The organism is Curtobacterium sp. MWU13-2055 (assembly GCF_023242305.1).
In the GTDB taxonomy this organism is placed as follows: Bacteria; Actinomycetota; Actinomycetes; order Actinomycetales; family Microbacteriaceae; genus Curtobacterium.
Window position 1 is genome coordinate 1 of the sequence record NZ_JALLIO010000013.1, and the last position, 55892, is coordinate 55892.

Here is a 55892-nt window from a genome sequence, read left to right on the forward strand (position 1 = left end):
CGTGCGCGCCGAACACACCCTGGTGCAGGGTGGAGAACCAGCAATGTGCGGCTGGTGAGCGCTCCGGGTGGTTCCCGGTCTGTGCAGGTGATTCGGCGCCCTGCCCCAAGTCGATTGGAATCCGTTCGGACGAGTTTCGCCGACGGCTGTCTGTCCTACGCTCGGTCCATGCAGGGGATAACGATCCGACCGACGACCGAGGCTGACTGGGAAGCCGTCCGAGCGCTCCGCCTGGAGATGATCCAGGACACCCCGATGGCTTACGCGGAGCACCTGGCGGACGCCGAGCAGCACGACGAGACCGAATGGCGTGCGCGGGGTCGCCGCGGTCAGGACGTCGGGGGAACCTCGTTCGTGGCGATCGACGCCGACGGCCGCTGGGTCGGTGCGATGGGGGCGTTCATCCCGGACGCCGCCACCGGACCATTGCTGGTCGGCGTGTACGTCGCGCCGTCGCACCGCGGCCGTGCGGCCGGCGTGACCGATGCGTTGCTCGACGCCATCGAGTCGTGGGCTTCCGGCCACGGCGCCACGCTCCGACTCCACGTGCACGAGCGCAACCTCCGGGCGCAGGCCTTCTACGCGCGACGTGGGTACGAGCTGACCGGGGCGACCGAGCCGTACGTCCTCGCGCCCGACGAGCGGGAGCTCGAGATGATCCGTCGACTCGACGGGATCTCCGCATGACCGGCGGTGGGGTGCGGTGGCTGCTGCTCGACGTCGGTGGCGTGCTCGAGATGGTCGACGACGCGGCATGGCCCGGGCAGTTCCGCACGCGGTGGGCGGCTGCGTTCGGCATGACGGACGAGGAGTTCTCCTCGCGGTTGTCGGACGCCGACCTGCCCGATGCCGCGCGACGGACCGGGGTCGACGACGAGTACTGGGGGAAGATCGGCGCCGCTCTCGGCGCCTCGGCCGAGGTGCTCGCGTCGATGCGAGCCGACTTCTGGGACGCGTACTGCGGCTCCTTGAACGAGCCGCTCTTCGACTTCGTCGCCGGTCTGCGCGGGACGGTCGGGCTCGCGATCCTGTCCAATTCCGGTGACGGCGCCCGTCAGGAAGAGGAGCGACGATTCGGGTTCGCGGCCGTGTTCGACCCGATCTGCTACAGCCACGAGATCGGGGTCACGAAGCCGGAGCCAGAGGCCTTCCGGATCACGCTCGATCGGCTCGCTGCCGCGCCCGCGGATGTCCTCTTCGTCGACGACGTACCGGAGAACATCGAGGCTGCGCGGGCGGTCGGGATCCGGGCGCACCTGCACGTCGAGACCGCAGACACGATCGCAGCAATCCGCGCGGCGATGCCGGAGGATCGGGAGCAGTGACGGAGCCGGTGCGCGGCATGGTCTTCTTCGACGTCGACGGGACGCTCGTGTCGACCGGTTCGAGCAGCAGTCATCTCGCGGAACGATTCGGGCACCAGGACGCGCTGGACGAGGCTGAGCGTCGGTACGCCGACGGCTCGCTCACGAATCGACAGGTGAGCGAGATCGATGCCGCGGGCTGGCGCGGCGCATCGACGACGACCGTGGACCGCTGGCTCGACGACCTACCGGTGCTCCCCGGTGTGGAGCTCGTGGTGGCGTGGTGCCGCACGCACCAGGTCGTCCCCGTGCTGGCGTCGCTCGCGTGGCAGCCGGTCACTCGGTCGCTCGCGCGGCGGTTCGGGTTCGTCGCGCACGGCGGACCGCGGGTCGGGGTCACGGGTGGCACCTACGACGGGGCGGTGGCGGAGCACTTCGACGAGTTCGACAAGCGAGACCGTGCGCTCCGGTACGCGCTGGCCCGTGGCGTGCCGATCGAGCGGTGCTGTGCGATCGGGGACAGTCGGTCGGACATCCCACTCTTCGAGGTGGTCCCCGCGGCGCTGGCTCTCAACGCGACCGGAGCGGCCAGGGCGGCAGCATCGACCGCGATCGACACGGCGGACCTGTCGGACGTCGTGCCGTGGCTCGAGACGTGGCTGAACAGTCTGGACTGACCCGGCTCAGCGAGTGGATGCCCCGGCCTCCGTCGTGAGCGACTCCACCCAGCCCTGCGCCGCGCGGAGCAGGTCGTCACGTGACGCGCCTTCGAACGCGCTGAGGCGCAGGAAGTGCTGCGTGATCGTGATGCCGAGGATGCCGCTCACGGTCATCAACGCCCGCAGCCGGGCGTCGTCGCCGTCGAGAGAGCGCGCCAGGTTCTCGACCCGCTCGTCGAGGTAGCCGCGCATGGTGTCCGCCGCCTCGGGCACCGTCAGCATCGACCGGACGAGCGCCGCCGTCTCGGCGGGGAGCGCGTCGAACCGGATGCCCAGGACGTCGAGGAGGTGGTCGGCCGCCGCGCGCTCGCTCCCAGCGTCCGACGTGGCCGGCAGCTGCACGGCGGTCGCGAACAGCGCTGCCTTCGACCCGAAGTGCTGCATGACGAGCGACGGATCGATGCCCGCTGCTGAGGCGATGCTCCGGATCGTCGTGCCCTCGTACCCGTTCGCACCGAACTGCCGCCGAGCGGCTGCGCGGATGCGCTCGGCGGTCTGTGCGCGTTTCGCGTCGCGTGAGGTCTCGGCCATGCGTCCGACTCTACGGCGTTGAGCGAGGTGTACGGTTCACTCAACGCCGATGAGCGAACGCACCGGTGCGAGACCTGACGGAGGAACCCAGATGACCACGATCGCGATCGAAGAGCACTGGAACCACCCGGCCCTGACGGACGCCGTCAACGCCCTGCCCGAGGACCGCCGCGACCCGAGCACGGCGCTGGACGAACTCGGCGACAACGGCGAGCTGCTCCGTGACCTCGGTGACGCCCGGCTCGCAGCGATGGACGAGCAGGGGATCGACGTCCAGGTGCTGTCCCTCGCGCCGCCCGGAGCGCAGCCGCTCGATGCCGCGGACGCGATCCCGCTGAGTCAGCAGGCGAACGACATCGCGATCGCCGCGGTCGCGGACCACCCGGACCGGTTCCGCGCGTTCGCGACCCTGCCGATGGCCGACCCGGACGCTGCCGTCGCCGAACTGGAGCGCACTGCCGGCCTTGGTTGCGTGGGGGCGATGGTCTACGGGCGGACGGGCGAGGTGCCGCTCGACGACCGCCGGTACGACGACCTCTTCGCCGTCGCGGCGTCGCTCGGGCAGCCGGTCTTCATCCACCCGCAGATCCCGTCGAAGCGCCTGCGCGAGGCGGCGTACGAGGGGTTCGACCCGATGGTCGAGCTCGGATTGGCGACCTTCGGGTGGGGGTGGCACCTCGAGGCGGCACGTGCGGCACTGCGCCTGATCGTCGGCGGCACCTTCGACCGGCACCCGGACCTGCAGGTCGTGCTCGGCCACTGGGGCGAGCTGCTGCTGTTCTGGCTCGACCGTGCGGACAGCCTGTCGCGGGTCGCCGGACTCGAGCGGACGGTGTCCGACACCGTCCGCTCGAACCTCCACATCACCAGCTCGGGGATGCTCAGCCCCACGCTGCTCCGGCACGCGCTGGACGTCACGACGCCCGATCGGCTGCTGTTCTCCACCGACCACCCGTTCCAGCGACCCTCCGCCGCCGAGATCGACACGTTCCTGCAGGAGTTCCCCTCGGACGCGGCCCGCGAGGCGTTCACGTCGGGGAACGCACGTCGGCTGTTCGGGATCGGCGACCAGACGGATGCGGCATGATCGGTCCGTGCCCAACCCGAACGTGACCGCCGCGTACCGCGCTGCCCGTGACCAGTTGCTCTCCGCAGAGTCCGCCGATGCCGCCCGCGCCGCCTTCCGGTGGCCGGACCTCGGCGACACCTTCAACTGGGCGGACGACTGGTTCGACGTCATCGCTGCTGGCAACGACCGCATCGCGCTCTGGATCGTCGACGCGGATGGCTCGGAACAGCGGCTCAGCTACGCGGAGATGGCCGCCCGGTCCGACCGTTTGGCCGTTCGCCTGCACGAGCACGGCGTCCGGAAGGGCGACCACGTGCTCGTCATGCTCGGCAACCAGCTCGAGCTGTGGGAGACGATGCTCGCGGTGATCAAGCTCGGGGCGGTGATCCTGCCGACGTCGACGATGCTCGACACCGCCGACCTGCAGGACCGCGTCGACCGCGGAGGCGTGGCGCACGTCGTCACGAACCGCAGCGAGACCGCGAAGTACGACGACGTCCGCGGGGACTTCTCGCGTGTGGTCATCGGCGGCACGGCGGACGGCTGGACGGACTACCCGTCGGACCTCGGAGAACCAGCGCCCGCGGGGGAGTCGCGACCGATCGTGGTCACCAAGACCTCCGATCCCTGCCTCGTCTACTTCACGTCGGGCACGACCTCGAAGCCGAAGATGGTCGTGCACACCCAGACGTCCTACCCCGTCGGACACCTCAGCACGATGCACTGGCTCGGCTTGCGGCCCGGAGACGTGCACCTGGCGATCAGCTCGCCCGGCTGGGGCAAGCACGCCTGGAGCTGCTTCTTCGCGCCGTGGATCGCCGAGGCGACCGTCTTCGTCCACGACACCCCGCGGTTCGATCCGGCCGCGCTCCTCGCCCAGCTGGAGTCCGCCGAGGTGAGCACGTTCTGCGCACCGCCCACCGCCTGGCGGATGATGCTCCAGTCCGATCTCGGTGCGCGCCCTCGGGCACTGCGCGAGGTCGTGTCGGCCGGAGAACCGCTGAACCCCGAGGTCATCGACCGGGTCGAACGCGCGTGGGGTCTGACCATCCGCGACGGCTACGGGCAGACCGAGACCACCGCGATCATCGGCAACGCCCCCGGCACCACCGTCACCCCGGGGGCGATGGGCCGTGCGTTGCCCGGTGTCACCGTGACGCTGCTGGACCCCGTCACCGGTCAGCCCGGCGACGAGGGCGAGGTCTGCCTGGACCTTGACGAGCGACCGGTCAACCTGATGGCCGAGTACCTCGGCGACCCCGACCGCACCGCGGCATCGATGCGCGACGGCTTCTTCCACACCGGCGACATCGCGGTCCGGGACGCCGACGGGGAACTGACCTTCATCGGCCGGACCGACGACGTGTTCAAGTCGTCCGACTACAAGGTGTCACCGTTCGAGGTCGAGAGTGCCCTGCTGCAGCACCCCGCCGTGGCCGAGAGCGCCGTCGTACCCGCGCCGGATGACGCCCGGCTCAACGTCGTGAAGGCGTACGTCACCCTCGCCGCCGGGTTCGAGGCGACGGCGGACACCGCCGAACAGGTGCTCGCCTACGCGCGGACCGCACTTCCTGCGTACGCACGCGTGCGTCGGGTCGAGTTCGCGGAACTGCCGAAGACCATCTCGGGCAAGATCCGACGCGTGGAGCTGCGGGAGCGCGAAGAGCGCGCGGCCGCGAGCGGGGTGCCCGTCGACCGCGAGTGGCGCGACGAGCAGTTCCCGGGACTGCGCGCGTCTCGTCCGCTTCCGCCCGCCGTCGGCTGATCGCATGGTGGTCGTCCTGCGCCCGTGGTCGGTCGACGACGCACCCGCGCTGCTCCTCGCCCGGCGGACGACGCCGGACCTCGACTCGCAGTTCCCCGACGCCGAACTGCGCGACGAAGCGCAGACGCGCGAGCACATCAGCCGGTTCCTCGGGTTCGACGATCGCGCGAAGAACTGGGCGGTCGTGGACGACGGTGTCGCGGTCGGGAACGTCGGGCTCACCGCGATCGAGTTCCGGCACGGGACCGCCTGGGCGTCGTACTGGCTGGCGCGTGGTGGACGCGGACGCGGACTCGCCACGACGGCGCTGGCGAGTGTCTCGTCCTGGGCGTTCGGTGTCGGGCTGTTCCGCCTGGAGCTCGGGCACCGGGTGAACAACCCCGCGTCGTGCCGGGTCGCCACCGCTGCCGGGTTCGCCGCGGAGGGCATCGAGCGACAGAAGCTGCGGTACGGCGTCGAACGCTTCGACGTGGAGACCCACGCTCGGCTCGCGACCGACCCGGCCCCGGTTCTGCCGGCGCTGCTCCAGGTCTCCGACTAGAGCCGCGCGGGGAACGCCGACCGCCGGCCGACCAGCGTGAGCAGCGCCGCGATCGCCCCGAACACGATCATCACCACGGCCAGGACCAGTCCGTCGAACACGGTCAACAGCGCGGCTCCGAAGATCCCGGCGACGAAGATCGCGATGTTGAACGCGACGGGCAGGAAGGCGCTGGCGACGTCGGCGTTCTCCCCACCTGCCGTGGTGAGCGCCGCCTGCAGCTGCGTCGAGGCACCTCCGAAGCTGACACCCCACAGGACGGCGGCGACCAGGACGGCGACCGGCGACGCGTGACCCACGAGCAGGACGACGCCGGTGACGACGAACAGTCCGACGCTCAGGTGCAGCAGGGGCCGGGGATGCCGGTCGAGGAGCGCGCCCGTGATCACGACGCCGAGGATCGCCGCGATGCCGTAGACGAGGAGGACGAGCCCGGCGCTGAGGTCGGTGCCGGTCACCCGCAGGTACGGGGAGATGTAGGTGTAGATCGTGTTGTGCGCGACCATCCACGTGGCGATGACGGCGAGGATGATCGCGATCCCACGGATGCGGAACACCTTGACCACGGAGAGCTTCGCAGTGCCGGTCTGGCCGGGGGCGTCCGGCACGAACACGGCGATCAACCCGAGGATGACGACCCCGACGAGGCTGAGGCCGATGAACGACCAGCGCCAGTCCAGCGCGGTGCCGATGAACGACCCGAGCGGTGTGCCGAGCGCGAAGCCGACGGGGGCGCCCGTGGAGACGATGGCGAGGGAGACGCCTGCGAACCGCGCGGGGCTGATGCGCCGCGCGTAGGTGGCGAACATGCCCCAGATGATCCCGGACGCCGCGCCGGCGACGAACCGCGTGACGAGCGCGATCGTCACGTTCGGGGCGAACGCGGTGAGGGTGTTCGCGATGATCAACACGGCGATGGCCGTCATGAGCAACGGCTTGCGGCGCAGGCCCCGCGTGAGTGCGATCGCCGGCACCGTGGCGATGACGGTGCCGATCGCGTAGGCGCTGACGAACAGTCCGACCGTGCCCTCGGACGTCCCCATGCCGTCCGCGATGACCGGCAGGAGGCCCGCGGGCATGGTCTCCATGGCGACGAGCACGAACCCGATCGCCGCGAGCAGTGCGAGCGGGAACCACGGCAGCCGGTCGTCGGCAACCGGAGTGGTCGACGGAGCCGACGGGGTCGTGGTCACGAGGGGGTCCATGTCCCTGACGGTAGGGCGGCTCGAGCGGCGGAAGGGAGGTTCTGCTCGACCCCGTTTCGGCAGAGCCTCACTCGTCGCGCGGAAGTGGTCTTCGCTGGGGGCATGACCGAACCCCAGACCTTCTTCATCACCGGGACCAGCCGCGGCATGGGCACCGAGTTCGCGCGCGCCGCCCTGCACGCCGGACACCACGTCGTCGCGACCGGGCGGGACCCGGAACGCGTCGTCGCAGCGGTCGGCCAGCACGACGAGCTGCTCGCCGTCGCGTTGGACGTCACGGACGAGCGCACCGTCCGGAGCGCGGTCGACGCAGCGATCGAACGGTTCGGCCGCATCGACGTCCTGGTGAACAACGCCGGGAGCTTCCAGGGCGGGTTCTTCGAAGAGGTCTCCCCGGAGCAGTTCCGCGCGCAGATGGAGACGAACTTCTTCGGTGCGATGAACGTCACCCGCGCGGTGCTCCCCGTCATGCGCGCGCAGGGCTCCGGCCGGGTCATCAGCATCAGCTCGACCGCCGGCATCGTCGCCGGTGCCGGTGGGAGCGCGTACGCCGCGTCGAAGTTCGCGCTCGAGGGGTGGATGGAAGCGCTGCACGGCGAGGTCCTGCCGTTCGGCATCCACACCACGGTCGTCGAGCCCGGCTTCTTCCGGACCGACCTGCTCGCGGAGGGCAGCTCCACGTTCTGGGGCGACGTCCACCTCGACGACTACCGGTCCTCGTCGGACCAGACCAAGGAGTTCTTCCGCGGCATGGAGGGCAAGCAGAGCGGCGACCCGGCGAAGCTCGCCCGGACGCTCCTCGCCCTGACCGAGATGTCCGCACCACCGGTGCGCCTCGTCGCCGGTGCCGACAGCGTCGAGGGGGTCCTGCGGAAGGCGCAGCAGCTCATCGAGCAGGCGCGGGCGTTCCCGGAACTGACCACGTCGCTCGACCTGGACGACCAGTCGAACTGAGGAGGGCGACCGGGTAGCACTCGGGACACAGCGCACGGATCCGGCTCCAGCGTGCAGCACGCGGCAGCGAGACTGGGTCGGTGCGCTCTCGTCTCGTCATCGGACTCCTCGTCGCCCTCGCCTGCACCGTGCCGCTCACGGCGTGCTCGGCCGCGGAGGGCCTGGCCCGGAACGCAATGGGGTCGTCTGGCGGATGGAGCGGCACCGAGACGGCGGTTTGCCCGAGCTCGGAGGCGCCGGCGCCGGACGCAGCGAATGCGACACCGGACCCGACCCCGGCGCCGACGCTCGACCCCGCCGTCGCGAGCCAGGTGCGCACCGCCCTCCGACAGGTCCGTGCGCTCCCGGCCGTCGCCGAGGCGACGCAGACGACCACGAACACCCCCAGCTCCGCCCCGGACCCGACCTGCTCCACCCGATGGGTCACGTCGAACCACTTCGCGTCGCGGTTCACGGTCACGATGGACCCCGACGCGACCCCGTCCGAGGCCGGAGCCGTCCCGACGACGATGGCCACCGAACTGGCGTGGACCGGCGTCTCCCTGACGCTGATCGTGCCGGCGGACGAGGGGCACATCGCCAGCACCGTCCACTACGACGGCACGTTCGACCAGCAGATCCCGATCTCGACGTCCACTGCGGTGGCGCAGGGTCTTGCGACCCTCGCCGCGACCCCGCACGTGACCGGGCTCGAGGCCTCGATCCCGTACACGATGCGCGTCGACTACGGCTCGCTCGTCATCGGCGTGGACTCGGAGGACCAGGGCGTCCTCGAAGGCGTCCGCGCCGTGATCGACACGACGGCTTTCGCGGACACGACCCTGCACGGCGCGTTCGGCAACGGCGCGAAACCGTGACCCGCGGCGGCGGAGCGCGCCGGTAGCGTCGAACGGTGATCTCCACACCTCGCCCCGGTGTCTGCCCGTCCGTGTCCGACGACGGGCCACAGCGTCAGCTCACTGACCGCGCGACCCCGGAGCGGTGGGGACGACTCGTCGCGGACGCACTGGCACTACCGGACGTGGTCGAGGGGCACAGTCAGGTCTCGCCGGCGTCGTCGCGCGCACTGTTCCTCCGCGACCGTGCCGACCACGTCGTGCCGTGGACGTCGCTCGCTCCCGATGGGCGCCTCGAACCCGTGCACCTGCACGGTGTCGATGACACCTCGGTGCACCTGTGCCTGCCGGCGGCGCGCGGCGTCGAGCTCACCGCTCTCGGGTGGGCGACCCCGCACCAGTACGAGGACCACGGCACCGAGTTCCTCGTCTACGGGCCGCGCGACGACCACGAGGTGGACATCGTGCTCTCGATCATCGCGGAGAGCCTCGCCTTCGCCCGCGATCCCGGCGACGAACAGCCCGGACACGGCCCGGCCTGAAGCCCGCCGCCCGCCATACTGAACCGATGATCCGCGCGCTGCTCCTCGTCGACATCCAGCTGGACTACTTCCCGGGCGGGGCCTTCCCCCTCGTCGAACCCGAGGCCGCTGCCACCGCGGCCCGCACCGTGCTCGACTCCTTCCGCGCCGCCGGCGACCTGGTGGTGCACGTCTTCCACGTGTCCACCGACCCCGACGCCACGTTCTTCGTGCCGGGCACGCCGGGCCTCGACTTCCACCCGTCGGTCGCGCCCGTCGACGGCGAGCCGGTCCTCGAGAAGCACGAGCCGAACAGCTTCATCGGCACCGGACTGCAGGAACTGCTGACCGACGCCGGAGTCGACGAGGTCACGATCGTCGGGATGATGAGCAGCATGTGCATCGACTCGACGACCCGGGCCGCGCACGAACTCGGCTTCACCGCGACCGTCGTCGCCGACGCGTGCGCGGCACCGGACCTGACCTCCGGGGGCGTCACCGTCCCGGGTGCGAGCGTCCACGCCGCCTTCATGGCGGCGCTCGACGGCAGCTTCGCGACCGTCACGACGAGCGACGCGCTCAGCCGCTGACGTCCGCAGGGCGCGTTCGGGGCCCTGAGATGGGGCAGAGCGGACGGGAGGCCCGTGGCGGCCCCGCCCCGCGCCTCCCGTCCGCCAGCCGGCTCAGTTGATGATCTCGCCGCGCTCGTCCGCGCGCAGTGCGGCCAGGCGCTCGTGCCAGAGGCGCAGCGCGTCGGGCGTGAGTCGGGGCCAGTCGGTGACCTCGCGGACGATCTGCACCGGTTCGGTGCTGCGGTAGGACCGGGTCGGGTTGCCGGCGAACTTCTTGTCGGTGACGTTGGGGTCGTCCTCGTACTGACCGGTCGGCGCGACCTCGTAGACCCGCGGTTCGGCGTCACCGGCGGCGAGCTCGGCCGCGAGCCCGGCGCCGTCGGAGACCGCCGTGAAGTAGACGTGGTTCATGACCACCTCGGGGCGGTAGTTCGACCGGAAGCCCGCGGTGAGCAGGTCGCCCGGCACGAGGTCGGCCTTGGTGCCGTGGAAGAACGGTCCGTCGTCCTGTGCCTGCTTCACGGCGACAGGCTAGCCCCGGTGCGTCGCGTGCACGAGGGACGTTCGCGCGTGTCCTGTTCTGGGAATACTCCCACTGCGGGTATATGCTTCTGGTCATGAGCAGTGGGGAACTCCGCGAACCGGTCTTCTGGATCCTGACCAGCCTGACGGGCGGTCGACAGCACGGGTACGCGATCATCCAAGCGGTGGCGGACCTCTCCGAAGGACGCGTCGCACTCGCGGTCACCACGTTGTACGCGTCGCTCGAGCGTCTCCAGAAGGACGGGCTGGTCCAGGGCGACGGGGACGAGGTCGTCAGCGGTCGGCTCCGGCGCTACTTCGCGATCACGAGCGAGGGCGAGCAGCGTCTGGCCGACGAGGCAGCACGGCTCGACGCGAAGCTCCGCGTCCTCCGCACCCGACTCGGGCGTGCGTCGACGGCGACGTCCGGGGGAGCGGCATGACCGCCGAGCGGAGCGGCGCACCGCTCGAAGCCCGGTACCGCCGGCTCACGAGGTGGTACCCGCGCACGTGGCGAGCAGCGAACGAAGACGCCTTCGTCGGGACGCTCCTCGACGTCGCGGACGCCGAAGGCCGTGCCGCTCCGACGCGACAGGAGCGGCTGGACATCGTCGGACACGCGGTCTCCGCACGGTTGGACCGGATCGTCGTGCCGCACGTCCGCGACGCGGGCAGCACGATCGCCCTCACGATGGGCACCGGCTTCGCGCTCGCCGAGTTCCTCGTCAGCAGCTGGGCACCGTGGATCCACGGCAACCCGGAGCCGGAGTGGCTCGTGCAGGTCGGGCCGTTCCGCGACACCGGCTTCGTGTTCGCCGCGCTCTGGGTCGTCGCGCTCGTCGCGGCGCTCGCGGGTCGGTGGGTGGTCGGGCGGATCGCGCTGGCCGTCTGCATCCTCGCGGCCGTCGTGACCCCGTACTGGTTCGTCCGGTTCCCCGGGGTGTGGAGCGTCGACCGCGGCACCCTCGCCCTCTTCGCAGCCTGCGCACTCGTCGCACTCGTCGGCCGACCGTTGCGCAGCCACCACACCGCAGCAGCCGCGATCGGGTGGCTTCTGCTGGGCGTCGTGAGCTACGGCAGCGTCGGCCACCTCACGGGGGCGTGGCTGATCAGCCGGAGCATGTGGGACGGCAACCTCTGGGCCTGGTACGCCGTCGGGGTGATCGAGGTCGTGGCCGTCGGGTTGGCGGTGGCGCGGCTCTGGACGGTCGTCTTCACGATCACGCTCGGCCTGACTCCGTACATCCTCACGGTCGTCGGCAACGAGTTGCGCGGGATCCTGACGGAGAGCGGTTCCGCGGGCGTCATCGCCGCTCCGGTCGCGCTGGGACTGCTCCTGCTCGTGCTGCACAGCAGTGGCAAGCTCGAGCTCACCGACCGGACGCGGCGCCGGGTCGAGCGGCTCCGGCCCCCGCGCACCTGACACATCCCCCTTCCGACGGACGCGCCGCCGGACACCGCTGCAATAGCGTGGCCGCCGTGATCGAAGTCAGCCACCTCACCAAACAGTACGGTCCGAAGACCGCCGTGGACGACGTCTCGTTCGTCGTCCGACCCGGCAGTGTGACCGGCTTCCTGGGGCCGAACGGCGCCGGGAAGTCCACCACGATGCGCATGATCATGGGCCTCGACCGGCCCACCGCGGGGAGCGCGACGGTGAACGGCCAGCCGTACACGACGTTCCGCGACCCGCTCCGACAGGTCGGCGCCCTGCTCGAGGCGAAGGCGGTCCACTCGGGCCGCAGCGCCTACAACCACCTGCTCTCGCTCGCGGCGACCCACGGCATCCCGAAGGCCCGCGTGCACGAGGTCATCGACATGACCGGCCTCGAGTCGGTCGCGAAGAAGCGCGTCGGCGGGTTCTCGCTCGGCATGGGGCAGCGCCTGGGAATCGCTGCCGCACTGCTCGGCGACCCGAAGACCCTGATCCTCGACGAGCCCGTCAACGGCCTCGACCCCGACGGCGTGCTGTGGGTCAGGCAGCTCGCCCGGCGGATGGCTGCCGACGGCCGCACCGTGTTCCTGTCCAGCCACCTGATGAGCGAGATGGCGCAGACCGCCGACCGCGTGGTCGTGCTCGGCCGCGGCAAGGTCCTGGCCGACGCCCCGATCGCCGAGTTCGTCGCCGGCGGCGGAGCCGCTCCCGGTGCCGCCGGTGGTGGCAGCCGGGTCATCGTCCGGACGCCCTCGCCCGACCAGCTGTTCCAGGCCATCGGCCCGAACGCGACCGTCACCCCGCGCGAGGACGGCACCTTCCTGGTCGTCGGTCCCGACGCACCGACGGTCGGCAACATCGCCGCCCAGGCCGGCGTCGCACTGCACGAACTCACCCCGACCGGCGCGAGCCTGGAGGAGGCCTACATGGCCCTCACCCGCGACGACGTCGAGTACCGATCGGAGGGCACCCGATGAGCGCCACCACCTCGCCCACCACGCCGTCGACCCGCATGCACGGCGCGACCCGTCTGTCGTTCCCGCACCTGGTGCGCAGCGAGTGGATCAAGCTCCGCAGCATCCGGTCCACGTTCTGGTGCTACGCGATCCTGGTCGTCGTCACCATCGGCATGGCCGCGCTCGTCGGTGCCAACACGAACAGCGGTGGGCAGGACCTGCCCACCGACATCGCCAACGGCACGTTCGTGAACGCCAACACCGTGGGCGTCCTGCTCTCGTCGCTCGTCGTCGGGGTGCTCGGCGTCCTCATCATCACCGGTGAGTACGGTACGGGTCAGGTCCGCTCGACGTTCACGGCCGACCCCCGTCGCACCGGGGTGATCCTGGCCAAGGCGACCGTCCTCGCACTGACGACCTTCGTGGTCAGCGCCGTCGCCACCTGGGTCGGCGTGCTCATCTCCCTGCCGCTGCTGGCCGGCAACGGTGTGGAGCCGGAGATCGGGAACCCGTCGGTGTTCCTGCCGATCCTCGGTTCGTCGGTCTTCCTGACCCTGCTGGCGCTCCTGGCGTACGGCATCGGTCTGCTCGTCCGCTCGAGCGCCGGTGGCATCGCGATCACGCTCGGCCTCCTGCTGGTCGTGCCGACGGTGCTCGCGCTCATGAGCGGGCTGATGAACGTCGAGTGGCCGACGAACATCGCGACGTTCCTGCCGGACATGGCCGGAGCCCAGCTCTACGCCTACTCGTACGACGGCCAGAGCGCCACCGACGGCGGTGTCGTCCTGAACGGCTGGGGCGGATTCGGTGTCCTGGCGGGCGAGGTGCTCGTCGTGGGTGCGCTCGCGCTGACGGTCGCGCGCGGCCGCGACGTCTGACCCGAACGACCGCACGCGCGTTCTGCGACGTCCCACCTGTCGATCGACGGGTGGGACGTCGCACGTTGCACACGCATCGACTGCCCGTGCGACGAATGGCCCCGCGGCGTCGCTAGGCTCACGGCGTGCGACACCTCCCCGCCCTGGTCCTGCCGGCGCTCGCCGTCGTGGCCCTGCTCGCCGGCTGCACGTCGGCACCGCCCGTCGACGAGCAAGCCCTCGCCAAGTGGAAGACGCAGCAGGAGGCGACGACCGAGACCGAGGACGCGGTCCTCGGGGTGCTGAGCGCCGACACGACCCCCGGCGACGAGGACCCGGCCCACCTCGAGCCCGGCGTCCGCGTGCAGTTCCCGGACTCGCGGACGATCGACCACCTCGAGTTCTCGTGCTACGGCAACGGGCACATGCGTGGCATCGTGCGGACGGTGCTGCCGGGCGGATCGCAGAGCATCGAACTCGATCCGATGGACTGCCGCGACAGCCCGCACCAGATCGAACTGTCATCGAGCAAGGCCGTCGACAGCGTCGCGTTCAACGACTTCGACAGCGACCGGCCGAGCGCCTGGCGACTCGTCATCTTCGGTCCAGGGCCCTCGGGGGAGTGACTACCGCAGCACCTGGTAGCGGTGCAGCGTGACACCGTTGTGGTACTCCCGCTGCTCGAGCAGGTCCAGCAGCACCGGCGGTCGCACGCCCGTCGCCGGCGGGTCGAACAGCGGCCGACCGGCGCCGAGCACCGCGGGGTGCGTGTAGAGCAACAGCTCGTCGAGCAGCCCCGCGTCGAGCAACTGCGTCGCGAGGTTCGGGCCGCCGACGCCGATGTCGCCCTCGGACTCCTCGCGCAGGACGGCGAGCTGCTCGATGGCGTCGTCGCCCCCGATGACCCGGGTGTTGTGGTCGGCGCTGGTCCGGGTGCGCGAGACCAGGACCTTCGGCTGGTCGGTCCAGACCTCGCCGTACTCGCGCATGAACGCCGGCATCGACTCGTCGGTGCGGGCGTCCGGCCAGAACGGGTCCATCATGTCGCGGACGACCCGCCCCTCGACGGAAAGGGTCATCGCGGCGGCGCGGGCGTTGAACTCGCGGTGCAGCGGCTCGTCGATCCGCATCCACTCGGGTCCCTCGACGTCGCCGAGTTCGCCCTCGTCGCGCTCGACGAAGCCGTCAATCGACACGTTCATCCAGTACACGAACCTCGCGGGCATCGCTGACTCCTTCGTCGCGCGGAACCGGACGGAACCAGCCCGGTCCGCTGCCCGCGAGCGTACGCTCGCGCACGCAGCCCTTCCTCGACGATGAGAGCAGGACCCCGTGCGCCGAACAGTCGCAACCATCCTCGCCGTCGCGACGCTCACGGCGGTCGCGGCCACGGGCCTCCCGGTCGGCCCCGCCGCAGCGGCAACGCCCGTGGCGGACCGGACCACCGGACACAGCGGCTCGGGACACGCAGCGGCGGCGCCGACCCACCGGAACCCGGTCGCGCTCAGCCTGCCCGACGGCGAGACGGCGGCGAGCTGCGCCGACCCGACCGCGATCCGCGGCGTCGGGCGCGACCGCAACTGGTACCTGTACTGCACGACCGACGCGTTGACGGCGACGGAGCAGAACGCCGACGGGTCGCTCGTGCAGCACGGTGTGCCGACCTACCGGTCGACGGACCTGACGCACTGGACGTACGTGAACGACGCGTTCCCGACGCGACCGGCGTGGGTGGGGTCCGCCAACGGGATCTGGGCGCCGGACGTCGTGTACCGGGCCGGCGACCGTGGTCGCGCGGGCACCTGGTACCTGTACTACGCCGCGTCCGACACGCCCTCGGCATCGGCACCGACCGGTGGGGGATCCGCGGTCGGCGTCGCGACGAGCTCGAGTCCGACCGGTCCGTGGAAGGACTCCGGCGGCCCGGTCGTGGCACCGCAGACCGCCGCGAGCGGCACCGGGGCGCGCTGGGCGTTCGACCCCGAGGTCATCACCGACGAGGGCACCACGTACCTGTACTTCGGCAGCTACTTCGGCGGCGTCAACGTCCGCACGCTCAGCGCCGACGGTCTCCGCTCCGACCCCGCGAGCGAGCGGCAGATCGCGATCGACAACCGGTACGAGGGCGCCTACCTGATGCACCACGACGGCTGGTGGTACTTCACGGGCTCCGCCACGAACTGCTGCAACGGCGCCCTGACCGGCTACGGCGTCTTCGTCGCCCGGTCGCGCAGCCCCCTCGGGCCCTTCACCGACCAGGACGGTGTCGCGATCACGAGCACTCGGGTCGGCGGGACGCCCCTCCTCGCGCAGAACGGCAACCGCTGGGTCGGCACCGGGCACAACACGGTGGTCACCGACCTCGCCGGCCAGGACTGGATCATCTACCACGCGGTCGACCGCGGCGACCCGTACTACGCGGGGCAGCCGACGTACACGAAGCGGCCGGCGCTCATCGACCCGCTCGACTGGCGGCACGGCTGGCCCGTCGTGCGGGGCGGAGCGGGGCCGTCCGACACGGTGCAGCCGGGGCCGGTCGCACAGCCGGGGCAGCGTGCGACCTACCGGGCGACCACCGCACCGGTCGACGTTCCCGGACGGACCATCCGCGCGTTGTCGACCTCGTTCGACGGCACCACCCTCCCCACGGCGCTCCGCTGGACCCGTGAACCCGACCGCTCGACCTGGACCGTCGGCGGCGGCGCGTTCCGCTGGCAGACGCAGGACGCCGACATCCACCCACCGGCGACGCCGCTCGCCTCGGTCCTGTCCGAACCGGCGCCGCAGGGCGACTACGTGCTGCAGACCACCGTCGCCGTGGACACCCCCGCCACCGGCGACGGGGTGAACTACGTGCAGGGCGGACTGATCGTGTGGGGCGACGACGGGAACTACGTCCGGCTGACGTCGAACTCGATCTTCAACACCCGGCAGACGGAGTTCGGCAAGCAGGTGTCCGGGCAACCGGCTGGGGCGCCGAGCTACGGCAACACGGTCGTCGGACCGGTCGGGGACACCACCACGCTCCGGATCGTGCACCGGGTCGTCGGCGGGGAGCACCGGTACACGGCGTCCACGAGCGTCGACGGGCGGCACTTCGTCCGAGGCGGGACCTGGACGGCGGACCTCGGGAGCGCGCCGAGGATCGGGCTCATCTCGCTCGGCGGTGCCGGGTTCACGAGCACGTTCGAGGACCTGCGGGTGTGCACGGTGGCGACGCACCGGCGGTGACGGACGCGTGGCCGCGTCGACGACGCGGGTGCGGCTCGCGTGGATGACCGGAGAAGGACGGGAGGCACGGTGCCAGCTGGCACCGTGCCTCCCGTCGTTCCGTCCTCGCCGCTCAGGCGACAGTCGTGTTCAGCGACAGTCCTGCTCAGCGCACCTGCGGCTCGTCGATCGCCCAGTACCAGTCGTTGTCGGCGTTGGTGAGCGCCCACTGGACGCGGACCTGCTTCGCACCGGACGGCACCGTGACGGGGACCGACGCGACCTGCGCGATCTGGTCGGTCGTGTACGACGCGACCTGCCGGAACGCGCCACCGTCGAAGGAGACGAGGACGGTGGCCTGCTGCGCGCCCTCCTGGCGGTAGTGGTTGCCGAACGACACGGTCGCGCTGGTCTTGCCCGCGACCGAGTACGGCTGCGAGGTGATGCGGCTCGAGAACGTGCCGGTGTGGGTCTTGTCGGCCCACTCGTCGGAGTCGGCGACGGCGAAGACACCGCGTTCGCGGACGTTGGCCTCGCGGGTCTGGTCGCGCTGCGACTGCGTCCAGAAGTCGTCGTCGGTCAGGGTCCAGCCGGCCCACTCGGTGACGCCACCGGTGCCCATGCCCGTGTTGTCGACGCTCCAGCCGGTCGGCATGCTCTTCGTCCAGCCGAGCGTCGAGGCCGGGATCCCGATCTCGTCGACGCGGGGCTTCAGCGCGCCGACCATCGTGTCGAACGGGTCGGTCGACGCGGTCGCGAGCGGGCGGCCGTCGAGCTCGGCGGGGCGGGCGACGCCGAAGGTGGCGAGGACGTCGGCGGCGATGTCGACGTTCTTCGGGCGGATCGCCGGGGTCTGCTTCGTGATGCCGGGGCCGGTCTTGATGATGAACGCCGAACGCTCGGCCGGGGTGCTGCCGCCGTGGCCGCCGGCGTCGGTGTGCCCGTGGTCGGCGGTCACGATGAACGACCACTGCTCCGACGAGTACGTGGAGCGGGCCTGCACCGCTGCCTGCAGCCGCCCGACGTACCCGTCGACCTCGGCGATGGCGTCGAGGTACTGCTGCGACGCGGCACCGTACGAGTGGCCGGCGTGGTCGACGTCGTCGAAGTGCACGAACGAGGCGTTCGGGCCGGTCGAGCGGAGGGTCGACACGGCGTTGGCGGCCGCGTCGGCATCGCTCGTGGCGGCGTACCGCTTGTCCACCGTGCCGATGAGCGGCGTGCCGACCGAACCGTCGACGATCGGGTTCCAGCTGGCATCGGCGTACGTGGTGAGGGCGCTGTTCGCACGTTCGAGCCGGGTCAGGAAGTCGGGGTACTTCGTGATGTCGCTCGTGGTGCCCCACGTGTTGCTGAGCACCTTGTGCTTGTCCGGCCAGACGCCGGTCAGGTTCGTCGCCCAGCCGGGGCCGGAGAGCGTCTGCGCCATCGGGGCGGCGTACAGCCAGGTCTTCGACGAGTACCCGGACGCGATCATCGCGTCGAGGTTGGGGGCGTCCGCCGCGGCGATGCGGTCGAACAACGCGCCGTCGATGCCGATGACGACGACGTGGTTGCTGTTGGCTGCGGCAGCGGCCGGGGTCGCTGCGGTGGCGGCTGGTGCTGCGGCGATGCCGGTGGCGAGGCCGCTCGCCGCCAGTGCGATCGCGGTCGCGGCGATGGGGATGGTCCTGGGGATGCGCACGGTCGAGGCCCTTCTCGAGGTCGGTGGAGTGGCCAGCCCATCGGCGCTGCGTGGCCTGGGGCGTGCGAGCCGGGAGCGCGGGGACGAACGCGTGGTGAACCGCAGACGCACCTGTCCGGACAGGCTGGATCGTCGTTCGCCGCCCGTGCTACGGTCCTGTCGACAGCGCCTAGGGTTCCGGGACTCACGTCCGACTGGTCCGAGCGGCGCCACGGCTCGCCACCGAACGCGGACCGTCATCTGAACGGACAAAAGCCTGGAGGACCTCGCTCGTCGCGCCGCGCGTCGAGCGGAAGGTCCTGCCCGTGACTCCGTTCGCCGTCCTCCTCGTCCTCTCCGCCGCCGTCGCGCACGCTTCCTGGAACGTCATCGCCCACGGCGTGAGCCGGATCGGGCTGCCGTTCCTGTGGCTCGGCGCGGTGTCGAGCGTCGTCGTGTGGATCGGGGTGGTGCCGTTCACCGGTGGGCTCGGCACGGGGAGCCTGTCCGGCTTCCTGGTCGGCATCGTCGTGTCCGGGCTGCTGCACGTGGCGTACATGCTCGTGCTGCAGCGCGGGTACCGGGTCGGACAGCTGTCCACGGTGTACGCGACCGCACGGGGGACCGGCCCGACGATCAGCGTCGTCCTCGCGATCACCCTGCTCGGGGAGCGACCGTCGTGGTGGGCGTTGGCGGGCGGCCTGCTGGTGCTCGTCGGGGTCGTGGCGGTCGGGCTCGCGGACCGCGGAACGGCGACCGCACCCCGTGCCCTGCCGCGCCGTCGGCTCGACCCCGGCATCGGCGCCGGGCTGCTCACCGGTGTGGCCATCGCTGCGTACACGATCTGGGACGCGCACCTGGTGCGCGGCGGTGTCGCACCGGTCGCCTTCATGGTGGGCTGCACGGCGGTCGAGATCGTGCTGTTCGGCGCAGCCCTCGGCCCGCGCCGGCGCGAGGTCCTGCCGGTCCTCCGTGCGCACTGGGGCCGGGTGCTGGCGTTCGGGGTGCTCTCGCCGCTGTCGTACATCCTCGTGCTCGTCGCGATCACCATCGCACCGGTCGCGCTCGTGGCCCCGATGCGCGAGGTCAGCGTGGTGCTCGTGAGCGTGTTCGGCGTCGTGGTGCTGCGCGAGGGGCGCGCAGGGATGCGGATCGCGGCGTCGGTCGTCGTGCTCGCCCGGATCGCACTGCTGGCGGTCTGAGGGCGGACCGTCCCGCGCCGGCAGGGGAGACCTGTCCGGACAGGTGCCTGTCGTGTTCACCTGCCGGTCACCCTCGGTGCACCGGTTGGGCACGGCGCGCAACCTGTCGGATGCCACAGTTGCGGCGTCCCGAGCGGACGGCGGACCCCGCCCCGCTGCGGACCTCCGCCCCGCCGCCCGAAAGGTCACCATGCCCATCACCGCCCTCAAGCCGCTGGCCGCCCTGGCCGGCGCCCTCGTGCTCGCCGCGACGCTCAGCTCCTGCTCGGCGGGCTCCACGGCCGCCGCCGGCAGCGACGAGACGTCGACCGCGACGAAGTACGCCGCGGACGAGAACACGATCGTGTTCGGCGTCGTACCCGACTCGGTGGACACCGAGACCAACTACCAGCCGCTGATGGACTACATCGCGAAGGAGTCCGGCAAGAAGGTCGAGTACCACGAGTCGACCGACTACGCCGCGCTCATCGAGGCCTCGGTCGCCGGCAAGATCGACGTCGCGTCGTTCTCCGGCTTCACCTACGTGACGGCGAAGAACAACGGCGCGAAGATCACGCCCGTCTCGTCGATCATCACGGCCGAGGGACAGAAGCCCGGCTACTACTCCGAGGCGATCGTGCCGAAGGGCAGTGACATCACCTCGCTCGAGGACTTCAAGGGCAAGAAGGTCTGCTTCGTCGACCCGTCCTCGACCTCCGGCTACCTGTTCCCGAGCTACAACCTGCTGAAGGCCGACATCGACCCCACCAAGGACGTCACCCCGGTCTTCGCCGGCAAGCACGACGTCAGCGTCCAGAAGGTCGCGGCCGGCACCGAGTGCGAAGCCGGCTTCGCCGAGGACAGCGAGGTCGAGAAGAACAAGGACGTCACGGTCATCGCGAAGACCATGGTGCCCGGCGCCCCGATCGTCGTCTCCGACACCCTGCCTCAGGCCGAGAAGGACACCCTGACGAAGGCGCTCGCCGACGTCACGATCGACGACATCATCGCCGCCGGTGTGAAGAGTGCCGACAGCGACGGCTTCCGCAGCGTCTTCTACGGCACGAAGCCGGTCGACGACGGGTACTACGACCTGATCCGCGACATCTGCAAGACCACGAAGTCGACCACCTGCCAGGCCTGACCCCGGCACCCCCGGAGCCCGGACAGCGCGAGGAGAAGCACGCATGACGCACGACGACCCCGCGGTGGAGATCACCGCACTCACGAAGCGCTTCGGTGGCACCACCGCGCTCCGGGACGTGTCCCTGACCGTCCGACCGGGCGAGGTCGTCGTCCTCCTCGGGCTGTCCGGGTCCGGCAAGTCCACGCTGCTCCGGCACGTGGACGCCCTCGAACTGCCCACCTCCGGCACCGTCCGGGTCGGTGGGACGGCCGTGCACGACCTGTCCGGCCGGAGACTCCGCGAGCTGCGCCGACAGGTCGGGTTCGTGTTCCAGCAGTTCGAGCTCGTGCCCGCGTTGACCGTGCTCGAGAACGTCCTGACCGGGGCGCTCGCCACCCTGCGCGGCCCGCGGCTCGGGCTGTGGTCCTACCCCCGCCGGCTGCGGCACCGAGCGCTCGTGCACCTGGACCGCGTCGGGCTGCTCGATCGTGCCTACCAGCGGGCGGACACCCTGTCGGGCGGGCAGCAGCAGCGCGTCGCGATCGCCCGGGCGCTCATGCAGGACCCGTCGGTCCTGCTCGCCGACGAGCCCGTCGCGTCGCTCGACCCGGAGTCGAGCGGCCAGGTGATGGGGCTCATCCGCGAGATCGCCGCCGAGCGGGGCCTGACGGTCCTGTGCAGCCTGCACCAGGTCGACCTCGCGCTGTCCTGGGCCGACCGGATCATCGGACTCCGGCACGGCGAGGTCGTCCTCGACACCCGCACCGAGGGGCTCGGCAAGGCACAGGTCATGGAGATCTACGGCCAGGTCGCGACGTCGACCGACGAGTTCGAGGCCGTCGAGGCGCTGCACGACACCGTGGACGCCACGAGCGGACTGCCAGCGTGACCGCCGTCACCGAGCGGCCCGTCGTCCGCACCCACCGTTCGCCCGAGCAGGCCGTCGCCGCCGCACCGCGCCGCCGCGTCTCGCCCGAGCGCGTCGCCGCCGGCCTGACGCTCGTCGCCCTGGCCGTGCTGGCGTGCGTCGCCCTGGCCCGGATCGACATCTCGGTGCCGAACATGATCGCGTCGTGGTCGAACGCGGAGCACTTCTTCCAGCGCGTCGGCACCGTCCGGTTCCCGGACGCCGCGACGCTGCTGCAGCAGACCGCGCTCACCGTGGGGCTCGTGCTGCTCGGCACCCTGCTCGCCGCGGTGCTGAGCGTCCCCGTCGCCTACCTCGCCGCAGGCAACACCAGTCCGGGCCGCGGGTGGATCGCCGCCGCGCGGTTCGTGAGCGTCCTGACCCGCGCGGTCCCGGACGTCGTCCTCGCGATGGTGTTCGTGCTGATGTTCACGATCGGCCCGCTGCCCGGCATCCTCGCCATCGGCATCCACTCGATCGGCATGATCTCGAAGCTCTTCGCCGACGCCATCGAGCAGATCGACGAAGGGCCCCGCACCGCGATCCGCGCCACCGGGGGCAACCGCCTGCAGCAGTTCACGGCCGGCGTGCTGCCGCAGGTGCTGCCGTCGTGGGTCGCGACGATCCTGCACCGCAACGACATCAACCTGCGGGGCTCGGTGATCCTCGGGTACGTCGGCATCGTCGGCCTGGGCCGCGAGATGTCGTTCGCGTTCAAGTCCCTCGACTACTCGCTCGGCATCGGGTACGCGATCGTCATCTTCGCGCTGTGCGTGCTCATGGAGATCGTGTCGAGCTCGGTCCGGGCCGCCATGCTCGGCGTCGCTCCGGCCGGCCGGGGGATCGGCGCGAGCGCCATCCGTGCGGGCATGCGCCGCCGGCAGGCCAGCGGCGAGGGGCGCCAGCGCAACCGCGCCACGGCCGAGCCCCGCGCCACGGCCGAGCCCGGCGCCGTCGCCGCCGCCGCGCGCTTCGCCACCCCCGACGACGCCCTCCGCCGCCCGTGGACCGCAGCGCGCGTCCGCACCACGGTGTGGTCCTGGGTCGCGGTCCTGGTCGTCATCGGCAGCGTCGTGGTGTGCGACATCGCCTGGGGCGACCTCGCCACCGTGTGGGGCAAGATCCCGCCGGTCGCCGCCCAGTTCTGGCCGCCGTCGTTCGGCAGCTACGGCGCCGGCGTGATGTTCTCCGCGATGTTCGACACCGTCGCCATCGCACTCGCGGCCACCCTGCTCGCGCTCGTGTTCTCGATGGTGATCGGCTCGTTCGCGGCCCGCAACGTCGCACCGACCCGCGGCGTCCGGACCGGCGCCCGGTTCCTGCTCGTCGTCGTGCGCGGGATCCCGGAGACGATCCTGGCGGTGGTGCTCATCGTCATCACCGGCCTCGGCGCCCAGGCCGGCACCCTCGCGCTCGCGTTCGGCGGCATCGGCCTGCTCGGCAAGCTCGTCGCCGACTCGCTGGAAGAGGTCCAGCCCGGCCCGGAACGCGCCCTCACCGCCACCGGTGCGACCCGGTTCCAGCGGTACGCCGGCGCGACGGTGCCGCAGGGCATCCGGGCGATGATCGGTCACACGTTCTACCTCGTCGACACGAACATCCGCGCGGCGACCATCCTCGGCATCGTCGGTGGTGGTGGGATCGGCTACTACCTGCTCAACGCCGCGCAGGGCTCGAACTACGCCTCGGTCACCGGGATCGTGCTGATGATCCTGGTCACGGTGCTCGTGGTCGAGGGCATCGCCATGTGGATGCGGAGGGTCTTCCGGTGAGCACGACGACAACGACAGTCACGACGGCCAGCACCGAGCGCGTCGACGTCCTCGTCGTCGGCGCCGGCATCGTCGGCCTCGGCGTCGCCTACGAGGCGATGCTCCGCGGCGCACGGGTCGCCGTCGTCGACCGGGCCGCCGGCGTCGTCGGTGCGAGCGTCCGCAACTTCGGGCACGCCTGCATCACCCCGCAGACGGGCGAGGCCGCCGGGTACGCCCAGGAGGCCCGCCACCGGTGGCTCACGCTGGCTCCGCTCGCCGGGTTCACGGCTCGAGAGCGCGGGGCGCACGTCGTCGCGCGCCGTCCGGAAGAGCTCGCGGTGCTCGAGGAGTACCGCGCCACGGGCGCGGACGTCCGCCTGCTCGACGGGTCCGCGATCGCGGCCGCCGTGCCGGTTGACCCCGCCACGGCCAGCGGGGGAGCGCACCTCGCGCAGGACCTGCAGGTCGACCCCCGGGAGGCCGCACCCGCCATCGCCGCCTGGCTCGCCACCCAGGGGGTCCGGTTCCACTGGCGCACCGCTGCGCTCGGGATCGAGACCGGCGCGGTCCGCACGGCGCGCGGCACCATCGAGGCCGACCGCATCGTCGTCTGCACGAACCACGACGTCGACCAGCTGTTCCCGGCCCTCGCCGAGGCGGCCGGGGTCGTCCGGTGCCGACTGCACATGCTCCGCGCCGCGATCCCGCTGGCCTTCCCGCTCGCGACGCCGCTGCTCACCGGGTGGTCGCTGCTCCGGTACTCCGGGTTCGCGGCGATGCCGAGTGCCGAGGCCCTCCGGTCCGCCCTGGCGGCGTCGCTGCCCGACGGCATCCGCTGGGACCTCAACCAGATGTACACGTCGCCGCCGGACGGCAGCGTCATCGTCGGGGACACCCACGAGCGTGAGGTCGACGCTCCACCGTTCCAGGACGAGGACGGCTTCCGGCTGCTCGTCGCCGAGACCGAGCGGCTGTTCGGTGCGCCGCTCCGCGTGCTCGACCGGTGGCAGGGCGTCTACGCGTCCTCGCCCCGGCAGGAGTTCCTCGTCGAGCACCCGCTGCCGGCCGTCGACGTCGTCACGGTGACGACGGGCATCGGCATGACCACCGGACTCGGCCTGGCACCGTCGGTGCTCGACGCCGTACCCGGGCAGCACCAGGATCAGGTGCGCGCCAGCACCCGCTGACCGGCGACCCACACCCCGACGACGCGCTCGCCACGGACCGCGACGACGTCCGCACGGTGTCCGGGTGTCAGGGAGCCGCGGTCGTCGAGACCGGTGTGCCGCGCCGGTGCCGTGGTGGCGGTCCGGACGAGGTGGTCGAAGGGCGCGACCCCGGCTGCCGCGGCGGCACGCAGCCCGGGGAGCAGCGAGCCGAGGTGGTAGTCGGACGTGACGACGTCGGCGTGCCCGGCGACGAGCGCCGACCGAGCCGAGGGTCCGGACCCGTGCGAGCCACCGCGCCACAGGTTCGGTGCACCGACCACGACGCCGAGCCCTTCGGTGGTGGCCGTCTCCGCGGCGTCCGACGTCACCGGGAACTCCGAGATGCCGGCGCCCAGGTGCGCCGCGGTCCGCACGGCTTCGGCCGAGTCGTCGTCGTGCGCGGCGAGGACGACACCGGCTGCGCGAGCGACCGCGGCGATGCGCTCGCGGCGGCCCGGGACCCCGGCGGCTCCGCGGCGGAACCGGTCGAGGCGTGCATCGAGTTCGTCGTTGCCGAGTCGGTCCAGCGCCCGGTAGGCGCGACGCCACCCCGCCTCGTCCGGGTACTGCCCGCGGCCCGGCGTGTGGTCCATGTACGACACGAGTCCGATGCGCGCCGGGGCACCGGCGACGAGCCGCTCGAGCGCGTCCACGGTGCCGTCGTCCGTCACGTCGACGCGCAGGTGCACGCGGACGTCGATCGGCAGCGGCGTGGTCGCTAGGGCGTCGAGCACGTCGGCCGCGTGCTCCGCGCTCCGGGTCGGCACGGTGTCGGGCTCGATCGAGCAGCACAGGAACGCCGTGGTCACGCCGGCGAGCAGCGCATCGGCGGCGAAGGCATCGAGGGCGTGCGGCAGCGGGACGCCGACGCCGGGGCGTGGCTGCTCGAACCGGGCGAGGGAGTCGGCGTGCACGTCGACGAACCCGGGCAGCAGCTCGACGTCGCCGAGGTCGACCACGTCGTCGTCGGGCTGCGATGCGACGACGACACCGTCCCGCACGTGCAGGACGGTGTCGTCGGTGCCCGCGCCGCGGTGGACACGGGCGGCGCGGTACGTCGTCATCCGACCAGCATGCTGGACGGCACGACCGCGCGGCGCAGGTACCCGGCCGACGGCGGGGTCACGACGGCGTGGTCGACGCCCTCGAGTCCGACGGCGGGTTCGACCAGGTCGGCGAACGGCAGGTCGGTCGACGCCAGGAAGTCCACCGCGGTGGCGAGGTGCCGGGGTGCGTAGTTGTGCACGCCGACGATCCGGAGCAACCCCCGCACGATGCGCTCGGGGTCGAGCGACACCGGGCGGCTCGACGACACCGCGCCGACGAGGACGGCCGTGCCGCCGACGTCGAGGGCGTCCACCGCGGTCTCGACGGCGTCCGGGTAGCCGGACAGCTCGATCGCGACGTCGACAGCAGCCACCGGCTCGCCCGGCGACACCGCAGCATCCGCACCGAAGCACACGGCCAGGGCACGTCGCCGGGCGTTGGGGTCCGAGACGACGACGGTGGCCCCGGCGGCGACGGCCATCGCGACCGCCGTGACCCCGAGCATGCCCGCACCCGTCACGAGGACCCGAGCCCCGGCGAGCGGGCGGTCCACCGCGTCGAGTGCTGCGGCGACGGTGGCCGTGGCGCACGCGGCCGGGGCGGCGACCACGGCAGGCAGGTGCTCGGGCACGACCGCGATCGCGGTGCCGGGCAACAGGACGCAGTGCGTCGCGAACCCGCCGTTGAGGAGCCAGTCGGCGGTCGATGCCTCGTGACCGTACTTCCGCAGGGACCGGCACTTCTGCGGCAGCCCGGCACGGCACCGGTCGCACGTGCCGCACGACGCCGCGACCGACCAGACGACCCGGTCACCGAGGGCGACGGGGACGCCGGCGACGGTGGTCGGCACCAACCCCGGGGCGATCGCGACGACGTGGCCGACCTGCTCGTGCCCGAGGACGCTCGGCGCTGGTCCGGCGCGGTGCCCGAGGGCCGTGTGCAGGTCACTGCCGCACACCGTCGCCGCCTCGATCGCGACCAGGACGGACCCGTCGGGCATCGGCAGGGCACCGGCGTGCTCCTCGACCGTGACCGGGTGCCCGATCCCGTGCCAGAGCGCGTACCGGGCGTCGACGTCGGTCACCGCGCCACGGCGCTGAAGTCGTCGGCGCGCGGCTCGTCGGCGCTGAGCTCGTCGGCGCGCGGCACGTCGGTCCCGAGCGCGGCCGCGTCGAGTCCGGCGAGCAGTGCGGGCAGGTCGACGACGGAGTCGAGCACGTGCGTGTGCGGCACGGTGGCGAAGTCGGCGTCCTGGTGGGTCCCGGTCCGGACCCCGGCGACGACCGACGCCCCGGCACGGGTGCCCGTCAGCAGATCGGCCACGGTGTCACCGACGACGGCGACCTGGCGCACGTCGTCGGTCTGCGTGCGCAGCACGGCGGTCAGGACCATGTCCGGGTACGGACGGCCACGACCGGCGTCGGCCGGCGACAGCGCGAGGTCGACCCGGTCCTGCCAGTCGAGCGCGTCGAGGACGGCGTCGCGGGTCACTGGGCTGAACCCCGTCGTCAACGCGACCTTCGTGCCGGACGCGCGCAGGGCCTCCAGGACGTCCACCGCACCGTCGACGGGCCGGACGCCACGTCCCACCGTCGCCGCGTAGGCGCGCTCGAAGGCAGCGTTCGCCGCCTCGGCTCGCGCGGTGTCACCGTCGAACAGAGCCGTGAACACGGCGATCTTCGACTGGCCCATGGTGTCGAGCGCGTACTGCACGGCGTGGTCGTGCGCAGCCGTGCCGGGCTCGAGGCCGACGTCGGTGAGGGCGGTGCGGAAGGCGTCGACGACGACACCGCCGTCGTGCACGGTGGTCCCTGCCATGTCGAGGCAGACGAGCGAGATCATGGGGCTCCTGTGGTCCGGTCACCCGCGGTTGCGGGCTGTCTCCCGCGAGAGCGGGGCTGCCCACAGCGTCCGAGGAACCGATGACCACCATCCAGTCCGCAGGTGTCCGGCAGGTGAACAGCGCCGGGAGCCTGCAGCGCTCCTGTCCGGACAGGTGTGCGACGGGCCCGCCACCTCGGTTACAGTCCGCAGCGTGCCGGAAACGCGTTACCTCGAGATCGCGGCGGAGCTCGAAGCCGAGCTCGCCGATGCCGTCGTCGGCACCCGGGTCGCCAGCGAGGCCGAACTCGCCGCACGCTTCGGCGTCGGCCGCTCCGCCGCCCGCGCCGCCCTGCAGCACCTGCAGCGCCGCAACCGGATCCGTCGGGTCAAGGGCGTCGGGAGCTTCGTCGCACGGCGCATCGACTACCGGATCGGCTCCGCCGCCGCACCCTCGTGGAGCCGCACCGTGCGCGACGCCGGGGGAGAACCCTCGAGCGTCACGCTGTCCTGCACCCTCGCGCCGGTGCCCGCATCCGTCGCGCCGCACCTCGGGCTCGAACCCGGAGCGCCGTGCCACCGGCTGACCCGGCGCTCACTCGTCGACGGACTGCCCGCCGCGTGGGGCGTCGAGTGGGTGCCCCGCACGGTCGTCCCCGAACTCGGGCAGGCGCTGCGGGTGCGGAACTCGCTCTACGACGTGCTGCGCGAGGCCGCCGGCGCCGAGCCCGTCCGCCGGTGGGTGCGCGCCGGTGCGGACGTGGTCACCGACGAGGTCGCACGGCACCTGGACCTGGACGAGGTCACCCTCGGGTGGTTCATCGAGAGCTGCACCGTCGACGCCGGCACCGGGCGGCCGCTCCTGGTGAGCGAGCGCTGGATCCGGGCCGACGCGATGCGGGTGCTGTTCGAGAGCGGGCCGACGGGCTGACGCGTCGGCGCCGCTTCCCCGCGCACGCCGTGCTGTCGCGCCGTCCATCCGGAGAACGCCGGGGGCCCCCACGAACCCCCTCGGGATGGGAGGATGCACCGACGCCTGCCCGCACCGAGAACGAGGTTCGATGAGTCCGACCGAGGACCCCCAGTCCGCGGCCCCACTGCTCGACGGGCGCTACCGACTCGAACACGCCATCGGCCAGGGCGGCATGTCCGTCGTGTACCGCGGCATCGACGAGAGCCTGCACCGCCCCGTCGCCGTCAAGGTGTTCCACGCCGGCACCGTCGACATCGCCCGGCAAGAGGCCGAACTCGGCGTGCTCGCCTCGCTCGAGCACCACAACCTCGTCAGCCTGCTCGACACCGGCGTCGTCACCGGCCACGACGGCACCCACCAGCGGTACCTCGTGATGGCGCTGGTCGTCGGCCAGGACCTCGAGGAACGCCTCGCCGTCGGCCCGCTCGCCTCCCGCCACATCGCCGAGATCGGCTACGACATGGCCGAGGCGCTGCACTACATCCACAGCCACGGCGTCGTGCACCGCGACATCAAGCCGTCGAACATCCTGCTCGTCGACTACGGCCACGACTCCGACCGTGCCCGCGCGCGGCTCACCGACTTCGGCATCGCGCTCGCCGCGGGCGTCGAACGCATGACCGCCGACGGCGTCACCACCGGCACCGCCGCCTACCTCAGCCCCGAGCAGGCCCGCGGCGGCGACGTCGGGAGCCCGAGCGACGTCTACTCGCTCGGCCTCGTACTGCTGCAGTGCTTCACCCGCCGCCGCGAGTTCCCCGGCTCGCTCGTCGAGTCCGCGGTTGCCCGGCTGTCCCGCGACCCGGTCGTACCCGAGCCACTGCCCGAGCACTGGAAGCAGCTGCTCCGTGCGATGACCGTGCAGGACCCGGCCGCGCGCCCCGCCGGCGCCGAGCTGGTCACGATGCTGCGCGACGTCGTCATGACCGAGACCGCCGGCACCGACCACGTCGTGGACACCACGGCCGCGGCACCGACCGCCGCTGCCGCTGCCGGTGCGCCGCGAGCCGACGCCGACACGGCCCGCCCGGCGACGCTCGACACCCTGCCCGACGAGGCCCTGCACCGCACCACCGCCATGGCCGCCCGCCTGTTCGACGCGCCCATCGCCCTGGTCGAGGTGCTCGACGAGGACCGCGCCTGGTCGCAGTCGTACATCGCCGAGGGCGTCGACGAAGCAGCGCGCAACATCAACTTCGGCAACGGCTTCGCGCCCGTCGCGGTCCCCGTCGTGATCCCGGACGGGTCGATCCACCCCGACATGCAGCACAGCCCGCTCGTCACCGGCGCGCTCGGCATCCGGTTCTACGTGAGCGTGCCGCTCGTGCGGCACGACGGTGTCCCGATCGGCACCCTCGCGGTGCTCGACACGAAGCCGCGGCAGGCGACGGAGGGCGACCTCGCCAACCTGCACGACCTGGCCGCGCTCGCCGTGACGCAGCTCGAGATCCGGCAGGAGTCGCTCCGCACGACGAGCGACTCCCTGCCGGTCGCGCAGGCGGTCCCGCAGGAGGGCGCGCGGCCCTAGACGGTCGCCGCTGACGGACGGGAGGCCCGGTGCGGGCCCGCCCCGCGCCTCCCGTCCGCCCTACGGTCGCGCCTCGTGCGTCGGTCCCGCCCGCGGACGGCTGCCTGCCTGCCCGCCCGCGTGCCTCCCGCCGGGCTGCCCGCTCGCCCGATCGGCGCGCGCTGGACGCCGAGCGGGCGAAATACCGGGGTTGCGCGCCCCGCGACCCGGGCATTTCGCCCGCTCACGGTCGCATGCCGCAACTCGCATGCATCCGCTGGAATACGAGTGCCCGCTCGCGCGAACGGGCGAAATGCCGGGGTGAGGAGCCGGCCGGCCGGGGTATTTCGCCCGTTCGCGGGTTCGGGGGCAATGCGGGTGCGGGAACGGTGGCGCGGTGACACCTGGACGGGAGGTGGCGTGGGCGGCGGCGTCGGCCCTACTGTCGGTTCGTTGCGCGGCAGCGGCCGCCACGGAGGGATTGCACTGTGTTCATGGACCTGTCCGAGTCGCACGTGATTGTGCTCCTGCTGATGCTGGCCCTCGAGGTCCTCGCGCTCGTCCAGGTCTGGCGTGACCGTCGGCGCACGCTCGTGGTCAAGGTCCTCTGGACGCTCGTGATCCTCGCACTGCCGGTCATCGGCGTGCTGGGCTGGGCCGTCAACTGGCTGCTCGGCAAGGCTGCAGAAGCGCTGCAGCGACGGAACGCCTGACCGCCGATCCCGGCTGATCGGGCACTGCCCCTATCGGTTCAGGCCGCGCAGGCGCATGCTGTGCGAGGTAACGGAACCCGAATCCGCAAGTGGTCGAAGCACGATCGACCCGTGGGGAGGAAGCGCCTCTCTGGGCCTCTGTCGAGCGTCGACGCTTCCTTCCTGTCCTGCCCCGCAGCTCGTCCCGCCGCGATTCGGGTGTCGCGACCGGACGGGAGGGACGTCCGCGTCCCCGCGAGCCGGGCCCTCACCGTCGCCCGGCTCGTGCAGTTCACTCAGTGAGGGCAGCAGCGTAGGCGCGGACCGAGCGGTGGTAGCGGGGGAGCGTCGGTTCGACGGCCTCGATCGCGACACGGAGCGCCTCGTCGTGACGGCCCGCACTGTGCAGGGCGAGCGCGAGGAACACCTTCGGCGCAGCACCGGTGGACGGGTGTTCCGGGGCGTCGCGGAGCATAGCGATGGCCTCGTCGACGCGGTCGAGGTTCCGCAGGGTCGAGGCGTGCTGCACGACCATCTGCGCTGCACGGGCGGGATCGACGTCGGCGAGTCCCGCGGCGGTGGCGGCTGCGTAGTGGACGTCGGCCTCGGCCTCGTGGCCGCCGGAGTCGTTCGCGCCGCCGAGCTCGAACGCGCCGAGGGCCGGGTGCGGCGCAGCGTCGGCGAGTTCGCGCATGCGGTCGATGCGCTGCTGGTCGTCGATCGTGTCGTCGGCCCAGAGTGCGGCGACGCGGGCTTCCCAGTCTGCGGTGCTCATCGGTCCAGCGTATTGCCGCGCGGCGTCGCGCCGTCGGCGATCGTCGCGCGGAAGGACCGGACGAGCGGGACGCCGGGGTGCACGAGCGCCGGCGCACGCCAGGCGAGGGCCGAACCGATCGCCGGGTACTCGGCGGCCCGGACGAACCAGGGATCGCGGTGGTCGAGCGCTTCGAGCCGGATCGTCGCAGGCGCTCCCTCGAACACCGCGGACCACTCCACCCAGGCCGCGACCGAGCCGTGCACCGCCGCTTCGCCCTGCGCGTCAGCGGTCCGGACGACCACGTCGGTGCAGTCGGCGAAGCGCCAGAAGAACCCGCCGTACCCGGCACCGATCCGGCCGTTGCTGCCCGGACCGCCGAGGTGTACGACGGCGTCGCCGGGGGTTCGGAACGACGACGACCAGGTCAGTTCCCACCCGGAGTCGACGGCGCGCCAGGCGAGGGTGCGGTCCTCGTGCAGGACGACCGTGTGGTCGGGGCCGCGCCAGACGAGTTCCTGGACCGTGCCGCCACCGTTCGGAGCGGGGTGCTGCTCAGCCCGCACGACGTCGACGCGGCCGTGGTCGTCGCGCCACACGTAGCCCGGACCGTGCACGTAGGTGCGGCCGCCCCAGCAGTTCACGCCGTCGACGTCCGGGATCGCGACCCCGACACCGCAGTGCCAGTCGTGGTCGGCCGGGTGGTGGGCGCTCAGGACGGTGCCGCCGAGGGTCCGCACGGGGTGCAGGTACGGGCGCGGGGACGACGTCGCGATGGTCCCGGAGCCGTCGAGTTCCGTGGCCAGCGGGGCCCCGCTGACGCGCAGGACCTGCAGCACCTCGTCGCGGGCGGTGTGGGCCCAGGGCGCGCCGACCTCGGAGAACAACGCTCGTGCGTCGGCGGCGCGGTCGACGATCGCCTCGACGTCGGCGACGAGCGGACGACGGGCAGGCCCCTCGCCCTCCCACGTCACCCAGGGGTGGTCGATGCGGACGGGCTCGGCGACACGGACGGCCTCGAGCACCTCGACGAACGCACCCGTGGAGACCAGGGGGACGAGCAGTTCGTCGCCGCGGGACCGGTGGGCGAGCAGGTTCTCGAGCAGGTCCGTCCGGCCGACGGTCCGGGTGGTGTCGCCGACGGTGACCTCGTCGGCCGTGTAGTGCAGCACGGCGTTCCCGGCGGCGCCGCGGACCCGAACGGTCGGCAGGACCTCGGACGGAGCGCAGAGGGTCAGGGCCGCGGTGGCTTCGAGGCCGGCGCTCGTCGTGACCCGGACAGCCGAGGTGTCGTCGCCCTCGATGTCGTTCGCCCGGAACAGCTCGACCTCGACGCGCCTGACGTCGGACGCCCGACGGCAGCCGACGAGCGCCAGGGCCGTCGCGACCGCGTGGGCGAGCGGGTTCGTTACCACGCCGTCGAGGACGTCGACGCCCTGGACCCGACGCCGTCCGGCCCACCCGGAGCGGTCCCAGTACGCCTGGTTCCTCGTCCACGTGCCGACGGCCGCGGCGGAGCGGACCGGACCGACGAGCGACCCGTCACGGAACGCCGGCAGCGCCTCGGACCCGAGGCTCTGGAACCCGACCTGCACGACGCGGCCGGTGCGCTGCTCGGCGTCGAGCAGGGTGTCGAGCGCGTCGCGGGTGGTCACCGGGGGCTTCTCGAGCAGGACGTCAGCACCGGCCTCGAGGGCAGCGAGCGCCAGCGGCAGGTGCGCGGCGATCGGGGCAGCGATGACGACGACGTCGACCGGGCCGTGGTCGCGCGCTGCCACGACGTCGGCCACGACGACCGCGCCGTCGTCGGTGGTGGTGCCCAGCGTGGGGTCGACGACGGCGGTCAGCGTGCAGACCCCCGCGGCGACGAGCCGGTCGATGTTCGCCCGGTGGTGCAGGCCGTACCCACGCGCACCGACGAGCACCACGCCGGGGAGGGTCATCGAGCGGTGCCGATCACGATGCGCGTCGTGCCGGGGGAGCGCCCGGTCACGTGGACGTGCTCGCCGTCCGGTCGGTCGGTGCCGCCGAGGAACGCGTAGTCCTGTCCGGGCGCGTAGAACGCCGGCTGGGTCGGGCCGCTGCCGTTGCCGGCCTCGAAGGACACGGTGTCGTCGCCGACACGGTAGGTGCCGGTCCCGTCGGCGAGGACGGTCTCCCCGGTCGCGGCGTCGGTGCTCACACCCGTGAACGTACCCCCGCCGCGGAACGTCAGCTGGAGCGACCACGGCACGTCGGCGCCCTCGGTCGTCACGTCGAGCGAGACCGCGTCCGGCGTGGTGGTGACGTCGACCGTCGTGGTGAGGGAGACCGTGTCGGCCGCGCGCGAGCCGAAGGACATCGACGCCGAGAACCGGCCCTCGTCACCGAGCGCGTAGGCGCCGTCGGTCCGTCGAGCCGCGGCGGGCAGGGGCTGGTGGTAGCCGGCGGACACGGTCTCGACGAGTCGGTAGCGCCCGTCGCCGAGGGACTCCAGTGAGGTCGGACGGAACGGTCCGCGCCCGAAGAACTCGCGCGACAGCCGGACGTCGGACAGCACGACCGAGCCGGCGAACACGCGCAGGAACGTGGGGCTGTTCGCCAGGCCCGATCGGACGTGGCCCTGCGACGGCACGTCCGAGCCGGCGAACAGGACGACGCTGCGGTCCTGTTCTCGGACGTGCACGAGCCGGGCGCCGGCGAAGGTGTGCACGGCCGGTTCGAGCGGTGCACCGACGGGCAACGGACGGGCGAGCAGCGGATCCGTCATCGCGCGGGCGGCGACCGCACCGGGCTGCCACATGTCCGCGACGGCGGCCCGGGCAGCGACGGCGGCGAGGTCGGCGCGGTCGTCGAGCACGGCCAGGTGCCAGAGCAGGGGAGCGTACGCGCCGATGCCGAACGCCTGCGACTGGTCCTGGCGGCGGGACTGGACGGTCTCGACGGTGTCGTCGGGCAGCAGCAGCGCGAGGGTGGCGTCGAGCGACCGGCGGACGGGGTCGAGCAGCTCCGGCCGGTCGAGCACCGAGGCGAGGACGAGGAACGACGGGCACGAGACGGCCGCCGCGTAGTTCGGGCTGCGCTCGGACCACAGCCCGTCGGCGTCGATGTCCGCGCCCTCGGCGAGCCACTCCTCGATCCGCTCGACCAGCTCCGGTGCCGGGTGCAGTCGGTGGATCCGGGCGAGCGCGGCCGAGACCTCCCACCGGTGGTTCGGCGTGTGCACGCCACCGGTGAGCAGCGCCGGCGTCGCACGGTGCACGATCCGGTCGAGGTCGTCGGCGAGCACCGCGGCCGCCGGGACCGACGCCCGGTACGGCGCGAGCAGCTCGAGGGCGTCGCAGACGTCGTTCACGGTGAACGCCGAGTCCGGCGGGGAGAGCACGTTGTCGCCGCCGACGAACGTGCCGCCGGGGGACTGCCGGGCCGCGAGGTGCCGGACCCAGCCGTGCGCGGTGGCGAGGTCGTCGTCGGGAAGGCGATCGGGGCCTCCCGTCCGCTCGTTCCGGACCCACGCCCCGACCAGGGCGAGGGCACGCGCCATCAGTTCCCGGTGCTGCAGCGCAGCCGGATCGTCGTCGGCGAGCCGGAGGCGCGCGACGGCGTCGTCCGCTGCCGGGCCGACAGCGTCGAGGAACCCCATCAGTCCTTGAGTCCCGCGTTGAGGTCCGCGCCGTTCACGTACTTCTGGAACACCAGGTAGATGAGCACGAGCGGGATGATCGAGATCACCGAGGCACCGAGCAGGACGGTCCAGTTGACGTTCTCGGCACCGACGATGCTCTGCAGCGCGATCTGGATCGTGAACTGGTGCGGGTCGTTGAGCACCAGGAGCGGCCAGATGTAGTCGTTCCACCGCCACTGGAACGAGAAGATCGCGAGCGTCAGCATGATCGGCCGGGAGATCGGCAGCATGATCCGCCAGAATATCCCGAACTCGCTCGCACCGTCGATGCGCGCGGCCTCGACCAGGTCGTCGGGCACCGTGATGAAGAACTGCCGGAACATGAAGATGCCGGTCGCGGTGATGACCGACGGCACGATGATGCCGGCCAACGAGTCGTACATGCCGAGGTCGCGGATGACGATGAACGTCGGCGCGAGGATGACCTCGGTCGGCAGCATCGTCGTCGCCAGGATGCAGACGAAGAAGACCTTCAGCCACTTGTTGTCGTACTTCGCCAGGGCGTAGCCGGTGGCGGCGCTCGCCAGCACGGTGAGCACGGTGGTGACCAGCGCGACGATGACGGTGTTGCCGAAGTAGCGGGCGAAGTCGTAGCTCGCCCACGCCTCGGTGAAGCCGCTGACCGACCAGTTCTTCGGCAGCAGGGTCAGCGGGTACGAGAACAGCTCGCCGCCGGGCTTGAAGGCGCTCAGGACGAACCAGAGGACCGGGAAGCCGAAGGCGATGATGAAGACCCAGAGCAGGGCGGTGGCGGCGATGGCCTTCGGACGGGGCGGGCCGTCGAGGCGCTTGGTCTTGGTCGTGCTCTTGCTCTTGCTCTTGCTCTTGGTCGTGTTGTCGGTTGCGGGTGCGCCGGGGGCGCTGGGCAGGGTGGCGGTCATCGACGGGCCTCCGTCCGACGGTTCACGGCCAGCTGGATGAGCGCGATGGCCATGAGGATGAGCATGAGGACCATCGACGCTGCGCTCGCGTAGCCGATGTGGGCGTTCTGGAACCCGTTCGTGTATATGTACTGCACGAGCAGGTTGTTGTCGGTGCCGGGTCCGCCGCCGTTGAGCGCCTGGATGGTGGCGAACTCCTTGAACGCCCCGAGCGACGACAGCAGGATCACGATGAACGACGTCGGCGCGATGCTCGGCAGCGTGATGTACCGGAACTGGTGCCACGCGCCGGCCCCGTCGAGGGACGCCGCCTCGTAGTACGACTGCGGCACGTTCCGGATCGCAGCGACGAACAGCAGCATGTTGAAGGCGGCTCCGGCCCACGCGGTGGCGAACACCACCACGAGCAGCGACAGGTCGGCGTTCGACTGCCACGGCACGGCCTTGCCACCGAGGGACTCGATGACGAAGTTCGCCAGGCCGAAGTTCTCGCCGAACATCCACCGCCAGATGACACCGGTGACGATCGGGGAGATGAGCCACGGCACGAAGAACACGATGCGGGCGACGCTGCGGCCCTTCGCCGCCGGGCTCGTCAGCATCAGCGCCATCGACAGTGCGAGGACGAAGCCGAGCGGGACGGCGACGATCGCGTAGAGGAAGGTGCGCCCGAGGGCTGCGTAGAAGGTGTCGTCGGCGAACAGCTCGAAGTAGTTCGCCAACCCGATGAACTTCGGGTCGACGACGCCGTTGTAGTCGGTGAACGAGTAGCCGAGGCCGATGACGGCGGGCCACACGAAGAACACGACGAACAGGACGGCGTTGACGCTCACGAACAGGATCGGGGCGAGGACGGGCTTGCTGACGCCGGAGCGGCGGCGCTTCGTCGTCTTCGCGGCTCCGGGCCGACGGGGCGGCACCGGGGTGGGGACGGCGGTCTGCACGTCACCGGCTGCGGTGGGGATGCTCACGATGATCCTCTTCGTTCGACGTGGTGCTGCTGTGGAAGGAGGGACAACGGGGCCGGACGCGTGCGCCCGGCCCCGTTCCGTCAGCCGACGTGCTCCTCGTAGTACTTCGTGATCGTCTCGAGGGTCTTCTTCGCCGACTGCTGCCCGTTGATGAGCTTGCCGACCTCGGCCGTGGTGGGATCGGTGCCGAGTTCCTTGCCCTCGACCGCCCACTTCGCGCTCTCCTTCGCGTAGGAGCTCGAGATCGGGTCGGCTGCGTCGATCTCCTTCTGGTACAGCGCGAAGGAGTCCTTGGCCGCCTGGGACTCGAACGGGTACTGGATGTCCAGACCGGTCTCGACCGGCAGGAAGCCGTTCGTCGTCACGAGCTTCGCGTAGTTCGTCGGGTCGTACATGTAGTCGATGAACTTCTTCGCCGCGGCACCGCGGGCGTCCGAGTTCTCGAAGCCGACGATGTTGCCGCCGTAGTTGATCTCGGTGGCGTGGGTCGGGTCGGCCGGGGTGGCGGCGCTCGCCCAGTCGAAGTCGGTGATGTTCGACGCGAAGTCCGACGACTGCCAGACACCCGAGAAGTAGGCGACGACCTGACCGCTCTTGAACAGGGCGTTCGGGTCCTGACCGCTCGTCCACACCGACTTCGGCATGACCGAGTCGTCGTTCATGTCGGCGAAGTCCTGCAGTGCGTCGACGGTCTTCGCGTCGGTCGGGAAGGAGCCGTCCTTCTCCTGCTGCATGAAGTCGGTGCCCTTGGTGAACATGTAAGCGCGCAGACGCGACGGTGACGAGTCGAACACCATGTCGTACTTCGCGCCGGTCTTCGCCTTCACCTTGTCGGCGGCCGTGAGGAACTCGTCCCAGGTCCACGCCTTCGCGGGGTCATTCGGGTAGTCGACGCCGGCCTTCTCGAACAGCGACTTGTTCACGAACAGGCCGGCAGCGGTGACGTCGGACGGGATCGAGGTGACCTTGCCGTCGTCGTCCTTCGCGATGATGTCCTGGTCGATCTTGTTCGCGTCGTCGTCGACGATCGAGGCCAGGTCGACGGTCTTGCCGGTCCAGATCGGGTCGATGCCGGCGGCGCGCACGACGTCGGGCAGCGAGTTCGCCTGGGCGGACTCGCGGAGCTTGGTCTGCAGCCCGTCGTACGGCAGGTTCACGATCTTGACCGTGACGCCGGTCTTCTCCTCGTACGCGGTGGCGAGGTCCTGGTAGCCCTTCTCCTGCGCGGTGGAGGTGGAGAGCCAGAAGGTCAGCTGATCGACCTTGCCGCCGTCGCCGGAGCTGCCGGAGGCACAGCCGCTCAACAGGGCCAGTGCGGCGATGCCGCCGGCGAGCGCGAGCATTCTCTTGGATGACTTCATCGTCACTGCTTTCGTTCGGGACCACTGGCGTCTGCCGTGGGCGAGCGTTCGGGGTGTCTCGGCCGAGGACCCCAGGTCTACACGACGTGAGCGCTCATGGCAAGCGCTTTCCTGCCCGATGTTCTGACAATGTGACCAGCCGTCTCGGAAGGCCGCGCCGGCGGCGCGGACGCTGGTCGGGCCTCCCGGGAAATCGCTATCCTCGCCACAGACCGCGCACGGCGCGGACCGGACTGGAGGCACGACATGCCCGAGCGAGGCACCGTCACCCTGGCCGACGTGGCCGAGCTCGCAGGCGTGTCGCTCGCGACCGCCTCGCGGGCGCTGAACGGCAGCACGCGGAAGGTCCGACCGGAGTCGGTGGACCGTGTGCAGGCCGCCGCCCACGAGCTCCGGTACACCGCCAACGTGCAGGCGCAGGCCGTCGCTCGCGGGACCACCACGACCCTGGCGCTCGTCGTCGGCGACATCGCCGACCCCTACTTCGCCGCGATCGCCGCCGGGGCGATCCGGGCTGCCGACGACGCCGGGCTCGTGGTGACGATCACCTCGACCGGCGGGGATCCTTCGCGCGAGGCTGCGGTGCTCGGCGTCGTCGCCGGACTCCGCCCGCGGGCCGTGGTGCTCGCCGTGAGTCGTCGACTCGGTGCCGGGCAGACGTCGGGAGCGTCGGACTCCGCAGCTGCCGTCGGCGCGCTCGTCGCCGCCGGTGCCGGGGTGTCCGCGCTCGTGTCCGACCTCGACGGTGCCGCCGCCGGGGTGCCCGGCGTGCACGGGGTCGTCATCCGGAACCTCAGTGGTGCCGCGGCCCTTGCGGGTGCGCTGGTCGAGCAGGGGCACGACTCGTTCGCCGTCCTGTCCGGCGACCCGGACCTGGCCACGGCGCACGCCCGGGTCGAGGGCTTCGTCGCAGGGCTCGCCGCGCACGGCATCCGGGTGCCCGATGACTCGGTGGTGCCCTCGGCGTTCACGCGCGACGGCGGGTACCAGGCGATGGTGACCCTGCTCGACCGGGCGGCGGGCGGTGCGTGGGCGTTGCCGCGGTGCGTGTTCGCGGTCACTGACCTGATGGCGGTGGGGGCGGTCGCGGCGATCCGGGAGCGCGGGCTCGTCCCCGGGGTGGACGTCGGCGTCGCGGGGTTCGACGACGTGCAGATGCTCGCCGACGTCGTGCCGGCGCTCAGCACGGTGCGGCTCCCGCTGGAGGAGATCGGGGAGCGGGCGGTGCGGCGGGCGCTGGGGCTCGAGGCCGACGGTGCCATCGACGGCGAGGTCGTCCTGCGCGCGAGTACGGCGCGGTAGCGCGGCGCTTCGTGAGCAGAAAAGGTCGGGTCCGGCGCCGCCACTCGACCTTTTCTGCTCACTGAGTGTGGCGCCGGCGGCTGGTCGGGCTCGAGGGCGCGCGACACGCCGACGCCCGGACGTCGAGGTTCCACAACACGCCGCGGGTTCGGCGCCGAGGTTCCACGGAGTGCCGCCTGGCGCGCCGAGGTTCCGAGATCTCGGAACCTCGGATGGCGCGGTCGGGAGCGTCCCGGGCGGTCCCCATCGGCCACCGGCGCATGCGGAGCGTCGCACGACACTCCGACGCCCGGGGCGTCGAGGTTCCACAACACGCCGCGGGTTCGGCGCCGAGGTTCCACGGAATGCCGCTCAGCGCCCCGAGGCTCCAAGATTTCGGAACCTCGGGCGCGGGCCTCGGGCGCGGGCCGCCGCCGCAGCAGCCGCCGCCGCCGGACCCGGGCCGCGCGTGTGCGTTCGTGTTCGGGTACTACTGCAGCGCGCCGGGCGTGGTGTACGGTTCCGGGCAAGCGCTTTCCACCACGCGGAGAGCAGGCCACAGCGAGCAAGGGAGCACGCGTTGACCACCACGCGCACCATCGGCATCATCATGAACGGCGTCACCGGACGCATGGGCTACCGCCAGCACCTCGTCCGGTCGATCCTGGCCATCCGCGAGGACGGCGGACTCCGGCTGCCGGACGGCTCCCGCGTGCAGCTCGAACCGATCCTGGTCGGCCGCAACGCCGCGAAGCTCGAGGAGATCGCCACCCGCCACGGCCTCGAGCACTGGACGACCGACCTCGACGCCGCCCTCGCGGACCCGCGCTGGGACGTCTTCGCCGACTTCGCCGTCACGAGCGCCCGCGCCGATGCGCTGCGCAAGGCGATCGCCGCCGGCAAGGCGGTCTACACCGAGAAGCCGACCGCCGAGACCTCCTCGGAAGCGCTCGAACTCGCCCGTCTGGCCGCCGAGGCCGGGGTCCCGAACGGCGTCGTGCACGACAAGCTCTACCTGCCCGGCCTCCGGAAACTGCGCCGCCTGATCGACTCCGGGTTCTTCGGGAAGGTCCTCAGCGTCCGCGGCGAGTTCGGCTACTGGGTGTTCGAGGGGGACTGGCAGACCGCGCAGCGCCCGAGCTGGAACTACCGGCAGCAGGACGGCGGCGGGATCGTCGTCGACATGTTCCCGCACTGGAACTACGTGCTCGAGCAGCTCTTCGGCCGCGTCGAGTCCGTGTACGCCCGCGCCGTCACGCACATCGAGCAGCGCACCGACGAGCAGGGTCACGAGTACCCGGCGACCGCGGACGACGCCGCCTACGGGGTCTTCGACCTGGCCGGCGGCATCACGGCGCAGATCAACTCGAGCTGGGCGGTCCGGGTGGACCGTGACGAGCTCGTCGAGTTCCAGGTCGACGGCACCGACGGCAGCGCCGTCGCGGGGCTGTTCGGCTGCCGCATCCAGCCCCGGACGGCGACGCCGAAGCCGGTGTGGAACCCCGACCTGAAGGACGACCGCGACTACAAGGCGCAGTGGCTCGAGGTCCCCGACAACGAGGTGTTCGGCAACGGGTTCCGCGCCCAGTGGGAGGACTTCCTGCAGGACCTGGTCGCCGGCCGCCCACACCCCTACGACCTGCTCTCCGGTGCCCGCGGCGTGGCGCTGGCGGAGGCCGGCCTGCGGTCCAGCACCGAGGGTCGACGCGTGGACCTGCCGGAGCTGCACCTGCCCACGGGGGCCGAGCCGCGCCTCCAGGTCGAGACACCGGAGGTCGCCCAGCACACCGAAACGGTCGGCGCACGCGCATGACCGACCTCACCCTCCTCGCCGCTGACGGCTCGACCAGCCGGGCGACCCTGAACCCGCCGGCAGTCACCGCCGCCGCCAAGCCGACCGCGCCCCTGACCGAGCGCCTCGTCTACGCGGCCGCCCACGTCGTCCCGCGCGCCGCCGCCGACAACACCCCCGGCGCCCCGGCCGACCTCGACTGGGACGCCACCCTCGCGTTCCGCCACCACCTGTGGTCGTGGGGTCTCGGCGTCGCCGACGCGATGGACACCGCGCAGCGGAACATGGGCCTCGACCCGGCCGCGACGCGCGAACTCACCACCCGCAGCGCCCGCGAGGCGCACTCCGTCGGCGGCCGCCTCGTCGTCGGCGTGAACACCGACGACCTGCCGGACGACGGGGACGACCTGCCCACCGAGCAGCGGGTCGTCGACGCGTACGTCGCCCAGCTCCACCACGCCGAGGATGCCGGCGCCGGCGTCGTGCTCATGGCGAGCCGCCACCTGGCCCGACTCGCGCAGCGCGCAGACAGCGACAGCCCCAGCAGCAACGCCGCCGCCAGCACCTACCGCCGCGTCTACGGCCGGGTCATCGAGCGGGCGAGCGCCCCCGTCGTCCTGCACTGGCTGGGGGAGGCCTTCGACCCCGCCCTCGCCGGCTACTTCGGCGGGCAGCAAGGCCCCGACACCGTGCTCGACATCATGCGCGACGCCGGGCCGAAGGTCTCCGGCATCAAGATGAGCCTGCTGAACGCCCGCGCCGAGGTCGCCCTCCGCTCCCAGCTCCCCGCGACCGCCCGGATGTTCACCGGCGACGACTTCCACTACGTGGACCTGATCGCCGGAGACCGGGCCGGAGACCGGGCCGGAGACCGGGCCGGAGACCGAGCCGGAGCACGGGGCCGAGCCCACTCCGACGCCCTCCTCGGCGCCTTCGCCGCCATCGCCCCCATCGCCTCCGCAGCCGTCCAGGCCCTGCCCGACGAGACCGCCTACCGCACCCTCCTCGCCCCCACCGAGGCGCTCTCCCGCCACGTCTTCAGCGCCCCGACCTGGCACTACAAGACCGGCATCGCGTTCCTCGCCTGGCTGAACGGCCACCAGCCTGCCTTCCAGATGGTCGGCGGCCAGCACGCCGGCCGCTCCCTGCCGCACCTGTCCGAGACCGTCCGGCTCGCGAACGCCTGCGGCGCCCTCGAACACCCGGACCTCGCCGCCTCGCGCTGGCACGCGCTGCTCACGGTGGCCGGCGTGGGGACACGGCCGACCGGGAGGCCCGGATCACCCACCGTCGACCGCACCGTCGCCGAGGTGGTCGCGTGACGACCGCGGCGGACGCCGTCACGCCGGTCCGGTCCGCCGGTGCTGCGCCGCATCCGCGACTGTCGGTCAACCAGGCGACGATCAAGTACGCGCCGCTCCGGCAGGCGCTCGACACCGTGGCGGAGGCCGGCGTCGGTGCGATCGGCACCTGGCGGGAGCCCGTGGCCGAGGTCGGTCTCGCCGAGGCCGTCCGGATGGTCGCGGACTCCGGGCTCCGGGTGTCGTCGCACTGCCGTGGAGGCTTCTTCACCCTCCCGCCAGGCACCGCGCGGCAGCGGGCGCTCGACGACAACCGCCGCGCGATCGACGAGACCGCCGCCCTCGGCGCGGCCGGAGCACCCGGTTCGGCGCCCGTGCTCGTGCTCGTCGCCGGGGGACTGCCCGAGGGGTCGCGCGACCTGGTCGACGCCCGGGCCCGGGTGGCCGATGCGCTCGCCGATCTGGTGCCGCACGCCCTCGACGCCGGTGTCCAGCTCGCCGTCGAGCCGCTGCACCCGATGTACGCCGCCGACCGAGCCGTGGTGTCCACGCTCGCGCAGGCGATCGACCTGGCGGCGCCGTTCCCGGCCGCTGCAGTGGGGGTCGTGGTCGACACGTTCCACGTGTGGTGGGACCCGGCGCTCGCGGCGTCGATCGCCCGCGCCGGGGCTGCCGGGCGGATCGCGTCGTACCAGGTGTGCGACTGGACCACCCCGATCGCGGCGGACCCGCTGCTGTCCCGGGGCTACCCGGGGGACGGCCACGTCGACTTCGGGCCGGTGACGGACGCGGTGGTCGCTGCCGGGTACAGCGGTGACGTCGAGGTCGAGCTCTTCAACCAGGCGATCTGGGACACCCCGCCCGCCCAGGTGGTGGCGCGCGTCGTGCAGGCGTTCGACGCAGCGGTCCCACTCCCGCGCTGACCGTCCCGCGCGGCAGCCGTCGTCAGCGCGCCCGGCGGACCAGCACCACGCTGTCGAGCACCTCGTGGGGGTCGCCGTCGGGAGTCGTCGCGGTGCGCGGCCGGAGTTCGGCGGCGACGACGTCCCACGAGCCGTCGAGCTGCAGGGCCGTCAGGTCCGCGTCGGGCGTCGGGAACCGGTACTCCCGCATCTCGGCCGGCAGGTCGTCGTGCGGAGGGGCAGCGTGCGCGGTCACGAGCAGGTGCCCGCCGATCGCGACGAACCCGGTCGCCCGGCACAGGATCTCCGCGCGCGGGATCTCCACCGGCCACGACTGCAGGAACGACGCCGTCACCAGGTCGAAGCGCGCAGCCGTCTCCCACGTGGCGAGGTCGGCAGCGACGAACGCCGTCCGTGCCTCGACCCCGGCCGACACGGACGCCCGCGAACCGCGCTCGATCGCCGTCACCGACAGGTCGACCCCCAGCGCGTCCCAACCCTGCTCGGCGAGCCAGACGACGTCCCCGCCCTCACCGCAGCCGAGGTCGAGCGCGCGCCCCGTCGGCAGCACCCCGGCGACGTCGGCCAGCACCGCGTTCACCCGGCCGGACCAGATCCCGTCCCGCTCGGCGTACCGCTGCTCCCACCAGTCGCGGGCCGAGGCGGTGGGGGAGCGGACGCCGTCGGTGGTGGTCTCGTGTGCATGCATCTGCCCACTCCAGCGCACCCGCCGGGCCCGACCCAAGCCCTGTTGCCGCCCCAGCAACGTCGCACGGTGCGAGGCGGACCCGCACCGCGCCTCCCGGCCGCCCGATCGTGAGCAGAAGATGTCGGGTCGCCGTCACGGACCCGACCATTTCTGCTCACGAAGCGCACGCGCCGCGCGCCCGCACGCCCCGCGCGCACGCGCCCCGCTACTCGGCGGGAGGGATGGGCTCCGCGTTCTCGATGCGGGCGCTCGCCGTGGCCATGTGCTCGTCCATCGCACGCTGCACGGCGGGCACGTCGCCGGCCCGGAGTGCCTCGTAGATCGCGCGGTGTTCGTCGTAGGCGGCCTCGGTGGCCTGGCGGGTCTGCACGCGGCGGCCGACCCACACGCTGAGCATCGAGCGCAGGCTCTGCAGCAGGTCGCCGAGCACGTCGTTCCCGGCGGCGCGGGCGAGCAGGACGTGGAAGCGGACGTCGGCGTCGATGAAGGCCTCGGGGTCGTCGAGCGTGGCCTCTTGCCGGACGAGGTACTCGCCGAGCTCCGCGACCTGCTCGGGCGTGGCGCGCTGCGCGGCGAGGATCGCGACGGTCCGCTCGAGCGAGGACCGGACCTCGAGCAGCTCGCGCGTGCGGTTCGAGGCGAGCATGAGCCCCCACGACAGCGTCGTCGGCAGCAGGTCCGACGTGCCGCCCTGCAGGTACGTGCCCGAGCCGGGGCGGATCTGCACGATGCCCAGGATCTCGAGGGCCGCCAGGGCCTCGCGCACGGCGGAGCGTCCGACCCCGAGCCGTTCGGCCAGGATCCGCTCGGACGGCAGTCGCGAACCGGGGGCCAGCTCGCCCGCGGTGAGCAGGGACACGAGCTGTCGGGCGACCTCGGAGGCGGGCGACCCCGCGGGCACGGACTCGAGTTCGAGTCGGATGTTGAGGGGGTCGTCCGGGCTGAACGCGGGCATGCAGTGAGCGTACCGTTCGGTCAACCGGTTGGGCTTCGAGGCACTCGGGATGGTTTGGTCAACCGGTTGACAAGTCGGATTCGAATCCGCACACTGGACCAGGCGCACCGATGCGCCCGCTCCGTCCGGGCGCAGCAGCACGGGTCGGAGTCGTACCACCCCCACCGAGCAGGAGTCATCGTGGACATCCCCGCCACGCGAGGCATCCCCACCTCGGTCGTCGAGAAGACGGCCATCCGCAAGATCGCGATCCGCATCGTGCCGTTCGTGGCACTGATGTTCTTCATCAACTTCCTCGACCGCACCGCGATCTCCTTCGCGGCCCCGAACGGCATGGAGGCGGACCTCGGTCTGACCGCCGCCCAGTTCGGGTTCGCCTCCGGCGTGTTCTTCATCGGCTACCTCGTGCTCGAGGTGCCCTCCAACCTGGCGCTCCACAAGTTCGGCGCGCGCATCTGGCTCGCGCGCATCATGATCACGTGGGGCATCGTCTCGCTGCTCTTCACGTGGGTGCAGAACTACCCGCAGCTCGTCGGGCTGCGCTTCCTGCTCGGCATCGCCGAGGCCGGCTTCTTCCCCGGCGCGATCCTGTTCCTGTCGACGTGGGTGCCCGCCCGGCACCGCGGCAAGATGCTCGCGCTGTTCTACCTGGCCCAGCCCCTGACGAGCGTCATCGGCTCCCCGCTCGCCGGCTGGCTGATGACCCACGAGGGCATGCTCGGCGGCCTGGCCGGCTGGCGCTTCATGTTCCTGTGCGTCTCGATCCCGGCGATCATCGTCGGCGTCCTGTGCCTCTTCGTGCTCAAGGACAAGCCGTCGCAGGCGAAGTGGCTCGACGAGGACGAGAAGCTGTGGCTCGAGGGTGCCCTCGCAGCCGAGAACAAGGCCAAGGGCGGGGGAGACGGTCACGGCAAGGGCGGTCTCCGTGCAGCCTTCGGTTCCGGCCGCGTCTGGATGCTCGCCGCGGTGTACTTCGGCTTCATCTACGGCCTCTACGCGCTGAGCTTCTTCCTGCCGACGATCATCGACGGCTTCCAGGAGCAGTTCGGCACCACGTTCGACCTGTTCCAGAAGGGCATGATCACGGCGATCCCGTACGTCCCCGCCGCGGTCGTCCTGTACTTCTGGTCGCGTGATGCCTTCCGCCGTGGCGTCCGGGTCTGGCACATCGCCGTCCCCGCGCTCGTCGGTGGTCTGAGCATCCCGGTCGCGCTCTACATGAACAGCCCGGCCGCCACGATCGCCGTCATCGCGGTCACCGCGTGTGCGATCTTCGCCGCGCTGCCGAACTTCTGGACCGTGCCGACGCAGTTCCTGACCGGTGCCGCCGCTGCCGCGGGTGTGGCGCTCATCAACACGATCGGCAACCTCGGTGGGTTCGCCGCCCCGTACATCACGGGCGTCGTCAGCGGGTGGACCGGCGGGTACCAGGTCCCGATGTTCATCGTCGGCTTCTTCATGGTGCTGTCGAGCGTGCTGATGTTCGTGCTCGGTCGGAACACCAAGCGGAACGAACGACGGGACGCCGACGCTGCGGCGCAGGCCACGACGACCACGACCCAGGAGAGCCACGCATGACCCGCCTGTTCAACGACCCGGCCGACTTCGCCGACGAGATGGTCGACGGCTTCGTGGCCGCGAACCAGGCCCGGGTCCGCAAGGTCCACGGCGGCGTCGCCCGCTCGACCACCAGCCCCGAGGGGACCGTCGCGCTCGTCGTCGGCGGTGGCTCCGGCCACTACCCGGCGTTCGGCGGACTCGTCGGGCACGGTCTGGCAGCCGGTGCGGCGATGGGGAACCTGTTCGCCAGCCCGAGCGCCCAGCAGGTCACGGCGGTCGCGAAGGCGTCCGAGCACGGCGGCGGGGTGCTGCTGAGCTACGGCAACTACGCCGGCGACGTGCTCAACTTCGACGCCGCGGCGCGGGCACTGGCCGACAGCGGGATCGACGTCCGCACCGTGCGGGTGACCGACGACGTCGCCTCCGCCCCGAGCGCCGAAGCCCACAAGCGTCGTGGCATCGCCGGTGACCTCTGCGTCTTCAAGATCGCCGGTGCCGCAGCGGAACGCGGGGACGACCTCGACACGGTCACCGCGATCGCGACCCGCGCCAACGACCGCACCCGGAGCTTCGGCGTCGCCTTCTCCGGCTGCTCGCTCCCCGGCGCGGACGAACCACTCTTCACCGTCCCCGAGGGTCGGATGGCCATCGGCATGGGCATCCACGGCGAACGCGGCATCGCCGAAGCCGACGTCCCCACCGCGTCCGGACTGGCCGACCTGCTCGTCGACAAGCTGCTCACCGAGCTGCCATCCGGTGTCGTCGTCGACGGGGCACGCGTCGTCCCGATCCTCAACGGCCTGGGCAGCGTCAAGTACGAGGAGCTCTTCGTCGTCTTCGGCGCCGTGCAACGCAAGCTGACGGCGGCCGGCGCCGTCGTCGTCGAGCCCGAGGTCGGCGAACTCGTCACGAGCTTCGACATGGCCGGCGTCTCGCTGACGCTCTTCTGGCTCGACGACGAACTCGAGCAGCTCTGGGGCGCGCCCGCCGACAGCCCCGCGTACCGCAAGGGCGGTGCCGTCCCCCAACAGCCGGTCGCACCCGAGGCCCTCGCCGCGGACGAGCAGGCACCGGTCACGCCCGGCACCGAGGCGTCGCAGGCGTCCGCCGCCCGGGTCGCCGAGGCGATCACGGCCATCCGCACCACCATCGACGACCACGCCGACGAGCTCGGTCGGATCGACGCCGTCGCCGGCGACGGCGACCACGGCATCGGGATGCAGCGCGGCTCCACCGCCGCGGACCGCGCCGCTTCGGACGCGGTGACGCGCGGCGCCGGCGCCGGCAGCGTCCTGGCGATCGCCGGAGACGCCTGGTCCGACAAGGCCGGTGGCACGTCCGGCGCGATCTGGGGAGCCGCCCTGGAGGCACTGGGTCGCGTCCTCGGGGACGCGTCACGTCCGACCGCCGCCACGGTCCAGAGCGCGGTACACGCCGCCACCGAGGCGGTCCTCGCGTTCGGCGCCGTCCCCGGCGACAAGACCATGGTCGACGCGATCGTCCCGTTCGACCAGGTCCTCACCGACCGCGTCGCGGCCGGCGACGACCTGGTCCGTGCCTGGTCGGCCGCGTCCGCCGCGGCGACTGCGGCCGCCGACGCGACCGCTGACCTGCTGCCGAAGATGGGCCGCGCCCGCACCCACGGCGAGGACGCGGTCGGCACCCCCGACGCCGGCGCGATCTCGTTCGCCCTGATCACCGCCGCGGTCCTCGCGACGCTGGCCGAGAAGTAAGGAAGCCCCCCATGACCGAGCAGCAGTTCCGCATCGTCGTCGGCTCGGACGACGCCGGGTTCGACTACAAGGAGATCATCAAGGCCGACCTCGCGATGGACCCGCGCGTGGTCAGCGTCACCGACGTGGGCGTCGACGCGGACGGGCACACCGCGTACCCGCACGTGGCTGTCGATGCTGCACGACTCGTGGCGAACGGTGAGGCCGACCGCGCGATCCTGATCTGCGGCACCGGACTCGGTGTGGCGATCGCGGCGAACAAGGTCCCCGGCATCCGGGCCGTCACCGCGCACGACTCGTTCAGCGTCGAGCGTTCGGTCCTGTCGAACGACGCCCAGGTCCTCTGCATGGGCCAGCGGGTCGTCGGCGTCGAGGTCGCACGCCGGATGGCTCGCGAGTGGTTGGGCTACGAGTTCGACCGCTCCAGCGCCAGCGCGTCGAAGGTCGCTGCGATCTGCGAGTACGACGGCAGCGCACCGGTCGGGACCGACGCCTGATGCCGGCGACCACGGCGGCGGCCCCGATCACGATCGGGGTGTCGCTCAAGATGTACTTCGGGCACGCCCGGACGCTCGAGTGGGCGGCCGCCGTGGCCGACATCGCCCGGACCCACCCGGCGGTGCAGTCCGGCGCCGTCGAACTCTTCGTCATCCCGACGTTCCCCTCGCTCGTGCCGGTGCACGCCGTGCTCGAGCGCACCCCGGTGCTCCTCGGCGCGCAGGACCTGGCGTGGGCCGACGAGGGCGCCTTCACCGGTGAGGTGTCCGGCCGCGAACTCCGCGAGGTCGGGGTCGACCTGGTCGAGATCGCGCACGCCGAGCGTCGCTCCCTGTTCCACGAGTCCGACCAGGACATCGCCGGCAAGGTGCACGCCGCCTTCCGCAACGGCCTGCGTCCCCTCATCTGCATCGGTGAGACCGACCGCGCGGCCGACGGCGACCCGTCCGCTGCCGTCGCCGAGGTCACCGCGCAGCTCGACCGCTTCGTCGCGACGGCCGTCGCCGACGGGCTCGCCGGACCGGTCATCGCCGCCTACGAGCCGGTCTGGGCCATCGGCGCACCGGAGCCGGCGCCCGACGAGCACATCGTCGCGGTGCTCGCGGGCATCGAACAGCACCTGGCGAACCGGCCGGAGCTCGCCGGTTCGGTCGTCATCTACGGCGGCAGCGCCGGGCCTGGTCTGCTCACCCGGGGACAGGGCCGTATCGGTGGCCTGTTCCTCGGCCGCTTCGCCCACGACCCCGAGGCGATCCGCACCATCCTCGACGAAGCCCAGGCGCTGGAGGTGACCGCATGACCTCCCTGCTCGGCCTCTCCACCTACGCCTACTCCTGGCGCATGTCCGACCGTGTGCCGGCACCGCTGTCCCTCGACGACGCCCTGCGCGACGCCGCGGCCCACGACGGCGTCGACCTCTTCCAGATCTGCGACCACCTGCCGCTCGACACCGCGTCCGACGACCGGCTGCGCGCGATCCGGACGCTGGCCGACGACCTCAGGCTCACGCTCGAGGTCGGCACCCGCGGCACCGATCCGGCGCACCTCGCTCGGTACCTGCACGTCGCGCAGGTGCTCGGCGCGACGCTCGTCCGGTCGATGTGGACGAGCGGCGACGACCAGCCGGACGCCACCGAGACCGAACGCCGTCTGCGCCAAGCGCTCCCCGCCTACGAGGCGGCCGGGGTGACGCTCGCCCTCGAGACCTACGAGGTCGTCGCCACCGCCGACCTCGTCGCGGTCGTGCAGGCGATCGGCTCCGACCACCTCGGCATCTGCCTGGACCCGGCGAACACCGTCGCACGGCTCGAACACCCCGACGACGTCGTCGCGATGACCGCCCCGCGCGTCGTCAACTGGCACGTCAAGGACTCCGGGTTCACCCGGTCGCCGGGGTGGGTCGGGTTCCAGTACACCGGCGTCCCGATGGGCACCGGGGTCGTCGACCACGACAGCATCCGCGCCGCGATCGACCCCGACGCCCGGGGGATCAACCGCGTCATCGAGTTCTGGCTGCCCTGGCAGGACGAGCACGCGGGCGCCGACCCACGACCGGGCGAGACGCCCGCACAGACCACCACCCGCATCGAGGCGGCGTGGACCGAACACACCATCGAGCACATCAGGAGCAAGGAATCATGACCGACACCGTCACCACCCCCCACACCGTCGCTGCCGGATCCGGTACGGCCGACGTCACCGTCGCCGTGATCGGTGCCGGCGGCAAGATGGGCACCCGCGTCTCGAACAACTTCGCGAAGAGCGAGTACACGACGCTCTACAGCGAGGCCTCGCCCGCCGGGCAGGAGCGCATCCAGGCCCTCGGCCGGTCGCTCACCGACAGCGTCGAGGCCGCCAAGGTCGCCGACGTGGTCATCCTCGCCGTGCCGGACGTCCTGCTCGGCACCATCTCGGAGCAGCTCGTCCCGGTCATGAAGTCGGGTGCCAGCATCCTGACGCTCGACCCGGCCGCCGCCTACGCCGGACTGCTCGCCAAGCGCGAGGACGTCCACTACGCCGTGGCGCACCCGTGCCACCCGTCGGTGTTCCTCGAGCGCACCACCAAGGCCGAGTGGGACGACACCTTCGGGGGCATCGCCGCCCCGCAGGAGGTCATCGCGGCCTTCGACGCGTCCGAGTCCCTCGGCGACGAGGACGAGCGTGCCAAGGCGATCGCCGAGGCCGTCATCACCACCATGTACGCCCCCGTCATCCAGGTGCACTGGGTCACCGTGAAGCAGCTGGCCGTGCTCGAGCCGACCCTGGTCGAGACGATCGCCTGCATGATCGGTGACTTCCTCAACGACGCCCTCGAGGAGACCGTCACCGGTGTCGGCGTGCCCCGCGAGGCCGCCCGCGCCATGCTCTACGGCCACACCTGGATCGCGCTGACCAACGGCCTGCGCGGGTCGAACCCGTTCTCGGACGCCTGCCACATCGCCATGGGCTACGGCCGCGAGAAGCTCATCAAGGAGGACTGGAAGCAGGTCTTCGACGACAGCGAGCTCGACAGCGTCATCGCGAAGATGCTCAAGATCGACGCCGTCCGCCGCTGACGTTCGTCTGATCCGCCAGAGCGACAGATTCCCGCCGACCATCGGCGGGAATCTGTCGCTTTCGCGGTACTCACCGCCCGCTACCCCGGCAGCGGCCCGCCGCGGGGTCCCCAGGCCTCGGCGAGGGTGATCGAGGCGACCCCGGGCACCGTCAGCGCCTCCACCGACGCCGCGAACCACGCCCGCGCCGCCGCCGAGTGCTGCGCCGGATCCGTCGCGTCCGCCACGAACTGCGGCCCGTACCCGGCCTCGACCGTCGCGTCGGTCACGACGGGGCGCGCGGACGTCGCCACCGCGTTGAACCGTGGCCGCAGCGTCACCGGTCCGACGTGCAGCGCCCTGCCGGCGGCGAGCCGGGAGGCGCTCATCACCACCCAGCGCTGCATCCGGATCGACTCGGTCACCTGTTCGGGCGATCGGTCGTGCATCTGCGGCGTCACGCTGAACGTCAGAGGCCCGTCCCAGTCGCGTAACAGGTCGACGGTCCGGTTCAGCTCGGTGAAGTGCGCGCGGGTGCCCGCCACGACCTCGAGGTCGCCCGCAGCAGCCGCGGCGTCGCGCAGGGCCTGCTGCAGCGCCGGGGTCGTCACGTGCGAGGTCGGGTCGAACGCGCCGATCCGCACGACCGCGCCCGAGTCGAGCACGTCGTCGATCGCGGCACGCAGCCGATCCGGGTCGTCGGTGACGAACCGGACGTCGAGCGGCCCGCCACCCGCATCGCGTCGCGCCGAGGCCAGCACGGCCCCGACGTTCGGATCGCCGAGCACGGGTTCCACCAAGACCGGCACGCCGAGTGGGCGCGCGTCGGCCGGGCGCGTAGCCGCCGGGGCCGAGGCAGCGAGCAGCTGGAGCGTCGGCGGCGGGGCGACCACGGCGGTGGGAGCCGGCCCGTCCAGGAACGCGAGGTCCGGGGCGGGGGAGGCCGTGCCTCCCGGTCGGTCGTCCGTCGTCGCGCGCAGCGTGAGCGACTGGTGGACCACGGAACCCGCGTCGAGCGCGACGGGGAACGGCTCGGACAACGGCGTCGAGTAGGTCTTGAACGAGGCGTCGGTCCAGTTCCGCTGGTCCTCCGTCTCGAACACGTCGCCAGCCAGGTCGAGCGACAGCGCGACCCGACCCGTCGACCAGTCCAGCCCCGACAGGTCGGCGGCCGGCTGGTGCGGCGCGATCCAGGTCGGGAACGCCGCCTCGGTGACGGTGCCGGACGGGTGCCGCGCGGTGACGGGCGCGCCGGCGAGGGTCGGCGGGTGGAGCACGACCAGGCCGATGCGGTTGCGGCGGAACGGCGTCGTCGTGGTACCGAGCGCGTCGACGTGCAGGGTGGGGCCGCCGACGGTGACCTCGAGGGTGTACCGGAGCACCTCGGTGCCGTCGTAGCGGGCGCTGGCCTCGATGCGGAGCCGCCCGCTGCTGCCTGGGTCGGAGGACAGCGTCTGGGTGAGCACGGTGTCGTCGGCGGTGCGCCAGTCGTGGTCCCGCGTCACGAAGCGGATCGCCCGCAGCACCGGTTCACCGTCGTACGCCAGGTCGGCGAGCTCGGCACCGCGCAGCGTGAACCGCCACGCTCCGATCGACACCACAGCGCCCATCGACGTCAGAGCGCCCATCGACGTCAGAGTCATGGCTCATGACTACCACCGGTCAACCGGTTGGGCAATGATGGGTCCGTGGAGCGACGACGCTCCCAGGACGGAGTTCCCGCATGACCGCACGACTCGACCACTCGACCGCACTCGTCACGGGGGCGGGCTCCGGCATCGGCCGTGCGATCGCGGACCGGTTCGTCGCCGAGGGAGCGCGTGTGGTCTACGCCGACCGGGACGCGACGGCGGCGGGCACCGCAGCAGCGGCAGCCGGCGCGCTCGCGCTGCCGCTCACCATGGACATCGCCGACGAGACGAGCGTCGCGGCCGGGTTCGCCGCCCTCGCGGAGCGCGACCTGACGCCGAACGTGGTGGTCGCGAACGCCGGTGTGCAACTGTTCGGCCAGGACGCTGCGGTCGCGGACGTGTCGCTCGACACCTGGAACCGCACGGTCGCGGTGAACCTGACGGGCACGTTCCTGACCGTGAAGCACGCCGTCCGGGCGATGCTCGCGGCCGGCGGCGGCGGGTCGATCATCGCGACGGGCTCACCCACCGGGCTGAACGGCGAGGGCGCGGGCTTCGCGGCCTACTCCTCGACCAAGGGCGGTATCCACGCGCTCGTCCGCGCGACCGCGATGGCCTACGCGCGGGACGGCATCCGGGTGAACACCGTCGTGCCGGGCTACACCGAGACCGGGCTCGTCTCGGCGATCTCCGGCGACCCCGAAGCGCGGGCCGCGATCGTCGCCCGCACGCCCCTCGGCCGCCCCGGGACCCCCGACGACGTCACCGGCATCATGGTCTACCTGGCCAGCGCGGAGTCGTCCTACGCGACGGGCGCTGAGTTCCGCGTCGACGGCGGCATGACGAGCCTCTGACCGCGGCGTTCCGCGAAAGCGACAGTGTGCCGCCAACGGTTCGCGGCACACTGTCGCTTTCGCGGACGTGACGGCACGCGGCCGGCGAGATCCGTCGCCTTCGCAGGACGCACCTGCACCCCGACCGGGAGGCCCGGCGCGGCCCCGTCAGGCCGGCGTGCGGTGCGCGAGCAGTGCGCCCAGGGCCGCGGCCCCGCCCGCAGCGTCCGGCACCGTCACCATCCGTGCCTGCCCGCCGCGGAGCCGTGCCACGAGGCCCGGACCGGACCGCACCACGTACGCGACCCCACGGCCGGAGAACCGGTAGCCCCAGCCGCCCCACTGTCCGGGCGAGACGTCCTCCCACCCGCAGGACTCGATCCGCTCGAGCGGGACGCGCATGAGCGGGATGCGGGTCCACGTCGAGGTCAGTCGCATCCCACGCCGGTCCACGGTGAGCTCGACCCGGGCGAGCACCAGCACGGCGAGCCCAGCGACGACCAGCACCGCTCCGGAGGCGACGGCCGTACCGAGGTCGGCCGGAGCCATCGCGAGCCCCGTGCCGATCCCGAGTCCGACCACGACGGCCCCGAGCGCCGCGAACCAGCGACTGCCGATGCGGGCGCGCCACGCGACCCGTGTGTCCGCCCCGATGCGCAGCGGTTCGACGTCGTGCGCGGGCACCGGTGGAGCCGACCGGACGAGCGCGACGACCGGCACCGCGGCGATGACCGCGCTGACGGCCAGGAACGGCACGGTCCACCAGCCGGACAGCGTCCCGTCGCCGACGGTGTTCGTCGCGGCGAGCACGATCCAGGCGGTGCCGAGACTGCCGGCGAACAGGTTGGCGACGAGCACCAGGGTGGCGGCGGTCCGGCGATCGGGCATCCGCAGCGCCGCGATCGCCAGGGCAACGGCGCCGGCGGTCACCGCGAGCGTGATCCAGAACACCGGCCAGGGCGAACTCCAGCCGTCCGCGGTGCCGTCGGCCCCGAAGTGGACGGCCATGCGGTCCGGCAGGCTCGGTGCGGCGACGAGGGCCGCGACCACCAGGGCGAGCAACACCACCATCCCGGGTGCCACCACCGCCAGGCGAGTCCTTGCGTGCATCGGTCGGTTCGTCATCGTGCCCCCTTGATCATCGTGAACAGGTCGTCGAGCGGCACCCCGAGCGTGTCGGCCTGGTCGCGCAGCTCGTCCACGAGCGTGCGCAGCCGGTCGAACGACGCGTTGCCCGATCGCAAGACCGTTGCTCCGCGACCCCGCCGCAGTTCGATCAGTCCGTCGTCCTGCAGCTGCGCGTAGGCGCGCAGCACCGTGTGCATGTTGACGTCGACCGCGGCGGCGAGGTCGCGCGCCGACGGCAGGCGTTCCCCGCTCGTGAGGTCTCCGCGTGCGATCGCGTACCGGATCTGCGACGCGACCTGTTCGGCGAGCGTGGCCCGTGCGGTCGGGTCGACGGTGATCAACATGTTCGCATTGTATGCGAACAATCCCGCCGTGGCGAGGGTTCTCGTGTCGCGCTCTCCGGCCTTTGGCCATGGAACGCAGGCCCCCGTCCGGGGGTACGGCGTCCGGGTACTTTCGGCTGCAGCGAACCACTCGCTATTCAGGGAGAAAACCACGATGACGAACTACGAATCCGCCGACGGGGTG

The 55892-nt window shown here is 72.0% G+C and carries 55 protein-coding genes (1 of these 55 running past the window's edge); 36 read left to right on the top strand and 19 right to left on the bottom strand.

All coding sequences use genetic code 11. The features are described from left to right. Nucleotides 1–168: 168 nt before the first annotated feature. Genes M4960_RS18565 through M4960_RS18575 form a run of 3 tightly spaced genes read left to right on the top strand, consistent with a single transcriptional unit; the run spans nucleotide 169 to nucleotide 1981 of the window. Nucleotides 169–687 carry a GNAT family N-acetyltransferase gene (locus tag M4960_RS18565; protein ID WP_248705060.1) on the top strand — a complete coding sequence of 173 codons (519 nt, stop codon included), beginning with the start codon at nucleotides 169–171 and terminating at the stop codon, nucleotides 685–687. After that, complete coding sequence (locus tag M4960_RS18570; RefSeq protein WP_133938319.1) at nucleotides 684–1325, top strand: HAD-IA family hydrolase; 642 nt, start codon at nucleotides 684–686, stop codon at nucleotides 1323–1325. Before M4960_RS18565 ends, M4960_RS18570 begins: the two co-directional genes overlap by 4 nt. Continuing rightward, nucleotides 1322–1981 carry an HAD family phosphatase gene (locus tag M4960_RS18575; RefSeq protein WP_243834110.1) on the top strand — a complete coding sequence of 220 codons (660 nt, stop codon included), beginning with the start codon at nucleotides 1322–1324 and terminating at the stop codon, nucleotides 1979–1981. The genes M4960_RS18570 and M4960_RS18575 overlap by 4 nt, the downstream gene beginning before the upstream one ends. 6 nt (nucleotides 1982–1987) lie before the next feature. Here the strand turns inward: M4960_RS18575 and M4960_RS18580 are convergent, their stop codons facing one another. After that, on the bottom strand, nucleotides 1988–2554 hold the full coding sequence (locus M4960_RS18580) for a TetR/AcrR family transcriptional regulator (RefSeq protein ID WP_173171015.1): 567 nt from the start codon (nucleotides 2552–2554) through the stop codon (nucleotides 1988–1990). 91 nt (nucleotides 2555–2645) lie between these two features. Here M4960_RS18580 and M4960_RS18585 point away from each other — a divergent pair, with 91 nt between their 5' ends. From M4960_RS18585 to M4960_RS18595, 3 genes are read left to right on the top strand one after another with little or no spacing between them, the layout of a single operon-like run. Further along, complete coding sequence (locus tag M4960_RS18585; RefSeq protein WP_248705061.1) at nucleotides 2646–3641, top strand: amidohydrolase family protein; 996 nt, start codon at nucleotides 2646–2648, stop codon at nucleotides 3639–3641. Then, nucleotides 3631–5388, top strand: coding sequence for an AMP-binding protein (locus M4960_RS18590; protein WP_374203010.1), 1758 nt, complete (start codon nucleotides 3631–3633; stop codon nucleotides 5386–5388). The genes M4960_RS18585 and M4960_RS18590 overlap by 11 nt, the downstream gene beginning before the upstream one ends. 4 nt (nucleotides 5389–5392) lie before the next feature. Further along, nucleotides 5393–5929 carry a GNAT family N-acetyltransferase gene (locus tag M4960_RS18595; protein WP_123294914.1) on the top strand — a complete coding sequence of 179 codons (537 nt, stop codon included), beginning with the start codon at nucleotides 5393–5395 and terminating at the stop codon, nucleotides 5927–5929. Here the strand turns inward: M4960_RS18595 and M4960_RS18600 are convergent. Next, complete coding sequence (locus tag M4960_RS18600; protein WP_132100829.1) at nucleotides 5926–7134, bottom strand: MFS transporter; 1209 nt, start codon at nucleotides 7132–7134, stop codon at nucleotides 5926–5928. The two genes, M4960_RS18595 and M4960_RS18600, sit on opposite strands and share 4 nt — an antisense overlap. A gap of 102 nt (nucleotides 7135–7236) precedes the next feature. On the opposite strand from M4960_RS18600, the gene M4960_RS18605 reads away from it, so the two are divergent. From M4960_RS18605 to M4960_RS18620, 4 genes are all read left to right on the top strand, one after another. Beyond that, nucleotides 7237–8088: an SDR family NAD(P)-dependent oxidoreductase gene (locus M4960_RS18605; RefSeq protein WP_248705062.1), complete on the top strand. Its 852-nt coding sequence runs from the start codon at nucleotides 7237–7239 to the stop codon at nucleotides 8086–8088. Between the two features lie 80 nt (nucleotides 8089–8168). After that, nucleotides 8169–8945 carry a hypothetical protein gene (locus M4960_RS18610; protein WP_248705063.1) on the top strand — a complete coding sequence of 259 codons (777 nt, stop codon included), beginning with the start codon at nucleotides 8169–8171 and terminating at the stop codon, nucleotides 8943–8945. Between the two features lie 35 nt (nucleotides 8946–8980). Beyond that, nucleotides 8981–9466, top strand: a complete 486-nt coding sequence (locus tag M4960_RS18615; protein ID WP_248705064.1) for a luciferase family protein — start codon at nucleotides 8981–8983, stop codon at nucleotides 9464–9466. 26 nt (nucleotides 9467–9492) lie between these two features. Next, nucleotides 9493–10035, top strand: coding sequence for a cysteine hydrolase family protein (locus M4960_RS18620; RefSeq protein ID WP_248705065.1), 543 nt, complete (start codon nucleotides 9493–9495; stop codon nucleotides 10033–10035). Nucleotides 10036–10128: 93 nt separating this feature from the next. Here M4960_RS18620 and arr read toward each other — a convergent pair whose 3' ends face one another. Next, nucleotides 10129–10539 carry an NAD(+)--rifampin ADP-ribosyltransferase gene (gene arr / locus M4960_RS18625; protein WP_248705066.1) on the bottom strand — a complete coding sequence of 137 codons (411 nt, stop codon included), beginning with the start codon at nucleotides 10537–10539 and terminating at the stop codon, nucleotides 10129–10131. A 95-nt stretch (nucleotides 10540–10634) separates the two neighbouring features. On the opposite strand from arr, the gene M4960_RS18630 reads away from it, so the two are divergent. The 5 genes from M4960_RS18630 (at nucleotide 10635) to M4960_RS18650 (ending at nucleotide 14413) form a co-directional block, all read left to right on the top strand. Continuing rightward, nucleotides 10635–10982, top strand: a complete 348-nt coding sequence (locus M4960_RS18630; protein ID WP_111086543.1) for a PadR family transcriptional regulator — start codon at nucleotides 10635–10637, stop codon at nucleotides 10980–10982. Next, complete coding sequence (locus M4960_RS18635) at nucleotides 10979–11962, top strand: hypothetical protein (protein WP_248705067.1); 984 nt, start codon at nucleotides 10979–10981, stop codon at nucleotides 11960–11962. Before M4960_RS18630 ends, M4960_RS18635 begins: the two co-directional genes overlap by 4 nt. A 56-nt stretch (nucleotides 11963–12018) precedes the next feature. Then, nucleotides 12019–12951, top strand: coding sequence for an ABC transporter ATP-binding protein (locus M4960_RS18640; RefSeq protein ID WP_123314435.1), 933 nt, complete (start codon nucleotides 12019–12021; stop codon nucleotides 12949–12951). Then, on the top strand, nucleotides 12948–13808 hold the full coding sequence (locus M4960_RS18645) for an ABC transporter permease (RefSeq protein WP_248705068.1): 861 nt from the start codon (nucleotides 12948–12950) through the stop codon (nucleotides 13806–13808). Before M4960_RS18640 ends, M4960_RS18645 begins: the two co-directional genes overlap by 4 nt. A 125-nt stretch (nucleotides 13809–13933) precedes the next feature. Further along, nucleotides 13934–14413 carry a hypothetical protein gene (locus M4960_RS18650; protein ID WP_248705069.1) on the top strand — a complete coding sequence of 160 codons (480 nt, stop codon included), beginning with the start codon at nucleotides 13934–13936 and terminating at the stop codon, nucleotides 14411–14413. On the opposite strand, the gene M4960_RS18655 is transcribed toward M4960_RS18650, so the two are convergent. Next, nucleotides 14414–15013 carry a dihydrofolate reductase family protein gene (locus tag M4960_RS18655; RefSeq protein WP_248705070.1) on the bottom strand — a complete coding sequence of 200 codons (600 nt, stop codon included), beginning with the start codon at nucleotides 15011–15013 and terminating at the stop codon, nucleotides 14414–14416. A 106-nt stretch (nucleotides 15014–15119) separates the two neighbouring features. On the opposite strand from M4960_RS18655, the gene M4960_RS18660 reads away from it, so the two are divergent. After that, complete coding sequence (locus M4960_RS18660; protein ID WP_248705071.1) at nucleotides 15120–17018, top strand: family 43 glycosylhydrolase; 1899 nt, start codon at nucleotides 15120–15122, stop codon at nucleotides 17016–17018. A gap of 145 nt (nucleotides 17019–17163) precedes the next feature. Here the strand turns inward: M4960_RS18660 and M4960_RS18665 are convergent, their stop codons facing one another. Then, complete coding sequence (locus M4960_RS18665) at nucleotides 17164–18681, bottom strand: alkaline phosphatase family protein (RefSeq protein ID WP_248705072.1); 1518 nt, start codon at nucleotides 18679–18681, stop codon at nucleotides 17164–17166. A 305-nt stretch (nucleotides 18682–18986) separates the two neighbouring features. Between M4960_RS18665 and M4960_RS18670 the strand changes: the two genes are divergently transcribed. The 5 genes from M4960_RS18670 to M4960_RS18690 all read left to right on the top strand — a co-directional run bounded on the left by M4960_RS18670 (nucleotide 18987) and on the right by M4960_RS18690 (nucleotide 24815). Then, the gene (locus M4960_RS18670) at nucleotides 18987–19862 is read left to right on the top strand and encodes a hypothetical protein (RefSeq protein WP_248705073.1); all 876 of its coding nucleotides are present in this window, start codon (nucleotides 18987–18989) and stop codon (nucleotides 19860–19862) included. 190 nt (nucleotides 19863–20052) lie between these two features. Beyond that, nucleotides 20053–20985 carry a phosphate/phosphite/phosphonate ABC transporter substrate-binding protein gene (locus tag M4960_RS18675; protein ID WP_248705074.1) on the top strand — a complete coding sequence of 311 codons (933 nt, stop codon included), beginning with the start codon at nucleotides 20053–20055 and terminating at the stop codon, nucleotides 20983–20985. 43 nt (nucleotides 20986–21028) lie between these two features. Then, entirely contained in the window at nucleotides 21029–21856 is an 828-nt protein-coding gene (gene phnC / locus M4960_RS18680) for a phosphonate ABC transporter ATP-binding protein (RefSeq protein WP_248705075.1), read from the top strand. Beyond that, nucleotides 21853–23646: an ABC transporter permease gene (locus M4960_RS18685; RefSeq protein WP_248705076.1), complete on the top strand. Its 1794-nt coding sequence runs from the start codon at nucleotides 21853–21855 to the stop codon at nucleotides 23644–23646. Before phnC ends, M4960_RS18685 begins: the two co-directional genes overlap by 4 nt. Next, entirely contained in the window at nucleotides 23643–24815 is a 1173-nt protein-coding gene (locus M4960_RS18690; protein ID WP_248705077.1) for a TIGR03364 family FAD-dependent oxidoreductase, read from the top strand. Before M4960_RS18685 ends, M4960_RS18690 begins: the two co-directional genes overlap by 4 nt. Here M4960_RS18690 and M4960_RS18695 read toward each other — a convergent pair. From M4960_RS18695 to M4960_RS18705, 3 genes are read right to left on the bottom strand one after another with little or no spacing between them, the layout of a single operon-like run. Beyond that, nucleotides 24791–25900 (bottom strand): alpha-D-ribose 1-methylphosphonate 5-triphosphate diphosphatase, encoded by a 1110-nt coding sequence (locus tag M4960_RS18695; protein ID WP_248705078.1) that lies wholly within the window; start codon nucleotides 25898–25900, stop codon nucleotides 24791–24793. The two genes, M4960_RS18690 and M4960_RS18695, sit on opposite strands and share 25 nt — an antisense overlap. After that, nucleotides 25897–26967: a zinc-binding dehydrogenase gene (locus tag M4960_RS18700; protein ID WP_248705079.1), complete on the bottom strand. Its 1071-nt coding sequence runs from the start codon at nucleotides 26965–26967 to the stop codon at nucleotides 25897–25899. Before M4960_RS18700 ends, M4960_RS18695 begins: the two co-directional genes overlap by 4 nt. Next, nucleotides 26964–27725 (bottom strand): phosphonatase-like hydrolase, encoded by a 762-nt coding sequence (locus tag M4960_RS18705; protein ID WP_248705080.1) that lies wholly within the window; start codon nucleotides 27723–27725, stop codon nucleotides 26964–26966. The genes M4960_RS18700 and M4960_RS18705 overlap by 4 nt, the downstream gene beginning before the upstream one ends. 193 nt (nucleotides 27726–27918) lie before the next feature. Here M4960_RS18705 and M4960_RS18710 point away from each other — a divergent pair, with 193 nt between their 5' ends. The 3 genes from M4960_RS18710 (at nucleotide 27919) to M4960_RS18720 (ending at nucleotide 30897) form a co-directional block, all read left to right on the top strand. Continuing rightward, complete coding sequence (locus tag M4960_RS18710) at nucleotides 27919–28635, top strand: GntR family transcriptional regulator (protein ID WP_248705081.1); 717 nt, start codon at nucleotides 27919–27921, stop codon at nucleotides 28633–28635. A gap of 130 nt (nucleotides 28636–28765) precedes the next feature. Further along, complete coding sequence (locus M4960_RS18715) at nucleotides 28766–30205, top strand: GAF domain-containing serine/threonine-protein kinase (protein WP_248705082.1); 1440 nt, start codon at nucleotides 28766–28768, stop codon at nucleotides 30203–30205. A 473-nt stretch (nucleotides 30206–30678) separates the two neighbouring features. After that, the gene (locus M4960_RS18720; protein WP_123294949.1) at nucleotides 30679–30897 is read left to right on the top strand and encodes a PLDc N-terminal domain-containing protein; all 219 of its coding nucleotides are present in this window, start codon (nucleotides 30679–30681) and stop codon (nucleotides 30895–30897) included. 271 nt (nucleotides 30898–31168) lie between these two features. Here the strand turns inward: M4960_RS18720 and M4960_RS18725 are convergent, their stop codons facing one another. The 6 genes from M4960_RS18725 to M4960_RS18750 all read right to left on the bottom strand — a co-directional run bounded on the left by M4960_RS18725 (nucleotide 31169) and on the right by M4960_RS18750 (nucleotide 38507). Then, a complete protein-coding gene (locus M4960_RS18725; RefSeq protein ID WP_123338400.1) occupies nucleotides 31169–31651 on the bottom strand; it encodes a tetratricopeptide repeat protein in 483 nt (160 codons plus the stop codon). Then, nucleotides 31648–33573, bottom strand: a complete 1926-nt coding sequence (locus M4960_RS18730) for a DUF6807 family protein (RefSeq protein ID WP_248705083.1) — start codon at nucleotides 33571–33573, stop codon at nucleotides 31648–31650. The genes M4960_RS18725 and M4960_RS18730 overlap by 4 nt, the downstream gene beginning before the upstream one ends. Then, a complete protein-coding gene (locus M4960_RS18735) occupies nucleotides 33570–35252 on the bottom strand; it encodes a hypothetical protein (protein WP_248705084.1) in 1683 nt (560 codons plus the stop codon). Before M4960_RS18735 ends, M4960_RS18730 begins: the two co-directional genes overlap by 4 nt. After that, nucleotides 35252–36175 (bottom strand): carbohydrate ABC transporter permease, encoded by a 924-nt coding sequence (locus tag M4960_RS18740; RefSeq protein WP_248705085.1) that lies wholly within the window; start codon nucleotides 36173–36175, stop codon nucleotides 35252–35254. The genes M4960_RS18735 and M4960_RS18740 overlap by 1 nt, the downstream gene beginning before the upstream one ends. Then, nucleotides 36172–37146, bottom strand: coding sequence for a carbohydrate ABC transporter permease (locus tag M4960_RS18745; RefSeq protein ID WP_207895555.1), 975 nt, complete (start codon nucleotides 37144–37146; stop codon nucleotides 36172–36174). Before M4960_RS18745 ends, M4960_RS18740 begins: the two co-directional genes overlap by 4 nt. An 80-nt stretch (nucleotides 37147–37226) precedes the next feature. Beyond that, entirely contained in the window at nucleotides 37227–38507 is a 1281-nt protein-coding gene (locus tag M4960_RS18750; protein ID WP_248705086.1) for an ABC transporter substrate-binding protein, read from the bottom strand. A 246-nt stretch (nucleotides 38508–38753) separates the two neighbouring features. On the opposite strand from M4960_RS18750, the gene M4960_RS18755 reads away from it, so the two are divergent. The 4 genes from M4960_RS18755 to M4960_RS18770 all read left to right on the top strand — a co-directional run bounded on the left by M4960_RS18755 (nucleotide 38754) and on the right by M4960_RS18770 (nucleotide 43804). Continuing rightward, on the top strand, nucleotides 38754–39809 hold the full coding sequence (locus tag M4960_RS18755; protein ID WP_131922696.1) for a LacI family DNA-binding transcriptional regulator: 1056 nt from the start codon (nucleotides 38754–38756) through the stop codon (nucleotides 39807–39809). 589 nt (nucleotides 39810–40398) lie between these two features. Then, nucleotides 40399–41601: a Gfo/Idh/MocA family protein gene (locus M4960_RS18760; RefSeq protein ID WP_248705104.1), complete on the top strand. Its 1203-nt coding sequence runs from the start codon at nucleotides 40399–40401 to the stop codon at nucleotides 41599–41601. Further along, nucleotides 41598–42902, top strand: a complete 1305-nt coding sequence (locus M4960_RS18765; protein ID WP_248705087.1) for a DUF993 family protein — start codon at nucleotides 41598–41600, stop codon at nucleotides 42900–42902. The genes M4960_RS18760 and M4960_RS18765 overlap by 4 nt, the downstream gene beginning before the upstream one ends. Continuing rightward, nucleotides 42899–43804 (top strand): sugar phosphate isomerase/epimerase, encoded by a 906-nt coding sequence (locus M4960_RS18770; RefSeq protein WP_248705088.1) that lies wholly within the window; start codon nucleotides 42899–42901, stop codon nucleotides 43802–43804. Before M4960_RS18765 ends, M4960_RS18770 begins: the two co-directional genes overlap by 4 nt. A 22-nt stretch (nucleotides 43805–43826) precedes the next feature. Here the strand turns inward: M4960_RS18770 and M4960_RS18775 are convergent, their stop codons facing one another. Then, entirely contained in the window at nucleotides 43827–44492 is a 666-nt protein-coding gene (locus M4960_RS18775) for a bifunctional 2-polyprenyl-6-hydroxyphenol methylase/3-demethylubiquinol 3-O-methyltransferase UbiG (RefSeq protein WP_248705089.1), read from the bottom strand. A gap of 205 nt (nucleotides 44493–44697) precedes the next feature. Next, the gene (locus M4960_RS18780; protein ID WP_111086527.1) at nucleotides 44698–45447 is read right to left on the bottom strand and encodes a FadR/GntR family transcriptional regulator; all 750 of its coding nucleotides are present in this window, start codon (nucleotides 45445–45447) and stop codon (nucleotides 44698–44700) included. Between the two features lie 180 nt (nucleotides 45448–45627). Here M4960_RS18780 and M4960_RS18785 point away from each other — a divergent pair, with 180 nt between their 5' ends. Genes M4960_RS18785 through M4960_RS18810 form a run of 6 tightly spaced genes read left to right on the top strand, consistent with a single transcriptional unit; the run spans nucleotide 45628 to nucleotide 51793 of the window. Further along, nucleotides 45628–47025 (top strand): MFS transporter, encoded by a 1398-nt coding sequence (locus M4960_RS18785; protein ID WP_248705090.1) that lies wholly within the window; start codon nucleotides 45628–45630, stop codon nucleotides 47023–47025. Further along, nucleotides 47022–48740, top strand: a complete 1719-nt coding sequence (locus M4960_RS18790; protein WP_248705091.1) for a dihydroxyacetone kinase family protein — start codon at nucleotides 47022–47024, stop codon at nucleotides 48738–48740. Before M4960_RS18785 ends, M4960_RS18790 begins: the two co-directional genes overlap by 4 nt. A gap of 11 nt (nucleotides 48741–48751) precedes the next feature. Then, nucleotides 48752–49237: a ribose-5-phosphate isomerase gene (locus tag M4960_RS18795; RefSeq protein WP_248705092.1), complete on the top strand. Its 486-nt coding sequence runs from the start codon at nucleotides 48752–48754 to the stop codon at nucleotides 49235–49237. Beyond that, on the top strand, nucleotides 49237–50037 hold the full coding sequence (locus M4960_RS18800) for a triose-phosphate isomerase family protein (RefSeq protein WP_248705093.1): 801 nt from the start codon (nucleotides 49237–49239) through the stop codon (nucleotides 50035–50037). The genes M4960_RS18795 and M4960_RS18800 overlap by 1 nt, the downstream gene beginning before the upstream one ends. After that, complete coding sequence (locus M4960_RS18805; protein WP_248705094.1) at nucleotides 50034–50879, top strand: sugar phosphate isomerase/epimerase; 846 nt, start codon at nucleotides 50034–50036, stop codon at nucleotides 50877–50879. The genes M4960_RS18800 and M4960_RS18805 overlap by 4 nt, the downstream gene beginning before the upstream one ends. Next, a complete protein-coding gene (locus M4960_RS18810; RefSeq protein ID WP_248705095.1) occupies nucleotides 50876–51793 on the top strand; it encodes a phosphogluconate dehydrogenase C-terminal domain-containing protein in 918 nt (305 codons plus the stop codon). Before M4960_RS18805 ends, M4960_RS18810 begins: the two co-directional genes overlap by 4 nt. Nucleotides 51794–51873: 80 nt before the next feature. Here M4960_RS18810 and M4960_RS18815 read toward each other — a convergent pair whose 3' ends face one another. After that, entirely contained in the window at nucleotides 51874–53415 is a 1542-nt protein-coding gene (locus M4960_RS18815; RefSeq protein WP_248705096.1) for a hypothetical protein, read from the bottom strand. Nucleotides 53416–53495: 80 nt separating this feature from the next. Here M4960_RS18815 and M4960_RS18820 point away from each other — a divergent pair, with 80 nt between their 5' ends. Next, on the top strand, nucleotides 53496–54257 hold the full coding sequence (locus M4960_RS18820) for an SDR family NAD(P)-dependent oxidoreductase (protein WP_248705097.1): 762 nt from the start codon (nucleotides 53496–53498) through the stop codon (nucleotides 54255–54257). Nucleotides 54258–54404: 147 nt separating this feature from the next. Here the strand turns inward: M4960_RS18820 and M4960_RS18825 are convergent, their stop codons facing one another. Continuing rightward, on the bottom strand, nucleotides 54405–55361 hold the full coding sequence (locus tag M4960_RS18825) for a DUF1648 domain-containing protein (protein ID WP_248705098.1): 957 nt from the start codon (nucleotides 55359–55361) through the stop codon (nucleotides 54405–54407). After that, nucleotides 55358–55708, bottom strand: coding sequence for a GntR family transcriptional regulator (locus M4960_RS18830; protein WP_123936784.1), 351 nt, complete (start codon nucleotides 55706–55708; stop codon nucleotides 55358–55360). Before M4960_RS18830 ends, M4960_RS18825 begins: the two co-directional genes overlap by 4 nt. Nucleotides 55709–55862: 154 nt before the next feature. On the opposite strand from M4960_RS18830, the gene M4960_RS18835 reads away from it, so the two are divergent. After that, nucleotides 55863–55892 carry the beginning of a hypothetical protein gene (locus M4960_RS18835; RefSeq protein ID WP_159572230.1) on the top strand. 138 nt of this gene lie beyond the right edge of the window, so 30 of the gene's 168 nt are visible here — the first part of the coding sequence; its start codon is at nucleotides 55863–55865; its stop codon lies off the right edge, out of view.

Excerpts from the sequence above, each read along its gene's own strand:
- M4960_RS18565 (WP_248705060.1), top strand. The coding sequence starts at position 169 with ATGCAGGGGATAACGATCCGACCGACGACCGAGGCTGACTGGGAAGCC.
- M4960_RS18570 (WP_133938319.1), top strand. The coding sequence starts at position 684 with ATGACCGGCGGTGGGGTGCGGTGGCTGCTGCTCGACGTCGGTGGCGTG.
- M4960_RS18580 (WP_173171015.1), bottom strand. The coding sequence starts at position 2,554 with ATGGCCGAGACCTCACGCGACGCGAAACGCGCACAGACCGCCGAGCGC.
- M4960_RS18585 (WP_248705061.1), top strand. The coding sequence starts at position 2,646 with ATGACCACGATCGCGATCGAAGAGCACTGGAACCACCCGGCCCTGACG.
- M4960_RS18590 (WP_374203010.1), top strand. The coding sequence starts at position 3,631 with ATGCGGCATGATCGGTCCGTGCCCAACCCGAACGTGACCGCCGCGTAC.
- M4960_RS18595 (WP_123294914.1), top strand. The coding sequence starts at position 5,393 with ATGGTGGTCGTCCTGCGCCCGTGGTCGGTCGACGACGCACCCGCGCTG.
- M4960_RS18600 (WP_132100829.1), bottom strand. The coding sequence starts at position 7,134 with ATGGACCCCCTCGTGACCACGACCCCGTCGGCTCCGTCGACCACTCCG.
- M4960_RS18605 (WP_248705062.1), top strand. The coding sequence starts at position 7,237 with ATGACCGAACCCCAGACCTTCTTCATCACCGGGACCAGCCGCGGCATG.
- M4960_RS18620 (WP_248705065.1), top strand. The coding sequence starts at position 9,493 with ATGATCCGCGCGCTGCTCCTCGTCGACATCCAGCTGGACTACTTCCCG.
- M4960_RS18630 (WP_111086543.1), top strand. The coding sequence starts at position 10,635 with ATGAGCAGTGGGGAACTCCGCGAACCGGTCTTCTGGATCCTGACCAGC.
- M4960_RS18635 (WP_248705067.1), top strand. The coding sequence starts at position 10,979 with ATGACCGCCGAGCGGAGCGGCGCACCGCTCGAAGCCCGGTACCGCCGG.
- M4960_RS18645 (WP_248705068.1), top strand. The coding sequence starts at position 12,948 with ATGAGCGCCACCACCTCGCCCACCACGCCGTCGACCCGCATGCACGGC.
- M4960_RS18655 (WP_248705070.1), bottom strand. The coding sequence starts at position 15,013 with ATGCCCGCGAGGTTCGTGTACTGGATGAACGTGTCGATTGACGGCTTC.
- M4960_RS18675 (WP_248705074.1), top strand. The coding sequence starts at position 20,053 with ATGCCCATCACCGCCCTCAAGCCGCTGGCCGCCCTGGCCGGCGCCCTC.
- phnC (WP_248705075.1), top strand. The coding sequence starts at position 21,029 with ATGACGCACGACGACCCCGCGGTGGAGATCACCGCACTCACGAAGCGC.
- M4960_RS18695 (WP_248705078.1), bottom strand. The coding sequence starts at position 25,900 with ATGACGACGTACCGCGCCGCCCGTGTCCACCGCGGCGCGGGCACCGAC.
- M4960_RS18705 (WP_248705080.1), bottom strand. The coding sequence starts at position 27,725 with ATGATCTCGCTCGTCTGCCTCGACATGGCAGGGACCACCGTGCACGAC.
- M4960_RS18715 (WP_248705082.1), top strand. The coding sequence starts at position 28,766 with ATGAGTCCGACCGAGGACCCCCAGTCCGCGGCCCCACTGCTCGACGGG.
- M4960_RS18720 (WP_123294949.1), top strand. The coding sequence starts at position 30,679 with ATGGACCTGTCCGAGTCGCACGTGATTGTGCTCCTGCTGATGCTGGCC.
- M4960_RS18725 (WP_123338400.1), bottom strand. The coding sequence starts at position 31,651 with ATGAGCACCGCAGACTGGGAAGCCCGCGTCGCCGCACTCTGGGCCGAC.
- M4960_RS18730 (WP_248705083.1), bottom strand. The coding sequence starts at position 33,573 with ATGACCCTCCCCGGCGTGGTGCTCGTCGGTGCGCGTGGGTACGGCCTG.
- M4960_RS18735 (WP_248705084.1), bottom strand. The coding sequence starts at position 35,252 with ATGGGGTTCCTCGACGCTGTCGGCCCGGCAGCGGACGACGCCGTCGCG.
- M4960_RS18740 (WP_248705085.1), bottom strand. The coding sequence starts at position 36,175 with ATGACCGCCACCCTGCCCAGCGCCCCCGGCGCACCCGCAACCGACAAC.
- M4960_RS18750 (WP_248705086.1), bottom strand. The coding sequence starts at position 38,507 with ATGAAGTCATCCAAGAGAATGCTCGCGCTCGCCGGCGGCATCGCCGCA.
- M4960_RS18755 (WP_131922696.1), top strand. The coding sequence starts at position 38,754 with ATGCCCGAGCGAGGCACCGTCACCCTGGCCGACGTGGCCGAGCTCGCA.
- M4960_RS18760 (WP_248705104.1), top strand. The coding sequence starts at position 40,399 with ATGAACGGCGTCACCGGACGCATGGGCTACCGCCAGCACCTCGTCCGG.
- M4960_RS18765 (WP_248705087.1), top strand. The coding sequence starts at position 41,598 with ATGACCGACCTCACCCTCCTCGCCGCTGACGGCTCGACCAGCCGGGCG.
- M4960_RS18775 (WP_248705089.1), bottom strand. The coding sequence starts at position 44,492 with ATGCATGCACACGAGACCACCACCGACGGCGTCCGCTCCCCCACCGCC.
- M4960_RS18780 (WP_111086527.1), bottom strand. The coding sequence starts at position 45,447 with ATGCCCGCGTTCAGCCCGGACGACCCCCTCAACATCCGACTCGAACTC.
- M4960_RS18790 (WP_248705091.1), top strand. The coding sequence starts at position 47,022 with ATGACCCGCCTGTTCAACGACCCGGCCGACTTCGCCGACGAGATGGTC.
- M4960_RS18795 (WP_248705092.1), top strand. The coding sequence starts at position 48,752 with ATGACCGAGCAGCAGTTCCGCATCGTCGTCGGCTCGGACGACGCCGGG.
- M4960_RS18800 (WP_248705093.1), top strand. The coding sequence starts at position 49,237 with ATGCCGGCGACCACGGCGGCGGCCCCGATCACGATCGGGGTGTCGCTC.
- M4960_RS18805 (WP_248705094.1), top strand. The coding sequence starts at position 50,034 with ATGACCTCCCTGCTCGGCCTCTCCACCTACGCCTACTCCTGGCGCATG.
- M4960_RS18810 (WP_248705095.1), top strand. The coding sequence starts at position 50,876 with ATGACCGACACCGTCACCACCCCCCACACCGTCGCTGCCGGATCCGGT.
- M4960_RS18815 (WP_248705096.1), bottom strand. The coding sequence starts at position 53,415 with ATGACTCTGACGTCGATGGGCGCTCTGACGTCGATGGGCGCTGTGGTG.
- M4960_RS18820 (WP_248705097.1), top strand. The coding sequence starts at position 53,496 with ATGACCGCACGACTCGACCACTCGACCGCACTCGTCACGGGGGCGGGC.
- M4960_RS18825 (WP_248705098.1), bottom strand. The coding sequence starts at position 55,361 with ATGACGAACCGACCGATGCACGCAAGGACTCGCCTGGCGGTGGTGGCA.
- M4960_RS18830 (WP_123936784.1), bottom strand. The coding sequence starts at position 55,708 with ATGTTGATCACCGTCGACCCGACCGCACGGGCCACGCTCGCCGAACAG.